The 56,805-nt window shown below is 55.7% G+C and carries 53 protein-coding genes and 1 pseudogene (1 of these 54 only partly in view); 26 read left to right on the top strand and 28 right to left on the bottom strand.

All coding sequences use genetic code 11. From position 1 onward, the window contains the following. Both J122_RS15970 and J122_RS15965 read right to left on the bottom strand, forming a co-directional pair. Window positions 1-343 carry the 5' portion of a DUF3306 domain-containing protein gene (locus tag J122_RS15970; RefSeq protein WP_061333165.1) on the bottom strand. The gene continues 284 nt to the left of window position 1, outside the view, so the window shows 343 of its 627 coding nt (coding positions 1-343); the start codon lies at window positions 341-343; its stop codon lies off the left edge, out of view. Beyond that, window positions 343-921 (bottom strand): DUF3305 domain-containing protein, encoded by a 579-nt coding sequence (locus J122_RS15965; RefSeq protein ID WP_061333164.1) that lies wholly within the window; start codon window positions 919-921, stop codon window positions 343-345. Before J122_RS15965 ends, J122_RS15970 begins: the two co-directional genes overlap by 1 nt. Before the next feature lie 152 nt (window positions 922-1,073). Here J122_RS15965 and J122_RS15960 point away from each other — a divergent pair, with 152 nt between their 5' ends. The 4 genes from J122_RS15960 to J122_RS15945 are packed head-to-tail and all read left to right on the top strand — an operon-like array spanning window position 1,074 to window position 5,091. Next, on the top strand, window positions 1,074-3,053 hold the full coding sequence (locus tag J122_RS15960; protein ID WP_061333163.1) for a 4Fe-4S binding protein: 1,980 nt from the start codon (window positions 1,074-1,076) through the stop codon (window positions 3,051-3,053). An 18-nt stretch (window positions 3,054-3,071) separates the two neighbouring features. After that, a complete protein-coding gene (locus J122_RS15955; protein WP_082780612.1) occupies window positions 3,072-3,917 on the top strand; it encodes an Mrp/NBP35 family ATP-binding protein in 846 nt (281 codons plus the stop codon). Then, a complete protein-coding gene (locus J122_RS15950) occupies window positions 3,914-4,618 on the top strand; it encodes a biotin/lipoate--protein ligase family protein (protein WP_061333162.1) in 705 nt (234 codons plus the stop codon). Before J122_RS15955 ends, J122_RS15950 begins: the two co-directional genes overlap by 4 nt. Continuing rightward, window positions 4,615-5,091 carry a DUF6505 family protein gene (locus J122_RS15945; RefSeq protein WP_061333161.1) on the top strand — a complete coding sequence of 159 codons (477 nt, stop codon included), beginning with the start codon at window positions 4,615-4,617 and terminating at the stop codon, window positions 5,089-5,091. Before J122_RS15950 ends, J122_RS15945 begins: the two co-directional genes overlap by 4 nt. Here J122_RS15945 and J122_RS15940 read toward each other — a convergent pair whose 3' ends face one another. From J122_RS15940 to J122_RS15910, 7 genes are all read right to left on the bottom strand, one after another. Further along, window positions 5,092-6,369 carry a molybdopterin-binding protein gene (locus tag J122_RS15940; protein WP_061333160.1) on the bottom strand — a complete coding sequence of 426 codons (1,278 nt, stop codon included), beginning with the start codon at window positions 6,367-6,369 and terminating at the stop codon, window positions 5,092-5,094. Continuing rightward, the gene (gene mobB, locus J122_RS15935; protein ID WP_061333159.1) at window positions 6,366-6,857 is read right to left on the bottom strand and encodes a molybdopterin-guanine dinucleotide biosynthesis protein B; all 492 of its coding nucleotides are present in this window, start codon (window positions 6,855-6,857) and stop codon (window positions 6,366-6,368) included. Before mobB ends, J122_RS15940 begins: the two co-directional genes overlap by 4 nt. Further along, on the bottom strand, window positions 6,854-7,441 hold the full coding sequence (mobA, locus tag J122_RS15930) for a molybdenum cofactor guanylyltransferase MobA (protein ID WP_061333158.1): 588 nt from the start codon (window positions 7,439-7,441) through the stop codon (window positions 6,854-6,856). The genes mobB and mobA overlap by 4 nt, the downstream gene beginning before the upstream one ends. Next, on the bottom strand, window positions 7,434-8,303 hold the full coding sequence (locus J122_RS15925) for a formate dehydrogenase accessory sulfurtransferase FdhD (RefSeq protein ID WP_061333157.1): 870 nt from the start codon (window positions 8,301-8,303) through the stop codon (window positions 7,434-7,436). Before J122_RS15925 ends, mobA begins: the two co-directional genes overlap by 8 nt. A gap of 65 nt (window positions 8,304-8,368) precedes the next feature. Beyond that, window positions 8,369-9,175, bottom strand: coding sequence for a substrate-binding domain-containing protein (locus J122_RS15920; protein WP_061333156.1), 807 nt, complete (start codon window positions 9,173-9,175; stop codon window positions 8,369-8,371). A 67-nt stretch (window positions 9,176-9,242) separates the two neighbouring features. Continuing rightward, the gene (locus J122_RS15915; RefSeq protein WP_061333155.1) at window positions 9,243-9,986 is read right to left on the bottom strand and encodes an ATP-binding cassette domain-containing protein; all 744 of its coding nucleotides are present in this window, start codon (window positions 9,984-9,986) and stop codon (window positions 9,243-9,245) included. Then, on the bottom strand, window positions 9,983-10,681 hold the full coding sequence (locus tag J122_RS15910) for an ABC transporter permease (RefSeq protein ID WP_061333154.1): 699 nt from the start codon (window positions 10,679-10,681) through the stop codon (window positions 9,983-9,985). The genes J122_RS15915 and J122_RS15910 overlap by 4 nt, the downstream gene beginning before the upstream one ends. 117 nt (window positions 10,682-10,798) lie before the next feature. On the opposite strand from J122_RS15910, the gene J122_RS15905 reads away from it, so the two are divergent. From J122_RS15905 to J122_RS15865, 9 genes are all read left to right on the top strand, one after another. Then, the gene (locus J122_RS15905; RefSeq protein ID WP_061333173.1) at window positions 10,799-11,683 is read left to right on the top strand and encodes a helix-turn-helix transcriptional regulator; all 885 of its coding nucleotides are present in this window, start codon (window positions 10,799-10,801) and stop codon (window positions 11,681-11,683) included. Window positions 11,684-11,951: 268 nt separating this feature from the next. After that, entirely contained in the window at window positions 11,952-12,404 is a 453-nt protein-coding gene (locus J122_RS15900; RefSeq protein WP_061333153.1) for an excisionase family DNA-binding protein, read from the top strand. A gap of 6 nt (window positions 12,405-12,410) precedes the next feature. Then, window positions 12,411-12,977, top strand: a complete 567-nt coding sequence (locus J122_RS15895; RefSeq protein WP_061333152.1) for a putative toxin-antitoxin system toxin component, PIN family — start codon at window positions 12,411-12,413, stop codon at window positions 12,975-12,977. Between the two features lie 1,038 nt (window positions 12,978-14,015). Further along, window positions 14,016-15,014 (top strand): lipid A deacylase LpxR family protein, encoded by a 999-nt coding sequence (locus tag J122_RS15890; protein WP_058091237.1) that lies wholly within the window; start codon window positions 14,016-14,018, stop codon window positions 15,012-15,014. A gap of 316 nt (window positions 15,015-15,330) precedes the next feature. Next, the gene (locus tag J122_RS15885; protein WP_041654905.1) at window positions 15,331-15,951 is read left to right on the top strand and encodes a glutathione S-transferase family protein; all 621 of its coding nucleotides are present in this window, start codon (window positions 15,331-15,333) and stop codon (window positions 15,949-15,951) included. A gap of 63 nt (window positions 15,952-16,014) precedes the next feature. Beyond that, window positions 16,015-16,683, top strand: coding sequence for a cupin domain-containing protein (locus tag J122_RS15880; protein WP_008170339.1), 669 nt, complete (start codon window positions 16,015-16,017; stop codon window positions 16,681-16,683). 43 nt (window positions 16,684-16,726) lie between these two features. Next, window positions 16,727-17,293: a TetR/AcrR family transcriptional regulator gene (locus J122_RS15875; protein WP_008170337.1), complete on the top strand. Its 567-nt coding sequence runs from the start codon at window positions 16,727-16,729 to the stop codon at window positions 17,291-17,293. A gap of 78 nt (window positions 17,294-17,371) precedes the next feature. Further along, on the top strand, window positions 17,372-18,178 hold the full coding sequence (locus J122_RS15870; RefSeq protein WP_008170335.1) for a dienelactone hydrolase family protein: 807 nt from the start codon (window positions 17,372-17,374) through the stop codon (window positions 18,176-18,178). 84 nt (window positions 18,179-18,262) lie between these two features. Continuing rightward, the gene (locus J122_RS15865; RefSeq protein ID WP_058091238.1) at window positions 18,263-19,348 is read left to right on the top strand and encodes an aldo/keto reductase; all 1,086 of its coding nucleotides are present in this window, start codon (window positions 18,263-18,265) and stop codon (window positions 19,346-19,348) included. 281 nt (window positions 19,349-19,629) lie between these two features. On the opposite strand, the gene J122_RS15860 is transcribed toward J122_RS15865, so the two are convergent. Genes J122_RS15860 through J122_RS15840 form a run of 5 tightly spaced genes read right to left on the bottom strand, consistent with a single transcriptional unit; the run spans window position 19,630 to window position 25,620 of the window. After that, window positions 19,630-22,668, bottom strand: coding sequence for an efflux RND transporter permease subunit (locus J122_RS15860; protein WP_058091239.1), 3,039 nt, complete (start codon window positions 22,666-22,668; stop codon window positions 19,630-19,632). After that, window positions 22,665-23,708, bottom strand: a complete 1,044-nt coding sequence (locus tag J122_RS15855; protein WP_227510245.1) for an efflux RND transporter periplasmic adaptor subunit — start codon at window positions 23,706-23,708, stop codon at window positions 22,665-22,667. The genes J122_RS15860 and J122_RS15855 overlap by 4 nt, the downstream gene beginning before the upstream one ends. A gap of 46 nt (window positions 23,709-23,754) precedes the next feature. Then, window positions 23,755-24,657: an alpha/beta fold hydrolase gene (locus J122_RS15850; protein ID WP_014422286.1), complete on the bottom strand. Its 903-nt coding sequence runs from the start codon at window positions 24,655-24,657 to the stop codon at window positions 23,755-23,757. Continuing rightward, window positions 24,647-25,138: a PaaI family thioesterase gene (locus J122_RS15845; RefSeq protein WP_014422287.1), complete on the bottom strand. Its 492-nt coding sequence runs from the start codon at window positions 25,136-25,138 to the stop codon at window positions 24,647-24,649. Before J122_RS15845 ends, J122_RS15850 begins: the two co-directional genes overlap by 11 nt. Then, window positions 25,135-25,620, bottom strand: a complete 486-nt coding sequence (locus J122_RS15840; protein WP_014422288.1) for a PaaI family thioesterase — start codon at window positions 25,618-25,620, stop codon at window positions 25,135-25,137. Before J122_RS15840 ends, J122_RS15845 begins: the two co-directional genes overlap by 4 nt. Before the next feature lie 258 nt (window positions 25,621-25,878). Between J122_RS15840 and J122_RS15835 the strand changes: the two genes are divergently transcribed. Continuing rightward, the gene (locus J122_RS15835) at window positions 25,879-26,493 is read left to right on the top strand and encodes a TetR/AcrR family transcriptional regulator (protein WP_014422289.1); all 615 of its coding nucleotides are present in this window, start codon (window positions 25,879-25,881) and stop codon (window positions 26,491-26,493) included. Window positions 26,494-26,538: 45 nt separating this feature from the next. On the opposite strand, the gene J122_RS15830 is transcribed toward J122_RS15835, so the two are convergent. Beyond that, window positions 26,539-27,606, bottom strand: a complete 1,068-nt coding sequence (locus J122_RS15830) for an AraC family transcriptional regulator (protein WP_014422290.1) — start codon at window positions 27,604-27,606, stop codon at window positions 26,539-26,541. A 129-nt stretch (window positions 27,607-27,735) separates the two neighbouring features. On the opposite strand from J122_RS15830, the gene J122_RS15825 reads away from it, so the two are divergent. From J122_RS15825 to J122_RS15805, 5 genes are all read left to right on the top strand, one after another. Beyond that, window positions 27,736-28,056 (top strand): 2Fe-2S iron-sulfur cluster-binding protein, encoded by a 321-nt coding sequence (locus tag J122_RS15825; RefSeq protein WP_008170311.1) that lies wholly within the window; start codon window positions 27,736-27,738, stop codon window positions 28,054-28,056. Between the two features lie 14 nt (window positions 28,057-28,070). Then, the gene (locus J122_RS15820) at window positions 28,071-29,483 is read left to right on the top strand and encodes a cytochrome P450 (RefSeq protein ID WP_041654913.1); all 1,413 of its coding nucleotides are present in this window, start codon (window positions 28,071-28,073) and stop codon (window positions 29,481-29,483) included. A gap of 17 nt (window positions 29,484-29,500) precedes the next feature. Then, window positions 29,501-31,138 (top strand): GMC family oxidoreductase, encoded by a 1,638-nt coding sequence (locus J122_RS15815; RefSeq protein WP_225316732.1) that lies wholly within the window; start codon window positions 29,501-29,503, stop codon window positions 31,136-31,138. A gap of 88 nt (window positions 31,139-31,226) precedes the next feature. Next, complete coding sequence (locus tag J122_RS15810; RefSeq protein ID WP_041654915.1) at window positions 31,227-32,477, top strand: NAD(P)/FAD-dependent oxidoreductase; 1,251 nt, start codon at window positions 31,227-31,229, stop codon at window positions 32,475-32,477. Between the two features lie 286 nt (window positions 32,478-32,763). Continuing rightward, window positions 32,764-33,789 carry an IS110 family transposase gene (locus J122_RS15805; protein WP_008170306.1) on the top strand — a complete coding sequence of 342 codons (1,026 nt, stop codon included), beginning with the start codon at window positions 32,764-32,766 and terminating at the stop codon, window positions 33,787-33,789. A gap of 898 nt (window positions 33,790-34,687) precedes the next feature. Here J122_RS15805 and J122_RS15800 read toward each other — a convergent pair. The 6 genes from J122_RS15800 to J122_RS15775 all read right to left on the bottom strand — a co-directional run bounded on the left by J122_RS15800 (window position 34,688) and on the right by J122_RS15775 (window position 42,178). After that, entirely contained in the window at window positions 34,688-35,359 is a 672-nt protein-coding gene (locus J122_RS15800; protein ID WP_008170303.1) for an OmpW/AlkL family protein, read from the bottom strand. Window positions 35,360-35,443: 84 nt separating this feature from the next. Continuing rightward, the gene (locus J122_RS15795) at window positions 35,444-37,129 is read right to left on the bottom strand and encodes a long-chain fatty acid--CoA ligase (protein WP_236040830.1); all 1,686 of its coding nucleotides are present in this window, start codon (window positions 37,127-37,129) and stop codon (window positions 35,444-35,446) included. 37 nt (window positions 37,130-37,166) lie between these two features. Next, on the bottom strand, window positions 37,167-38,765 hold the full coding sequence (locus tag J122_RS15790) for a GMC family oxidoreductase (protein ID WP_058091244.1): 1,599 nt from the start codon (window positions 38,763-38,765) through the stop codon (window positions 37,167-37,169). A gap of 27 nt (window positions 38,766-38,792) precedes the next feature. Beyond that, entirely contained in the window at window positions 38,793-40,247 is a 1,455-nt protein-coding gene (locus J122_RS15785) for an aldehyde dehydrogenase family protein (protein WP_058091245.1), read from the bottom strand. A gap of 51 nt (window positions 40,248-40,298) precedes the next feature. After that, window positions 40,299-40,817 (bottom strand): rubredoxin, encoded by a 519-nt coding sequence (locus tag J122_RS28055; protein WP_011783984.1) that lies wholly within the window; start codon window positions 40,815-40,817, stop codon window positions 40,299-40,301. Between the two features lie 137 nt (window positions 40,818-40,954). Beyond that, window positions 40,955-42,178, bottom strand: a complete 1,224-nt coding sequence (locus tag J122_RS15775) for an alkane 1-monooxygenase (protein WP_197463861.1) — start codon at window positions 42,176-42,178, stop codon at window positions 40,955-40,957. A 222-nt stretch (window positions 42,179-42,400) separates the two neighbouring features. On the opposite strand from J122_RS15775, the gene J122_RS15770 reads away from it, so the two are divergent. The 3 genes from J122_RS15770 to J122_RS21250 all read left to right on the top strand — a co-directional run bounded on the left by J122_RS15770 (window position 42,401) and on the right by J122_RS21250 (window position 46,612). After that, complete coding sequence (locus J122_RS15770; RefSeq protein WP_058091247.1) at window positions 42,401-45,019, top strand: helix-turn-helix transcriptional regulator; 2,619 nt, start codon at window positions 42,401-42,403, stop codon at window positions 45,017-45,019. Window positions 45,020-45,051: 32 nt separating this feature from the next. Beyond that, the gene (locus J122_RS15765; protein WP_041654924.1) at window positions 45,052-46,212 is read left to right on the top strand and encodes an NAD(P)/FAD-dependent oxidoreductase; all 1,161 of its coding nucleotides are present in this window, start codon (window positions 45,052-45,054) and stop codon (window positions 46,210-46,212) included. A 133-nt stretch (window positions 46,213-46,345) separates the two neighbouring features. Next, entirely contained in the window at window positions 46,346-46,612 is a 267-nt protein-coding gene (locus tag J122_RS21250) for an EAL domain-containing protein (protein WP_081496573.1), read from the top strand. Between the two features lie 168 nt (window positions 46,613-46,780). Here J122_RS21250 and secD read toward each other — a convergent pair whose 3' ends face one another. The 3 genes and pseudogenes from secD to J122_RS15755 all read right to left on the bottom strand — a co-directional run bounded on the left by secD (window position 46,781) and on the right by J122_RS15755 (window position 51,338). Further along, window positions 46,781-49,303, bottom strand: a complete 2,523-nt coding sequence (gene secD / locus J122_RS15760) for a protein translocase subunit SecD (protein WP_058091248.1) — start codon at window positions 49,301-49,303, stop codon at window positions 46,781-46,783. 517 nt (window positions 49,304-49,820) lie between these two features. Continuing rightward, a pseudogene (locus J122_RS21245) lies at window positions 49,821-50,072 on the bottom strand (transposase domain-containing protein); the annotation flags it as partial. Between the two features lie 333 nt (window positions 50,073-50,405). Further along, window positions 50,406-51,338: a calcium/sodium antiporter gene (locus J122_RS15755; protein ID WP_197463860.1), complete on the bottom strand. Its 933-nt coding sequence runs from the start codon at window positions 51,336-51,338 to the stop codon at window positions 50,406-50,408. A 593-nt stretch (window positions 51,339-51,931) separates the two neighbouring features. Between J122_RS15755 and J122_RS15745 the strand changes: the two genes are divergently transcribed. The 4 genes from J122_RS15745 to J122_RS15730 all read left to right on the top strand — a co-directional run bounded on the left by J122_RS15745 (window position 51,932) and on the right by J122_RS15730 (window position 54,168). Next, window positions 51,932-52,171 carry a hypothetical protein gene (locus tag J122_RS15745; RefSeq protein ID WP_022990735.1) on the top strand — a complete coding sequence of 80 codons (240 nt, stop codon included), beginning with the start codon at window positions 51,932-51,934 and terminating at the stop codon, window positions 52,169-52,171. Beyond that, on the top strand, window positions 52,171-52,548 hold the full coding sequence (locus J122_RS15740) for an antitoxin Xre-like helix-turn-helix domain-containing protein (RefSeq protein WP_058091251.1): 378 nt from the start codon (window positions 52,171-52,173) through the stop codon (window positions 52,546-52,548). The genes J122_RS15745 and J122_RS15740 overlap by 1 nt, the downstream gene beginning before the upstream one ends. A gap of 93 nt (window positions 52,549-52,641) precedes the next feature. Further along, window positions 52,642-53,439 (top strand): metallophosphoesterase family protein, encoded by a 798-nt coding sequence (locus J122_RS15735; protein ID WP_058091252.1) that lies wholly within the window; start codon window positions 52,642-52,644, stop codon window positions 53,437-53,439. A 27-nt stretch (window positions 53,440-53,466) separates the two neighbouring features. Beyond that, window positions 53,467-54,168 carry a metallophosphoesterase gene (locus J122_RS15730; protein ID WP_058091253.1) on the top strand — a complete coding sequence of 234 codons (702 nt, stop codon included), beginning with the start codon at window positions 53,467-53,469 and terminating at the stop codon, window positions 54,166-54,168. Between the two features lie 39 nt (window positions 54,169-54,207). Here the strand turns inward: J122_RS15730 and J122_RS15725 are convergent, their stop codons facing one another. The 4 genes from J122_RS15725 to J122_RS15710 are packed head-to-tail and all read right to left on the bottom strand — an operon-like array spanning window position 54,208 to window position 56,185. Beyond that, window positions 54,208-54,678, bottom strand: a complete 471-nt coding sequence (locus tag J122_RS15725; protein ID WP_082780611.1) for a nucleotidyltransferase domain-containing protein — start codon at window positions 54,676-54,678, stop codon at window positions 54,208-54,210. Window positions 54,679-54,682: 4 nt separating this feature from the next. Beyond that, window positions 54,683-54,922, bottom strand: a complete 240-nt coding sequence (locus J122_RS15720) for a hypothetical protein (protein ID WP_058091254.1) — start codon at window positions 54,920-54,922, stop codon at window positions 54,683-54,685. Between the two features lie 28 nt (window positions 54,923-54,950). Continuing rightward, entirely contained in the window at window positions 54,951-55,583 is a 633-nt protein-coding gene (locus J122_RS15715) for a metallophosphatase domain-containing protein (RefSeq protein ID WP_058091255.1), read from the bottom strand. Next, window positions 55,580-56,185, bottom strand: a complete 606-nt coding sequence (locus J122_RS15710) for a 3'-5' exonuclease (protein WP_058091256.1) — start codon at window positions 56,183-56,185, stop codon at window positions 55,580-55,582. Before J122_RS15710 ends, J122_RS15715 begins: the two co-directional genes overlap by 4 nt. Between the last annotated feature and the right edge of the window lie 620 nt (window positions 56,186-56,805).

Here is a 56,805-nt window from a genome sequence, read left to right as displayed (position 1 = left end):
CGGCGGTGGCCGCGTTCGTGTAATCCTCGTCGTAGTCGTTCAGACCATCAAGCACGGCCAGGACGGGGTTCGATCTCCAGAGTGCACGCAGGGCTTTGCGGCGCAATAGTTCCGGGATCTCTTTGCGCATGAAGCCGGTAACGTCGGTGCCCAATTGGATTGCATCCGGATCGGGTAATCCATATTTCGCCAGAACCTCATGCTCGGGCAGGGTCTGATTGATCGCAAGCTCCTGCTCTTCAGCGGACGGTTCGTTTTCCACCGGTAAAGCGGGAGAGGCTTCAGTCTTGTGACTGTGCTCAGCTTTTTTGCGCGACCATCGTTGCAGGCGTGATTCTGTCATTACGGCACCCTCCGATTTTTGAGGTTGGTGGGTGCGCGGTAAACATCGCTCTGCTGGCGGATTCGTGGGTCGCCTTTGCCGTCTTCTTTGCCATCGACGCTTTTCTTGTCGCGACGGCGCTTCTTGAACGGTTCCTCAATGTAGTGCAGATCGATAAATTCCTTGATCCAGGCGGCCAGTGACTCGGGAATGGGCACGGGTTCAACAATGCTCTCGCCGCTGTCCAAAGCATCCTGCGCCTCATAGGCGCTGGCGGTGATATCACTGACAAACCACCCTGACGGAGATTGTCCGGATTGGTCCCGATCAAGGATGACCCAGACAGACGGGGTGATCATGTTCAGGGAGACAAGGTAGGCCTCTGCGTCGGCACGATAGAGCTGCATGGTCACCGTGCCGGCGTGGTAATCCACCACCTCGCCCTCCCGGACCATTTCTTTCCAGAATGCCTCCGGTGCACCAGGTATAACCGCAACCGGTGTCCAGATATGCCGGGCCCACCGGGTGATTCCGGGGGTACGCCGAACCACCGCGCCGACCGGCAATTCTCGTTTCCAACTATCCGTACGACTGCTCATGATGTTTCTCTTTCTTATTGTCTCTTGAAGCTAGCAGAGCTCAGGCAATTATCCAATTATCCGATTGTCCAAGGCCAAACAGCTGTGGCATGCTCGAAGAGCCACGGTTGAAATCAATACGTACAAAAATAACGAAAAGAGTAATTTTCCTGATGACGCCAACTAAAACCCTTCTGTTATGCACCTGCGAAAAAACGCAGGCCGTCAGTCCCGAGGCGCTGAAAGCGGCTTCGGCGGCCGGGCAGGTGATTGTTGTGGATGAATTGTGTGGCAAGGACATGGCTACGGCTGCCGAACACCTGAGCGGTGCTGGTGAAGTGCTCATTGCCTGCGGCCAGCAAGCGGCATTATTCGAGCGCCTGGGAGAGGATGTGCAAGCGGAAGTGGGCCAGTCCGCACCGTTGAGCACCATCGATATCCGGGACCGTGCCGGCTGGAGCGCGCCGGATGCCGATCCCAAACGCCTGCATGCCAAGCAGGCCGCGTTGATGGCCGGGGCGCAGCTGCCGGCAGCCATGGCACCGGCAAAGCTCATTCAGTCCAGTGGCGTATGCTGTATCGTTGGCCCAACCGACCAGGCCATCCGGATGGCTGAACTGGTGCAGGATGAGCTTGGCGTTACCTGCGTTGTGAGTGATTCGGGCCCTGTCCAGTTACCCTCCGCCAGGTACGACCTGGCCAGGGGTAAACTGACCGCGGCCAAGGGCGCACTCGGTAACTTCAAGCTGGAATTTTCCCAGCTGCAGATGCTGAATCCTGCGGGCCGGGGTGCACCGGCTTATGGCGACGCCAAGACCACGGCCCGCAGTGAGTGCGACATTTTCATTGATTTGCGGGGCGGTGCCCCGGCATTTCCCCACTACCAGAAGCGCAACGGCTACTTCTGGGCGGATCCTGCCAAAAGCGGTGAGCTGGAGCGCATTGCCCTGACCGCCAGAGAGCGGGTGGGTGAGTTTGAGAAAACCGTGTATTTCCGGCTGGAAGAATCCCTGTGCGCCCACTCGCGGGCGAACCAGCCCGGTTGTACCCGTTGCCTGGACGTCTGCTCCACGGAGGCGATATTTTCCGCGGGCGATCACATTCAGATCGATTCCGACATCTGCGCCGGTTGCGGGACTTGTGCGGCGGTTTGCCCGACCTCCGCCATCACCATGAACGAAACCCCCTTTGAGTCGATTACCAAAGCGCTCGACGTGATGGCCAGGACCTACCGGGAGCACGCGGGCGAGGCACCACGGCTGGTGTTTCATTCCCTGGGTGCGGGCGCCGAGGCCATTGCCTACCTGGCCAGGTATCACGACGGGCTGGCGGATGACCTGATTCCGTTTGGCCTGGAACAGATTGACCGCATAGGCCATGCAGAGATACTGGCGGCCTTTGGTGCGGGCTATGCAGAAGTGCTGATGCTGGCCGACAGCGAACTGGATCGGCGGGCTGTCGCTGCCGAAGTGGAACTGGCCCAAGCCATGCTGGTGGGTACCCACAATTCCCCCAGCCGGATTCGGGTTATTGCGGCTGAGCACCTCGGCGAAGCTGGTGACAATGCCGGCCGCCTGAGTGAACCTGTGTTGCTGGTGGGCGGCCGCCGGGATATCACCAGAGTTGCCGCCACCGCGATGGCAGATAAAATTGAGGCGCCCATCCCCCTGCCGGCGGGCGCGCCCTACGGCGCCATCGAAATTGATTCAGACAAGTGCACGTTGTGCCTTGCCTGTGTATCCCTGTGCCCGACCGGTGCGCTTGGCGATCACCCGGACAGACCGGAAGTTCAGTTCACCGAGAACGCCTGTGTGCAGTGCGGTGTCTGCGAAAGCACCTGTCCGGAAACCGCCATCACTCTGAAGCCACAGCTGGATCTGTCCAAGGCGGCACTGAGCGCCCGTGCCCTGCACGGTGAAGATCCCTTCGAATGTATCCAGTGTGGTAAACCCTTTGGTGTTGCCAGCACCATTAACCGGATTGTTGAGAAGCTGGAAAACCAACACTGGATGTACACCAAGTCTGACAACGTCCAGCTCATCAAGATGTGTGACGATTGCCGGGTAAAGGCCCAGTTCCATGGCGACAGTGCGCCCATGGCCAGCGGTGAGCGCCCCCGGGTTCGCACCAGTGATGACTATCGCGACCACTAAATCTGATCGGGACATTGTATGGTTCAATACGTTAACGCCGACAAAAGCAATCTGATCGGAACCGATGCGCCCCGGCCGCAGGACAAGAATCCGAGAGGCATCAGCCGGATTATCGCCATTGCCTCGGGCAAGGGCGGTGTTGGCAAATCCACCGTGGCCTCCAACCTGGCGGTGGCACTGGCATCGAAGGGACTCAAAGTGGGGCTGCTTGATGCAGACGTCTACGGGCCCAGCCAGCCCCGTATGCTGGGGGTTTCCGGCCGCCCTTCCAGCCCGGACGGGCACACCATTCTGCCCTTGCGCAATCATGGCGTAACGCTGATGTCGCTGGGCCTGATGACCACGGAAGACGAAGCGATCGTGTGGCGTGGGCCGATGCTGATGGGGGCCCTGGAACAGATGATGAATCAGGTGGACTGGGGCAGGCTGGACGTGTTGCTGGTGGATCTGCCCCCCGGCACCGGCGATGTCCAGATGACGCTTAGCCAGAAGTTCTTTGTGGCCGGCGCGGTTGTGGTGTCGACGCCCCAGGACATTGCCCTGATGGACGCGCGCAAGGGCATCGACATGTTCAACCGCATGGATGTGCCACTGTTTGGCCTGATCGAGAACATGGCCTCGTTCGTCTGTGACGGTTGTGGCAAAGAACATCATCCCTTCGGCTCTGGCGGCGCCAGGGCGGAAGCGGAAAAGCTTGGGGCGCCTTTCCTGGGCGAAATCCCGCTGGACCTGGATATCCGGGTCGGATCCGACGGCGGTGTGCCGATTGTGGTGTCGAAGCCGGAAAGTCCCCAGGCCAGGGCGTTCCAGCGAATCGCCGATGAAATTATGGCCTCTGATGTGTATGCCCGGGCTGTGTTATGAACCAATCTCCCCAGTTTCCGCCACTGCTGACGGGCGAGGTGGTGCCCAAGCATACCGACCCTTTTGACAAGGCGGTCAGCCGTGCCATCGCCGGGGTCGATTCTGGCACCATCTTCTACTCGCAAGGGGAGGATACCTTGCGTGCCGCGCTTGTGTTGGCACCGGAAACGCCACTGGAAGAGGCCATTCAGGCTGTCTACGTGGCCCAGATCGGCTTGGCTGAGAGCCTGGGTGCGCTGGCGCCGCCAGAGGTGCCGGTTCATTTCCAGTGGCCGGATCGTATCAAGGTGAATGGTGCCGTGTGCGGCGGTGTTCGCTTTGCCGCGGACGTGTCTGATCCGAAGGCATATCCGAACTGGCTGGTGATCGGGATTCATGTGCCGTTCACCATGGCTGGTAACGAGCCCGGTGACAATCCAGACAAAACCTGCCTGTATGAGGAAGGCTGTGTTGATATCACCCCCATGGCGCTTCTTGAAAGCTGGTCAAAGCACACTTTGCTATGGCTAACCTACTTTCTGGACAGCGGGTTCGAGCGCATACATGCCGACTGGCGGCCACGTTGCGACACCCTTGGCATGCAGATCGACTACCCGCGACCGGGGCTCTTCGTCGGCCTGGATGACAAAGGCCGGATGCTGTTACGGGAAGATGTGATGACGGAAGCCGTAAGCCTGATTGAATTCGCGGAGCACCTATGAAACTGGCCCGAACCCTGCGACTGGATGTGTCTGATGACAATGTGTTCGAGAATCCGGCGCCGAGCGGCGAATGGGCTATTTCGGGCGGATTCGAGTTCTCCAACTGGACCGAGGTGGAGCTGAAGGGCAAAGCCCGGCAGGCCTTCAGTAATGGTTGGTACAGCATTGAGTCCGGTGGCCGCGCCAGTTTCGTGGGTGTCTGTGACATTACCGAAACCGAGCTGGAACAGTTGCGCCGGACCCTGGCGCAAACCTTTGTCGAGCAATACGGGGCGCCAGACATAGAGGCGGCCTACCCCGTGGCTTGCGAAGAAATCGACCAGATGCGCAGCATGTGTGAGGACTTCGAGGACAACACCCTGCTGATGGTCAGCCGAACCCTGACCGAACTGGGGGTTGAGGAAACCTACCGTTCCCGGGCCCCGCAGGATGCCTCACTGGAAGCCTTCGCCGTGCACGGCAGCGTCGAGTGATTACAGCCCGAAGCTGCCATAAGGTATAAAGCGAACGGGCGTTCCCGGCTCGATCTCCTGGGCGCTCTCGTCCAGCTCCACCAGACCTTCAGACCAGGCCAGGCCGGTCACCCGCCCGGAGCCTTCGGAACCAAACACTTCAACCTGCCCGTCCCGCACCCGTGCCCGCAACATCTCACTGCGCCCCGGTTTTTTGTTCTTGGAAAAGTTGGCGGGAATCAGGTAACTCGTTGGTTCAAACCACTCACCCCCGGCCAGCAGTGCCATGGCCGGAACCCCAAAGCGCAATGCGCAGACCCAGGCCGCCACCGGGTTGCCCGGCAGACCCACCACCGGTGTGCCCTTGAACATGGCCAGCGCCAGGGGGCGGCCCGGTTTGATGGCAATGCGCCAGTTGCTGATGTCACCGTGGGCTTTCAGGGTTTTCGAGACATGGTCTTCATCCCCGGCGGAAACGCCGCCGCTGGTGAGGATCAAGTCGCATTGGTCCGCACCGCGCTCCAGTGCGGCTTTAACGTCCTCAGCCCGGTCCAGCGCATGGCCCAGGTCGACCAGTTCATAGCCCAGTTGCGTCACCATGGCGCTGAGCATCGGGCGGTTGGCGTCGTAAATCTGCCAGTCGGTCACCGGGGCACCGACGGGCTTTACTTCGTCTCCTGTCGACAGCACGCCAACACGCAGCCGCTGGTAAACATCCACCGATTCGATACCGACACTGGCGAGTACCGAAATTTGGGTAGGTGTCAGCCGGGTACCGGCGGTCAGAATGCAATCCTGTGCCTGAATATCCTCGCCGGCTTTGCGCCGGTTGGCACCCGCCTTTAACGTGCCGTTCAGGTGCAGCTGGCCATCAATGACCTCGCAGTCTTCTTCCAGCACTACGGTGTCTGTGCCTGCCGGCATCACCGCGCCGGTCAGTATGCGGATGGCGTGCCCCTCGGGAACCTGCCCGGTGTAAGGTTCACCGGCCGCACTGCGGCCATCGACCAGTGGCAGCACACAAGGGACCTCGGTTAGAGGGCCGGCAAGGGCATAGCCATCGACGGCGGAATTGCAGCTTGGGGGGTGGGCTCTGGGGGCGTAGACATCCTTGGCCAGTATCCGGCCGTTGAGCTGAGCCAGCGGAATGTCTTGATCCACTCCCACCACCGGGTGCAGGCGGGAACGCAGCCGCGCCAGCGCTTCGTCCACCGGTGTCCAGTTCACCCCGGGAGGCAGGGCAAAGCAGTCGTTACGGAGCGGTTTCGTGGGGCTCCCGTTATTGGCGGCGTTGCTCATGGTTGTTCACGCTTCAGAATAAAGTCAGTGATGCCGGTGACATCGTTGATGTCGAAGACCGGGCCCGGGAAATCCGCGGCATAGTCTGCCGCCACCGCCACAATGCTTGGGTCCTGCGGGTACAGGGGGGCGTGGGAGCTGTCCTGCCGGTGAACTTCAATTTTGGGATGGGCGTTGGTTTTGAATCCCTCAACCACGACCCAGTCGCAGGGGCCCAGCCTGGCCAGCAACTCATCCAGGGTTGGCTCGCGGGCGCCCCGGAGTTCGTGCATGATCGCAAAGCGTTGGCCGCCCGCGAGGATGACTTCCTGAGCGCCAGCCTCCCGGTGCTTGTAGCTGTCGGTTCCGGGTTGGTCTATGTCCACCAGGTGATGGGCGTGTTTGATGGCGTTAACGGTCAAACCTCTGCTGGACAACTCGTGAATCACGGCGCTGGCCAGGGTGGTCTTGCCCGAATTCTTCCAGCCTACGATACCTATCACGTTCACGTCAGATGCTGCTCCGCCCAAGCCAGGTCTTCCGGTGTATTGATGTTGAAGAAGTCGGCCTCCTCGAACATCACCAGGGTTTCACCCTTGGCCAGCGTCCATTGGCGAATCTTGCGCACGCCGTCGTTCAGGGCGGCTCTCAGGTCATGCCGCAGCGCGACTTGCCAGCGGCCAAAGGTGGGCTGGGGAATCCGCCCCCGTTCCGGGTCCGGGGTGGCTGCCAGCACCACCGGGGCGCCAGATGCGGACAGGCGCTCTACCATGTTCAGGGGGAACGATGGGGTATCCGCCGCCACGCTGATCAGCCACTCATGGCCCTGTTCCGCCGCCCAGTCCATGCCCGCCAGAATGCCGGCCAGGGGGCCGGCATAGTCCGGTATGGAGTCGGCAACCACCGGTAACCCCAGATCATCGAACCGGGAAAGGTCGCCATTGGCATTCAGTACCACGGCGTCTACCTGCGGTGTTATCCGCTCGATAACCCGATGAATCAGGGAATGACTCCCCAGCATCAACCGGCCTTTATCGCCACCACCCATACGGTTGGCCTGGCCCCCGGCCAGAATCACGGCGCACTCAGTCATGCTCAGCCCCTTTACGACGCATTTTCTTGTCCTCATCCGGAACCTGAGACAGGTCCTGGTCAAACACCAGGCGGTGCTGGCCACTGAGGCAGGTGAATTTCTTGCCCCGCATCCGACCGATCAGGGTTAGCCCCACTTGCCGGGCAATATCCACGCCCCAGGCGGTGAAACCGGACCGGCTGATCAGGGTCGGGATGCCCATCAGGGACGTTTTGATCACCATTTCGGAGGTTAAACGGCCGGTGGTGTAGAGCACCTTATCGGCCGCGGGCACTTTGTTCTGATGCATCCAGCCAGCGATCTTGTCGACCGCGTTATGGCGCCCGACATCTTCCATGTACGCCAGAATCCTGCGGCCCTGGCACAGCGCGGTGCCATGGATGGCGCCGGTTTCCATGTAAAGGCTGGGGGTGTGGTTGATCTGGTAGGACAGGTCGTAAAAGGTACTGGTGTGTACCGGGGTGTCTGGCAGCGAAAGCCCGTCCAGCCCTGCCATCATGTCACCAAACACCGTGCCCACGGCGCAGCCGGAGGTTCGGGTTTTCTTTTCCAGTTTCTCCTCAACATCCGTGATGCCGGCCGTGCGTACCACGGCCACTTCCAGCTCCTCGTCGAAATCAATCCCGGTAACCTGATCGGTCTCTTTCAGCATGCCCTGATTCAACAGGAAACCCAGGGCCAGGTATTCCGGGTGATCGCCAATGGTCATGGCGGTGACGATCTCCTGACTATTCAGGTAGATGGTCAGGGGGCGCTCTTCGATAACACTGATGGACTTGGGTTGACCAGTTTCATCAACACCCTCGACTGCCCGGGACAGTCGAGGGTCTTTCGGGTCTGGAAGTATGGAATCGATCGTCATTGTTATTCTGGCTCGCTCAGGGATTCCGCATACCGCATTATCTGCGGACATAGCCAGAGATTAGCCTATTTGGCATTCGGGAAAAACAGCTGTTGTCCATTCACTTTAAAGTCAGCAATCGCTTGCTGTCCCTCTTTGGAAATCAGCCAGTTGTGCCACTGACGGGCCAGATCGTGTTTGAGGTGGGGGTGTTTCTGTTCCGAGAGCAACAAGCTGCCGTACTGGTTGAACAGCACGTTGTCGCCTTCAAACAGCAGGGTCAGGTTCTGGCGGTTGCCGAACGCTACCCAGGTGGCGCGATCCGACATCACGTAGGCGTCCATAGCCGCGGCGGTGTTGAGCGTTGGCCCCATGCCGCTGCCAAGCTCCCGGTACCAGTCGCCATCGGGCTCAACACCGGCGTTTTCCCAAAGGCGCAACTCGGCGCGGTTGGTGCCACTGTCATCACCCCGTGATGTGAACGGGGCCCGGGCATTGGCGATGGCCGCGAAGGCCTCGGCGGCGGTTCTGGCGTTGCGGACATTGGCGGGGTCGCTTGCTGGACCAATCAGAACAAAGTCGTTGTACATCACATCCGCCCGCCCGGTGGCATGTCCGTTGTCAATAAATCGCTGTTCGCCGGTGGTGTCGTGCACCAGCAGACTGTCGGCGTCGCCGCGGCGGGCAAGCTCAAAGGCCTGTCCGGTGCCCACGGCCACAACCCGCACGTCGATGCCGCTGGCGTTTTTGAATTTGGGCAGAATAGAGTCGAACAGCCCCGAGTTTTCCGTCGAGGTGGTGGAAGCGAGAATGATGTATTCCTCGGCGTGCGCACTGAGCGACATGCCCATCGCCATCACACTTGCAAACAGCAGATTCAGGGTCTTTTTCATTTTGTTTTTCCTTCCATGCGTTGGGAGTGTTTTTCGGGTCACTTCATGTCAAAGTTTTGAGGCGGAGCTATTCCACAAGCTCTCCGGTAACAAACGCCTTCGCCTCGGGGGATACGGGTTTGCTGAAGAAGGCGTCAGCCGCCGTGTGTTCGCGCACTTTTCCACCAGACAGGAACAGAACGTCACCGGCTAGCCGGCGGGCCTGATGTAGATCGTGGGTGGTCATCACAATGCGTGTGCCTCGCTGGTGAAAATCCAGCACGGCGGCCTCGACAGCCTTGATCGCGGCCGGGTCAAGCGCCGAGGTGGGTTCGTCAAGAAACAGCACCTGCGGCGAGAGCACCCAGGCCCGCGCCAACGCAAGGCGCTGTTGCTGGCCACCCGAAAGCACCCGTGCGGGTGTGTGAGCGCAGGCCGACAGGCCGAAGCGCTCGAGGGCATCCAGTGCCAGTTTCGCCCGTGCCCGACGGGGAACCTTGTTGACCGCCAGCGCGTGCCTCAGATTGGCCACCGCCGAGCGGCGCAGAAGCACCGGTTGCTGGAACACCATGGCCTGGCGGGGGGTGCCTTCATCCGACCACATAATCCGGCCTTGGGTTGGCGATAGCAGCCCGTGGGCCAGTCTCAACAGCAGGCTTTTGCCGGCGCCGTTGGGGCCCATCACCAGGGTAGGGCCGGGGCCGTCCAGGGTGAAGGAACAGGGGCCCAGTAACGTCTTTTCCTCGTGATGGAAGGCCACACCCTGAAAGCACAGGGCCGGTGGTGGAAGCAGAACGGATCTGGAAAAGAGGGGGGTGTTCAGTGAGGTCATCCTGTCCGCCTCCTGCTCAGTTCACCCACAAGATAGGCGCCGGCGTTGATCAGCATGACCAGCGTCAAAAGCACAATGCCGAGCCCGAGCGCCAGGGGCAGATTGCCTTTGCCAGTTTCCAGCACAATGGCGGTGGTCATGACCCGGGTGACTCCATCAATATTGCCGCCAACCATCATCACCGCACCTACTTCGGCACTGGCCCGGCCAAACCCGGCGAGCAGGACCGTCAAAAGCGCAAAACGGGCATCCCAAAGCAGGGTGGGCATCATGCGTGCCCGAGACATCCCGAGAGACACGAACTGTTCCCGGTACTCGCCCAGCATCTCTTCCACTTTCTGGCGTGAGAGCGCCGCCAGGATGGGCAACACCAGCACCACCTGGGCGATCACCATGGCGCCGGGTGTAAACAGAAGTCCCCACTCACCGAGCGGCCCGGCGCGGGAAAGCAGCAAATACACCATCAGCCCGGCCACCACCGGCGGCAGCCCCATGAGTGCGTTTAGCACCACGACCATGGCGCCGCGTCCCGGGAAGCGCCACAGCGCCACTGCAGCGCCAAGCGGAAACCCCAGCACCGCTGCAATCAGCACGGCCAGAAGCGACACCTGTAGCGAGAGCGCGACGATCTGGATGAGCGAGGCGTCGAGGCTTAACAGCAACGACAACGCCACATAGAACGCATTATTTTCCACTGCTGCGTCTCCTTATTATTTGAGCATCGTGGCGTTTTTAACTACGCTTTGCACAGCCTCCCGGAATTCATGCAGCCTGAAACAGTCCTGTGCTTTCCCGCGCAGCTGGAGAAAATGATGCCTCTTCCTGCTTATCTCACCACCGCTGAGGCCGCCGAGTATTTGCGGCTCAAAGAGCGCAAGGTTTACGACCTGGTCAGCCAGGGCGTGATTCCCTGTGTCCGGGTGACAGGCAAGCTTCTCTTCCCGCGCCAGCGGTTGGATCTGTGGTTGATGAACCACCTGGAGGGTGACGACGCCGTCAGCACGCCGATCCCGCCCGTTCTGGCGGGCAGTCAGGACCCGCTGCTGGAATGGGCGGTTAAGGAAAGTGGCGCGGAACTGGCGTTGCTGTGCCAGGGGAGCGGCGATGGTGTGCAGAGGTTGGTTGACGGGCGTGCCATGCTCGCCGGTATGCATATCTGGCACGAAGACAGCCAGTGTTACAACGACCCGGCCACCCTGGGCCTGAGCGGCATGCGCGACCTGGTGCTGATCCGCTGGGCAAAACGTCAGCAGGGGCTTCTACTGGCCGCCGATAACCCTCACCAATTGGTGCGGCTAGAGGACATCGCCCGCCCCGGCATCCGGGTTGCCCATCGCCAGCCCGATGCCGGCGTCAGCCATTTGCTCCAGAGCTTACTCGCTCGCCACCGTATTGACGCGAAACAACTCAGATGGGCTGTTCACCCGTCACTCAGCGAGGACGACCTGGCGCTGGCCATTCGCCAGGGCGAGGCGGACATCGGGCTGGGCATCGAAGCGGCAGCACGCCGCCAGGGCTTGGCGTTTATTCCTCTGCAGCAGGAGCATTTTGATCTCGCCATGCGCCGGCGCCACTACTTTGAGCCCGCCATGCAGCGCTTGCTGGCGTTCGCCCGATGCGAGCGCTTTGGCCAGCGGGCGGAGGCGTTGGGGGGGTATGACATCAGTGAGTTAGGGTGGGTGGTTTATAATGCTTGAAGCAGATTGTCGGACGATCTCTCAGCCATCTTCGGCGAACCATTGCAGGCATTGTAGTTCCATCTGATCTTCAGTCACTCCGTACTTCCTTAACTCAAACGGATCTTTTCAAGACTTGCAGCCATGAAAACATGCGCAATTCCAATGAACTTGGTCAGAGTTTGCATCTGGTTATAGCGGAATCGTCTATTTCGTTTATTTCGTTTGTTTCGTTTGAGCGGCATAATATGCCTTCAGATGGTTATCGTTTTAATATCAGGGGGCTGCGATGTCTGCTCAGAAAATTGTACATTTGCCGACGGCGGCAGAGGTGGAACAGGCCAAGCTCTCCAGTCGCACCTTGTCTAAGTATGCGGACGTGGATCGAGTACAGCTTTCACTCCGTGGCAGCAACGGCGAGACTGACGAACTGGTGCTGCCCGGGCATGTGCTGCAAATTCTGCTGGACGTTCTGGCAGAGGTTTCACAAGGCAATGCCATCAGCCTGATCCCATATCACCAGGAAATCAGTACACAGGATGCGGCTAACCTCTTGAACGTCAGCCGCCCCTTTCTCGTGAAGGTGCTGGAGGCGGGTGATATACCCTTCCGGAAGGTAGGTGCGCATCGGCGGGTCAAGCTGCAAGATGTCTTGAGCTACAAGGAACAGGTCGATCGTCAACGTCAGGCCACACTGGATGAATTGGCTGAACTCTCCCAGGACGAGGGAATGGGATACTGACAGGGAATGAGTAAATTCACCGTTGTTTATGATGCCTGCGTGCTGTATCCCGCACCCTTGAGAGATGCGCTGATGCGGCTGGCATTGACAGACTTGTTCAAAGCACATTGGACGGACCACATACACGATGAGTGGATCAACGCGCTGCTGAGGGCAAAGAAGCATTCCCCCGAGAGCTTGTTGCGGGTGAGGGAACTTATGGATCGGCATGTGCGCGATGCAAAAGTGTACGGCTACGAACCGCTGATTGAGGGGCTGGATCTGCCGGACCCGGATGATCGCCATGTGCTGGCCGCCGCCATCCGTTGCAACGCCAACGCCATCGTTACTTTCAACCTCAAGGATTTTCCTGATCCGTCGCTTCGCCAGTACGATATCGAAGTGATTCACCCTGACGATTTTATTCTCTATCAGATTGACATGGCGCCGACCCTATGTTGCCGTGCTTTTCAGGCGCAGCGGGCAGCGCTGAAGAAGCCGTCACTCAGTGTCGATACTTTTCTGGCAACGCTGCAAAAGCAGCAGTTACCCCAAACAGTTTCGAAGCTTCGGGAGTTTGCAGATTTTCTCTAACCACCGGTTCCTGAGTGGAATACATGCTTTTGGCTGCTTGGCTTTGAGCTCATAATCCAGTCACCGGCTTGCGTCGTTTTGACGTAGAGCGGAATGGTAAAGCGAGAGAGGGGTGTGTCAGGGAAGGATAGACTCCAGATCGCCTGAGGGCGATCTTCCGGGGCTTTGCCCCGCCTTCGCTGCACTGCGGCGCCCAAACTGCTGGCGCAGTTTGTCGAACGGAGGTTCTGCATCTGCCCTCGGGTGAACCAGAGTTCCATGAAAAAGCCCACGCGAGGTGGGCTTTTTCATGGAATATGGCGCGCCCGAGAGGATTCGAACCTCTGACCTCTGCCTCCGGAGGGCGCCGATTGGGGGCGGTTTGGAGTGAGGTCGGTGGGTCTAAATCGTTGTTCGTCAGTAACTTGCAGGTCGGGCGGAAGCTCAAAAAAATTCTTTTAACACCGCTAGTTACACGATTTATCCCAGGTTTGGGCACACACTTGTCAGGTTAGAGATGGCTCTAACAGGACAGAATGACCGCTGCTCCAACTGCTTATTTTCCAGTTTCACAGTTTACTATGCGAACTTCAAGCTCAGAAAAAATGTCTGGTTTTAACTGTCCGAAATTGGACAGTTGTCGAGCGGGGTAGTCCGAGAGTCCGCCTGTAGAAAGCTATATTTTGCGAGAGAGTATCACCCATCGGCACTCGTTAACAGTCAAGGTTGGCCGCATCAGAGGTTATCAAGAGTAACGGGGGGATTCGGCAACCACATAGCTGACACTCGGGGCGATTAGTGTAGCGTTCAGACTACCAATAGCTAAAGAGCCAGTACCTGTCAGGTCGATTGACTACAGCTGAACTTTTCCAAGTAATCGGGTGTTCTTATCTCGTCCGGCGGCACGTTAATCCGGAAAGCTGACTGCGTCGATGGGAGGGAGCTAGAAAAGCGAGGGAAAGCGACTTAGTCTGCACATCTGATTGAGTGGCCGTTGTAACGGTATGACTCGACATAGGCCATGCTTGTTAACTCTTGTATCAACCGGAGAGACTGGATTTGAGTTGTCGCTGCGGATGTGCCCTCCTGCTGTTTTTCGTCATTAGTGTTTTCCCAACCAGCCTGAAGGCTGAAGTCGTGAACCTGTCCTGGGATAACGACCTGCTTACCGGAACCGATCGCGGCTATACAAACGGGGTACGCTTTTCGTATCTGACGGACACCGCTGACGAGAACGATGGAAAGTCGGCAAGATTTGCCCGGATTCTGCGTGATGAGCTGCGCTTTCTGCCAGGTATTGGAACTGCTGATTCAAAGCAGGCGGTAAGCCTGAGTTTGCGGCAATTCATGGTTACGCCTGAAGATATTACGGTTGAAGGTCCGCAGTTCGACGACATTCCCTATGCCGGCCACCTGTCGCTCAGCGGCACTCTCTGGAGCTGGAACGCCGATACGATTACCGGCTTTGGTGCTCACATTGGCGTTATTGGGCCCGAAAGCGGTGCCGAGTCGGTTCAGAAATGGGTGCACGAAGCCACTGGAAGCGACAAGCCGCAAGGGTGGGGGAATCAGCTTGGAACCGATGTGGTGGGTGGCATACAGGCTGCGCATGGCCGAAAACTCCTGCAACTCGGGCAGGGCGGCAACATTGAACAGCGTGTGTCGGTGGTTGGATCCGGACTACTGTCGAGTTTTCGGACTTCCGCTAAAACCGGGTTGGTCTGGCAGCTTGGCAGACACCTTCCTATAAATTTTGTGCCGGACTACGCTGGTACATCCTCAACCATCGCTTTGCCGGGCTCGTTCAAGGATTCAGGCAGTAGCTGGTCAGTATATGTGGGGCTGGGGCTGGAGTATGTAGGCTATTCCTACATCGATGACAATGCCGGGGCTTACCGTTTCGACAAAGGGCCGCTGATTGGTCAGCTTGGTCTGGGTGCTACCTGGCAGTGGGATCACCTGCTGGCCGCGGTCACATTGCGTGCCTCGACCAGCGAAGACGAGCGCCATAAAGACAACTTCAGCTTTGGAACACTGTCAGTTTCTTGGGCAATATAGAAAGGTCGGTTTTGACCGTTGCTTACGGGATGTGGTGGCGCTTGTTCCTGCTGTTAAACATAAGCGAACATTCACGGCTGCTCTTTCGCACACGCTTCTTTCAACAAAAACACTTCGATATTTATCAAATCGTCTAACTGAGAAGCTGGCTTTTTGGTTTGGCTATGTACTGCAAGAAGGCCCGGGCTGTTCTTGGCGTTTGGAATGTCTTGTCAACAGCGCAAAGAAAAGCAGAACAATCAAATTGCCTCTTGCACATCTACCTACTAATAGGTAGATTAATTGGCGCATGTTTAATGACCAACAGAGGCAATCAATGAAAATCTACGATATCGAAGGCTTCCCGAACCCGCTCCGCGTTCGCATCGCTCTGGCAGAAAAAGGCGCAACAAACCAGGTGGAATTCGTCCCGGTCGATGTCATGGGCGGCGAGCACCGTTCCGAGGCGTTCAAGACGAAAAACCCGGATGCCACCGTGCCCATGCTGGAACTTGACGACGGCACCTGCATCGCCCAGTGCAATGCCATCACCGAATATATCGACGGCGTCTTTGATGGTCCGTCCCTTATGGGTACAACCCCAGCGGAGCGTGCCCGTATCGCAATGATGAATCTGCGGGCAGAAAACGGTCTGATGAACGCCGTGGGTGCCTATTTCCACCACGCGACCCCGGGGCTTGGTCCGGATCTGGAAACCTGGCAATGCGCTGAGTGGGGTAATAAACAGAAAGAAATTGCCAGCGCAACCATGGCCTACCTTGACAGCGTTCTGGCGGACAACGAGTTTCTCGCAGGCGACAGCTTCTCGGTCGCAGACATCACCGCCTTTGCCGGCCTGGGGTTTGCGGATTTCGCGAAGGTTGACATTCCCGAGTCTCTGACCAATCTCCAGGCCTGGCGCGCAAAAGTCGCAGCCCGTCCTTCAATTGCCGGGTAATCCGAAACCTTCGGATTTAATGCAAGCGCTGAAAACATGAAGGGCACAAAAGGGAGGAATATCATGGAGATTAATGCAGATTTCTCCAAACCGGTGGTTATGCATTCCGACCAGATTGAATGGCAGCCCTCGCCCATGAAAGGGGTGGAGCGGCGCATGCTGGACCGGATCGGGGACGAAGTTGCCCGCGCCACGACCATCGTGCGTTATGCGCCGGGCAGTCATTTCTCGGCGCATACCCATACCGGTGGAGAAGAATTCATCGTACTCGATGGCGTGTTCCAGGACGAGCACGGTGACTTCCCTGCTGGCACCTACGTGCGCAACCCCCCAACCACGTCACATATTCCGGGCTCTGAAACGGGCTGTACGATATTTGTGAAACTGTGGCAGTTCGACCTGGCCGACCGCACCCAGTTCAGCAAGAATATGGAGGCCGAGCTGGGCGCCCCAGTGGGCGGCGTTGCCACCGCAAAGCTGCATGAGGACGATCGTGAGATCGTGACCTACAGCCAGCTCGATGCGGGGGCGACACTGACCTCTGAGGCGCCCGGCGGAATCGAACTGCTGGTGGTCGAAGGTTCGGCTATCAGGGATGGCGAGGTGCTGGCCAGGCATGACTGGCTGCGCCTCCCTGAAGGACACAGGTTGTCCGTGACGGCCGGGGACGACGGCGCCAAGATCTGGATGAAAACGGGGCACCTGCGATTTGCCGGGGCACCGAGGGTATAAGCCCGGCAATAGCGGGATTGAAAAGGCAGACAGGTGAACAACCATGAACCGTGATACCAGAACAGCCCTGATGGATCTTGCCGAGCACACCGTCCGGTCACGGGGCTTTGACGGGTTCAGCTACGCGGATCTGGCCGAGGCCATCGGCATTCGAAAGGCCTCGATCCATTATCATTTCCCCACCAAGGCGAAGCTCTCCGAAGCCTTGATCGAGCGCTATCAGACCAGTCTGCAGCAGGGTCTGACCGAGATAGACGCAGCCCATGCCAGCGCTGGCGCGCGCCTCAAGGCACTCATTGCCCTGTACCGCGGGGCGTTGCATGATGGCCAGACCGTGTGTCTGTGCGTTGCCTTTTCGACCTGCCGCGAAAGCCTGTCCGACACCGTTATTGCCAGAGTCGGCGCCGTTCGCGCAATGGTTCTGCAGTGGATTACGGCAACGTTTGAACTGGGACAAAGGGATGGATCCGTCTCGGCCATCCTGGGTCCCGCCGATGAAGCGCAGGCGACCCTGGCGATGCTGGAAGGGGCCCACCTTGCCGCGCGCACCGAAGAAGACCTCGCCGTGTTTGATGCCGCAACGCGACTGCTGCGCGCCCGCTGCCAGTAACGACGGGACAGGAATCGCGCTTTGATGTACAGAATCGCTACGCAAATTGACTCATAACGAGCGAAAAGGAGCAAACAGATGATGAGCACCCTGAAAACAGCACTGGCAGCAGCCACGCTGTCACTCACTGTTGCAAGTACGCAGGTACTGGCAGAAACGCAAACCAGAACCATCGAGTATCAAGTCGGCGACGAGACCTTCACCGGCTACATGGCCTGGGATGATGAATTCGGGCAAAAGCGTCCGGGGGTTCTGGTGGTCCATGAATGGTGGGGGCACAATGAATTTGCCCGGAATCAGGCAGAACGACTTGCCTCGGCCGGCTATACGGCGTTTGCGCTGGATATGTATGGCTCTGGCAAACAAGCCGACCATCCCGATACCGCCCAGAAGTTCATGCAGGAAGCCACTCGGGACATGAGTCAGGTCAAGGCGCGCTTCATGAAGGCGATGGACATCCTGAAGAACCACGAAAGTGTTGATGCGTCCCGAATTGCGGCACAGGGTTATTGTTTTGGCGGCGCCGTGGTTCTCAACATGGCGCGCATGGGCGTCGATCTGGACGGCGTTGTCAGCTTCCACGGCGCGCTCGGCAGCCCCCTCACGGCTGAACCCGAGTCCGTGAAAGCCAGGATCCAGGTGTACACCGGCGGTGCCGACAAGCTGGTCCCCTCGGATCAGGTCGCGGGCCTGGTCAAGGAGATGCAGGATGCCGAAGTCGACCTGACACTGGTGAGCTTTCCCGGAGTACTGCACTCATTCACCAACCCAGGCGCCGACAAGATCGCCGAGGAGTTCGGCATGCCGGTTGGTTATGATGAAGAGGCTGCCAGCCGTTCCTGGGATGGCACCATGCGTTTCTACAAGGCCATCTTCACCCAGTAACACAAGCGAGTGCAAACAAACCGAAACCGGCAGTATTTACAGTGAATTCTGGAACACCAACCGAAAAGCATGATGAGGTGCAACATGGCAACTGAGAGTTTACCACTGTTCGATGGAGACAATCGTCCAGGCTACAAGTCGCTGGGCAACTCGGGGCTGTTCGTATCCGAACTGTGCCTGGGCACCATGACCTTCGGCGGCGATGAGGACATCTGGGGCCTGATCGGCCAGTTGCAGCAGGAACAGGCCGACGAACTCGTGAAGATCGCCCTGGAGGCGGGGGTCAACTTTATCGATACCGCCAACATCTATGGTTTCGGCGCCAGTGAGCGCATCGTCGGCCAGTCCCTGAAGAATCTCGGCGTTCGCCGCGAAGATGTGGTGCTGGCGACCAAGGTGCTCGGCCCCATGGGCGCAAGCCCCAATGCCCGTGGTGCTTCCCGCGGCCATATAATGAGCGAATGCAAGGCGAGCCTGGCGCGCCTGCAAACGGATTATATTGACCTGTACCAGATCCACGGTTTTGACCCGGCCACGCCGATCGAGGAAACTCTGGAGGCACTGAACACCCTGGTGCAGCAAGGCCATGTGCGTTACGTGGGCCTGTCCAACTGGGCCGCCTGGCAAGTGATGAAAGCCATCGGCATCACCCGGGCCCGCAACCTGTGCCCGATCATATCCATGCAAGCCTACTACACCCTCGTAGGTCGCGATCTGGAGCGGGATATTATTCCGATGCTGAAATCTGAGAACGTTGGTCTGATGGTGTGGAGCCCACTGGCCGGGGGTTACCTGTCCGGTAAATACGAGGGGCCGGACGTTTCCGAAGAAAACCGGCGCGCCAAGTTTGACTTTCCACCCGTCAACCGCGAGCGGGGCAGCGAAGTCATCAAGGTTATGCGGGAGATTGCCGATGGCAAACAGATCGACGGCGAACCGGTCAATGTGGCACAGATTGCCCTGTCATGGCTGCTACACCAGAAGCCTGTGACCAGCATCATCGTTGGCGCCAAGCGGCCCGAGCAGCTCAGGGACAATATCCGCGCGGCCCAAATCCGCTTGTCCGACGATGAACTGATAGCCCTGGATGAAGTCAGCCGCCTGCCCGAGGAGTACCCGGGCTGGATGATGGCAATGATGGCCGGGTACCGAAACTCTACCGAGTCCTGATTCCAAAACCGACCCAACCCAACCCAACCTTCACATCGTGCTGCGCCCCGACGGCGCAGCCGCTATGCTGGAAAAACCGTTAATGCTGTCAAAACTTAGACGTCCGTGCCTACTGGCCACTTCGACGACTCTCCTGGCTGCTTCAACACCTGACTTTACCGGTTCTGGTGTTGGCGGCAAAACAGGTCGTGTCTAAGGGTTATTTCAGAACTCAATCACCTTCCTGGAAGACTTAAGTGAAATGTAATTGCTAACAAAATTGGCGCTCATTCAAACCTACCTCAATCTTCCATCTGTAAGCGAAACCAAAGAGCATAAAGCGCCGGCACAAACAATAGCGTGATCAGAGTGCCGACCGCCACGCCACCGATAAGGACATAAGCCAGCGGCCCCCAGAACAGGTCAAAGGTCAGAGGAACAAACGCCAGAACGGCCGCCAGGGCGGTGAGTACCACGGGTCGGGCACGCTGGACTGCCGCCTCGACAACGGCTTCCCGGGCAGCCATCCTTGCTTTGAAGTTGTCCTGCACCTGCTGCGTCAGAATCATGGTATTTCGCATCAGGATGCCGCCCAGGCCAATCAGCCCCAGCAGCGCGGTAAAGCCAAAGGGTTGATTAAACAGCAGCAAAGCCAGCACAGCCCCGATCAGACCCAGTGGCGCGGTGGCAAGAACAGTCAATGTGCCGATAAAGGAACGCATCTGAAGCATGATAAAGATCAGCATCAACGCCAACATCACCGGTTGTAATGTCTGGATTGAAGCATTGGCTTTGGCTGATTGTTCCACCGTACCGCCGATTTCAATACGGTAACCCTCCGGCAACTGTTCGCGCAGGCCCGTCATCGCACTCCATATCTCCTTGGTAACATCCGGTGGCTGGGCACCTTCTACATCGGCCTGAACGGCCAGGAAGGGGTCACGGTTGTAACGCTTTATGACGGGGTCCTCGTAACGAACCTGCCACTTGCCCAGTTGCTGTACGGAAAGTTTGCGGCCGTCGCGGGTTTTGATCTCAAGATCTTCCGGCATGATCACTTCGCCACGGGCATTACGCGCCACCAGTTGAACGCTCCTTATGCCCTGGCGCAGTTCGGTGACGGCCACTCCGCGGAGTTGGAACTGCAGTTGCCGGGCAACTTCCGCCGGGGTCAGGCCCATCCAACCCAGGTTTTCCGGGTCCATATCAAGATAGAGAGTGGGCACACGCTCATCCCATTCGAGATGCGGCATGACGATATTCGGATGCCCGGTCATGAGAGTGCGGATCTGGTGCGCGATCTCTCTGAGTTGATCGGATTCCGGACCCAGCACACGAAAACTGACCGGCCAGACCACCGGGGGACCGTACAGCAAACGCGTCACCCGCACTCGTGCCTCCGGAAATTCACCCGCCGCGATTCTGGTTTCCAGCGCCGAGATGATGCGATCGCGCCCTTCAACGTCCTGCCCAATGGCAATCAACTTGGCAAATGCCGGGTCCGGCTGCTCGGGGTTGGCCGATACGAAGAATCGGGGTGCACCGGCACCGATGTAAGCGGAAAGGCTTTTCACCTCCGGCATGTCCATCAGAATCGCTTCCAGGCGTCTGACACTTTGATCCGTGGTGGCAATAGCGCTCCCCTGCGGAGCGTAGACACTGATCAGAACTTCGGGGCGATCAGAACTGGGGAAAAATTGCTTCTGCACCTGGGTTGCCATCCCGAAAGCACTGATCGCCAGCAAACCCACTGTGATAAAAACGACGGTTTTCCGGTACTGTACACACGCTGTGATCACTCTACGCAACCGCTGATAAAACGCGCTTTGGTAGAGGTCCTGGCCCGTATGCCCGGTGTAATCGGGCAAGAGCTTGACGCCCAGATAAGGCGTAAAAGTTACCGCCACCACCCAGGAAATCAACAACGAAAAAGCGAGCACCCAGAAGATGTTGCCGGTGTATTCTCCCACTCCGGACTGGGCAAATCCGATGGGAACAAATCCGGCCACCGTCACCAGCGTTCCAAACAGCATGGGCGCGGCTGTTACGCTCCAGGCATGACTGGCTGCCCGTACCCGGTCCCAGCCGCTCTCCATCTTCACAATCATCATTTCAATGGCGATGATCGCATCGTCCACTAACAGACCCAGTGCGATAATCAACGCACCCAGGGTGATGCGGTCCAGGTTTATGCCCGCCATTTTCATCAACAAGAAAGTCAGGCCGAGGGTCACAGGAATCGCAATGCCCACCACCAAACCCGCGCGCAGACCGATCGCCAGTATGCTAACCCCCATCACCACGACCAACGCAACCAGAAACTTGACCTGAAAAAGATCAACCGCCTGAGTGATGGCTTCCGCCTGATCGGTCAGGGTCTGTATTGACATTCCCAGCGGCAGCCTGCCCTGTTCGGCACTGACAAACTCGCGCAGCCGCTCACCAAACTCCAGGCCATTTTCACCCGCGCGCATGACGACACCTAACAGGATCGCATCCTCACCGTTGGAGCGGACGATGTAGCTCAAAGGATCTTCATAACCTAAACGCACCTCGGCCAGATCAGACACGGTGATAAGCTGGTCTCCGATACGCAGAGGTACTGAGGTGAGGCGCTCAAGGTCAGACAGGTCGATGTTGCTGCGGACATAAACCCGCGGGCCGGCAAGATCAACAAAGCCAAGAGGCTGAAGACGGTTGTTGGCCTCTATCGCCTGCAACACCTCTTCTGCCGACAAACCGAGGTTGTTGAGCCGGTCCTGATCAAATTCGAGATACACCCGCTCAGGACGCTCCGCCAGGAGCTGTGCTTTTTGCAAGCCGGGCAGCCGTTGCAAGCGATCCCGTATCGATTCTGCCTCTCGGGTCAGTTCACGCATTGGCATCCCGGGTGCCGTCAGCGCCAGCAGGGAGAAATACACATCCGCGAAATCATCGTTGACGATGGGGCCGATCACACCCCGGGGCAGATTGGGCCTCTCATCGAGCATGCGTTTGCGGACTTGATAGAAGAGGTCCGGCACTTTTTCGCTGGGCGTAGAATCCTGGAATCGGATAACCATGGCGGCCTGCCCGGGCCGGATGGTTGTTTCAATGGTATCGGTATACGCCACCTCCTGAACTCGCTTTTCCAGACGATCCACGACCTGATTCTGCAGCACCTCAGGGGTTGCTCCTGGCCAGACGACAGAAACCACCATCGCCCGGACGGTGAACGCAGGGTCTTCCGCCCTACCAAGGGAGGAGAACGCGTAGAAACCGGCAACAACGGACAGCAAAAGAAAAAAGAGGGTGACCGAACGCTCGCGCACTGCCAGCGCGGAAAGATTCGGTAAGCTCATTGAGCCAGCTCCCGCACCGCCATGCCAGGCGTGAGCAGGTGTGTCCCCAACGCGACGATGGGCGTTCCCGCGTTGATATCGGCCTTGATCTGCGCATACTCTTCACCCAGATCGATCACCTCGACCGCAAGGGGCTTCACCGTGCCATCGGAGACCAACCAGACCTGCGGCGTTTGCCCTCTCTCATCGAGGGCACCCAGCGGTACGCGATGGCTGGGCGCGGTTTGCTTCTGTGCTAACTGGACACTCACCACCGAACCCAGGGTTAAAGATGAGGGGTAGGGCCCCTCCAGGCTGTATCGGGCACGCCAGCTCCGGCTTGCCGGGTCGGCAGCCCCGGCAATCTCTCTCAGGCTCACAGCAAGCTGTTCGCCATTGGGTAAAGGAACATAACCGCGCCTGGGCGGGCTACTGCCCTCTGGCAAAAAAACCTCGACTTCCAGCGATTGATCTTCGGCCAGAACGGCAAGGGTTTGACCGACACCCACAACCTGGCCGGGTTCAACGATGACCTCAGTGACCACGCCTGCATGGGCGGCTTTCAGTTCCGCATACCCCAGGGCATTCTGAGCCTGCTGATTGCGTGCAGAAGCCGTTTGCACCTGGCTGCGCGCCTCACGCTCTGCCAATTCAAGGCGTTGCAGGGTTTGTTCGCTGACAAACTGACGCCCCACAAGTTGCTGTTGGCGCTGGAGCTCATTGGTGGTAATTGCCAGGGCCGCTTCTGCACGCTTCAGATCCGCGGCGGCTCCCTCCGCCGTTGCTACAAGGTCTCGTGTATCGAGTTTGAACAGTAAGTCGCCTTTTTCCACGCGTTGACCGGCATCAATGTAACGATGTTGAATCCGACCGGCGATCTGAAAGGCCTGAGGAACTTCGTGGCGGCCTCGCAGGGTTCCTGAAAATCTGTGCGTTGTTGGGCCGGCGTCCTTTAGTTCAACTGTTTTTACCCAGGGGATAGGGGCGCGGGCCTCTGGGGGCGGTTCCGAAGACTGCTGACAACCAGACAGAATGAGCAGCGAGATAAACAGTGTCAGCATACAGCGCATGGCAGGTGTCCCGATTGGCAAAATCAAGGTGTGGGTATCAGTTCTCGCGGTGTCTGGACAAAGCAAGTTGCAGGATGGCATCGCGAACGGCTTCCTTCTGTTCCATGGGCAGAAAATGAGTCGTACCCTCAAGAACCCTCACGTCAGCCGAGGGCAACAAGGTCTGCAGACGTTTTTGCGCCGCCGGCGAGAAGGTTGACCCGCGTTCCGCCGCCAGCGCGATAACCGGGCACCGCAACTGACGAATACCGGGCCAGGGGTTGTGTTCGGTATGGGCAAAGGTGGTGCTCTCCCACTCCGGCGCACACGCCAGGCGAACTTGATCGTCCTGCGGCAGAAAAGCGTGTTGGATGTAGGCCTCCAGCCATGCATCGGGCCAGGTCTTGAAGCCACCGCGGCCCCGATAGTTGTCCAGCGCAGCAGCGTGCGAGTCGAATACCCGGCGCCGACGTGCGGCTCCGGCGGCCAGTGACAACCGATGTGACTGGCGTAGCAGCTTGGCCAGCCACAACTTCAGGCCCTGCCCCGGATCCATGATCACCGGTTCCGCCAGAATCAGGCCCAGCACTTTGTCTGGCCGTCGGGCAGCGGCCATGATGCTGGTGGTGGCACCGATAGAATGGCCGGCGAGCCAGACCGGCTCGTCCAGGCTACCCAGCAGAGCGGTCATGTCGCGATAGTAGGTTTCCCAGCCCCGGAATGTCGAAAAGTTCGCCGCACCGGCGCTGGCCCCGTGCCCCCGCATGTCCCAGGCCAGGACATTGACGTCCGTGGCAAGCCCATCAAGGAGGGGGCGGTACAGGCGGCCATGGAAACCCGTTGCATGCGCCCAGTGCACCGTGGGGCGCGCTTTGGATTGCGGCCAGCGCCACAGTGCGATCTCCGCGCCATCCGGCGCCTGGAATTGGTCGCGTTCAGGGTTGTTGTGCTTATTGTTCATGAAGATCTGCTTCTTTGGCCGCCACTGTCGGGAGCAACAACTGAACCTGACCGCTGGCGATCGGTTTGCGCTTATCGCCCTGCCAGCAGGTCACCCGGACCAGGCTGCTCCGCCTGCCTTGTCGAACAATTTCGGCGCTGGCGAACGTCGATCGGGCCTGCGCGGAACGGAGGTAGTTAATGTGGCTGTCGAGAATGCGTGGGCAACGTTTGTCGGTATCCTGGCTTTGCGCAGCGACCCGCGCGGTGAGTTCGATCAGGGCGCCAAGCACGCCGCCATGGAGGGCGGGTAGCATAAAGTTGCCAATGAGCGCTTCACGACACGGCATATGAACCACTAGACCTACATCGTCGCGTTGAACCTCAAGCCCAAGGTGCCGTGCGTAGGGAATGCGCTCCAGCAGAGCCTGCCAGTCGGAACATTCTTTCCCGCTTTCGGTAGGGCCTGAGATGGGTTGTGCCGAATCGCCAGTCGTGCTCATGCGCCCTCCTTTTTTCGTCCACCGGCCTGGAATCGCTGGCCCTGGGTGTTGCGCATGAAGGTGGCGTTTGCCGTCGCTAACAGTGCACTATCGCTCTCGCTGAGGATGTCGCAATGGATGAACGCGACCTCGTCCGTTAAATGACGACAGGTGGCCACCGCCAAGAGGGCACGGTCGCCGATGGCGGGCCGCAGATAATCCATGCGCAGATCCAGCGTGGCAATGGGCATCAACTCCAGGGCCCCCGCGAATACCGCCAAGCCTCCGGCGGAGTCGGCCAGCGAGTAGAGCACGCTGGTGCAGATTTCTTTTGTATCCTCTTCGGCGAACATCCACGGCTGTGGGGTCAGGCGCATGCAGACCTGGTTTCCGTTCACAGAGACAACCTGCATACCCAGATCCCTGCCGTGGGGAACCTGTTCGGTGAACTGCCACGCCGTCGTCACAGCGTCACTGTGCTGAGCTCTGTTCGACTCCGTCATCAGATCTGCCCACCCCGGTTTGCATTTCGCACAGGGGCGGAAGTGGCGGGAAACAGCTGATTGTCATATGTCATTGCCATGTCAGTTTCTTCCGAATAACATTGTTGCTGGATTTTGGTTGGTTAACCAACCAAAAGTCAAGAATCTGTTGAGGCAAATGGCACGCCACCCGTGCAATGGCGTACGATCAGTGTAACAAGTCAGGTGGTGGCCGCTCTGATGAATAACGAACTGGCTTGCTGAGGAGATACTTAAGCGATGGTTAACAGACAGATGGCTCCTCCAAGCAAACTGGGCGACCAGGGCGACGTTTTGTCTAACGCAGCCAGGCTTTTTCGTGAGAAAGGCTTTGAAAGGACGTCGCTCAAGGAGATTGCCGAGGCCTGCAATATGCTGCCCGGAAGTCTGTATTATCGTTACAACAGCAAGGAAGCGCTGCTTGTCGAGCTGATGCGCCGGGGGGTGGACCTGGTTACCGCAGAGGTCGAGTCGGCTTACGCCAGTTCGGATGACCCGGTTGAGCGTTTACGTCTTTGTATCAACGCGCATCTGCGAGCCCTGTTGGTCGATTCGGACGCGGTTTACGTGCTGCTGTTTGAATGGCGGGCGCTGGGCCCGGAGGCTCGCGAGGAAATCATCGAACTGCGTGACCAGTACGAGTCCCTGTGGGCCGGTATCCTCGAAACAATGATTGCGCAGGGCGTGGTCCGCAAGAATATTGATGGCCGCCTGCTTCGCCTGATCGGCCTTGGGGCGCTCAACTGGGTTGCAACCTGGTTCGACCCGAACGGGGCTCATTCACTCGACACCATTGGCGACTTGATCTGGCAGATCGCTATGGACGGTGTGATCAATAAAGGGGGGCAGGCATAGGTTCTGGCTTCACAAACGCAAGCAAGTAGCCTCTGTTTATGATCGCTAATCATGCGGATGCACGGTTTGTGATCTGACATTTTGCCTGAACTGCTCAGGCGACTGGTCAAACCAGCGCTTGAAGGCGCGTCTGAAATTGGCACTGTCGTGATAGTTCATCAACGCGGCAATGGCCTCGATTGACAGCTGGCTGTCACGCAAGTAGGTCGCTGTCTGCTGGGACAGAATCTCGTCGCGAACTTTCCGAAAACCGCTGCGTTCCTGTTTGAGTTTGCGTGCCAGGGTGCGTTTGCTCATGAACAACGAGGCTGCTGCTTCGTCTTCACTGAGCGTTCCGGGCGGTCGGGACAACATCATCATCTTCAGCTGGGTCTGATAGCTCGGTTTATCCGACTGAAGTTGCGCAAGCATCGATTCACACTGTTGCAAGGCCAGACGATAGTTTTCGTGATTGGCGGAGGCATTCGGTTCCTGACACAACGACATCGGCAACGTAAGTTTTAACTGGTCGCAATCAAAGCGAATCTGCCCGGGCAAAAAATCGGCATACATTGCCTGATACGGGGGTTCAGGATGAGCGAAGCATATTTCAGCCTCATGCAAAGGGCGACCAATTATAAACTCGCCAAATTCAAAAAGGGCCTTAACCATCGCATCCGACAGGCACCGCTGTATGTCATCGTCCAGCGACTCCTGGTAGTCCAGAATACATTCCAGGCGCTCGTTGACTTGCCGCAAATGCAGTTGGATGAAGCTCGCGCGCGTGGGCAGAAAAGTATGAATCGCTTGCAGCGCAGTGAGAAAGTCGGGGCTGCTGTAGGCCACGAATCCCATCGCACCATGGGTTGCCGGGGTCAGTCGCTTGCCTAGCCATAACCCTAATTCCGGCTGGCCGGACAAATCCAGTGCGTTGCGCAGAATCCGCACCTGCTGCGCTGCGGTAAGCAGGCTTTCCTCGCTCAGGAATTGCGTCACACCAAGCCCGGTGCCGAGCAGCAGACGTGGCAGTTGTTTGGCTGTTAAATCGAGCTCACGTGCAATGAGCCGTGAGTAATTCGATGGAATACCGGGACCGGATTTTTGCAAATCACCCGTCTTCTGCGTCGTCATCATCGATCTTCCCCGTCCTAAATGATCGTCATTTTGTCTTTAAATGACCTCAGCTTGTCAAGAAATGACCTGACAGGAGTGTCGTCAGACAGACAATATCTATTACTGAACACTACTGGCAGGAGAACAATAATGGGCAAGATTACTTTTATAGAACATGATCAAACTGAACATGTTGCTGAATTCAAAGCTGGTTCCTCGGTAATGCAAATCGCCGTTGACAATCTGATTCCCGGTATTGACGGGGATTGTGGGGGAGAGTGTGCCTGTGGTACCTGCCACGTGATCGTCTCGGACGATTGGTTCAGAAAGACAGGTACGCCTGGTGGTGAGGAAGAGCAAATGCTGTCAATGACCCCGGAGCGGGCAAGCACTTCGCGCCTGGGCTGCCAGGTGGTCATTACTGATGAAATGGACGGCATGACCGTGCATTTACCCGAGTTCCAGATGTGATCATAGGAGGACGCATGCCAACACTGTCCAAAACATTTGACGACATTCAGTCCCGAGTGATTAATGCTACCTCCAGGGTGGTGCCGATGCACAGGCAGATCCAGGGGCTGAAACTGTTAATGGGCGCCAAGAAGAAGGCCTTCGGCCCACGCCGGCCCGTGCCCGAATTTGTTGAATCAGCCATCCCGGACGTTAACACGCTGGCCCTTGAGGACATCGATGTCAGCAATCCGTTTTTATATCGGCAGGATCAGTGGCGCGCCTATTTCAAACGGTTGCGTGATGAGGCTCCGGTCCATTACCAGAAGAACAGCCCCTTCGGCCCCTTCTGGTCGGTGACTCGCTTTGAAGACATCATGTTCGTGGATAAGAGTCACGACCTGTTTTCCGCCGAGCCGCAAATCATTCTGGGTGACCCTCCAGAGGGGCTGTCGGTGGAAATGTTCATAGCCATGGATCCGCCAAAACACGATGTGCAGCGCAGCTCGGTTCAAGGCGTGGTGGCACCGAAGAACCTGAAGGAAATGGAGGAGCTGATCCGATCGCGTACCGGCGATGTGCTTGACAGCCTGCCTCTGGGCCAGCCCTTCAACTGGGTGCCCACTGTATCGAAGGAACTCACCGGTCGCATGCTCGCAACCCTTCTGGATTTTCCTTACGAGGAACGTCACAAGCTGGTTGAGTGGTCGGATCGGATGGCCGGGGCAGCATCGGCAACCGGCGGCGAGTATGCCGATGAAGAGATCATGTTTGACGACGCGGCTGACATGGCCTGGTCCTTCTCCAGGCTCTGGAGGGATAAGGAAGCGCGCCGCGCGGCGGGCGAAGAGCCCGGTTTCGATTTGATCAGCCTGCTACAGAGCAACGACGACACCAAAGATCTGATCAATCGCCCGATGGAGTTTATCGGCAATCTGACGCTGCTTATCGTTGGCGGCAATGATACCACTCGCAACTCAATGAGTGGTGGCCTGGTGGCCATGAACGAATTCCCAAAGGAGCTCGAAAAACTGAAGGCAAAACCGGAACTGATTCCGAACATGGTGTCGGAAATCATCCGCTGGCAAACGCCGCTGGCCTATATGCGCCGAGTCGCCAAGCAAGATGTTGAGCTGGGCGGCCAGACCATCAAAAAGGGCGATCGCGTTGTGATGTGGTACGCCTCGGGCAACCGTGACGAGCGCAAGTTCGAAGACCCCGATCACTTCATTATCGATCGCAAGGACGCACGAAACCATATGTCATTTGGCTACGGTGTTCACCGTTGCATGGGCAACCGCCTGGCCGAATTGCAACTGCGTATCCTATGGGAAGAGATTCTCAAACGCTTTGACAAGATCGAAGTCGTCGGCGAGCCGGAGCGCGTGCAGTCCAACTTCGTGCGGGGCTATTCGGAGCTGATGGTCCAGCTGACACCAAAAAGTTAATGAACAGGCTAACCAGGATGACGACCGAACAATTTGACTATGTCGTGGTTGGCGCGGGCTCGGCCGGATGTGCTGTCGCCAGCCGCCTGTCGGAGAGCGGTCGCCATTCTGTGCTGCTGCTTGAAGCCGGTCCGGAGAGCCGCCGCAACCCTTTCGTGAACATGCCGCTGGGTTTCCTGCAGCTAATGTTCAGCCGCCGCTACAACTGGCAGTTCAATACCGAACCGCAGCGTCACATGCACGACCGGGCGCTTTTTCAGCCGCGGGGCAAGATGCTTGGCGGTTCCAGCGGCATGAACGCGCAGGTCTATATTCGCGGGCATGCCCGGGACTACGACGAGTGGGCACGGCTGGGGTGCAAAGGGTGGTCATACGCCGAGGTGTTGCCCTACTTCCGCCGATCGGAACATTTCGAGCCCAAACTTACGCCGAATGAGGCAGAATTTCATGGTCAGGGTGGTCCGCTGAACGTTGCCGAGCGCCGCTATACCAATCCGCTGAGCACGGCGTTTGTCGAGGCGGCGACCCAGGCAAAGTACCGGCTCAATACAGATTTCAACGGCAGTGAGCAGGAGGGCGTGGGCTTCTACTACGCCTACCAGAAAGACGGCACACGCTGTAGCAACGCGCGGGCCTATCTCGAACCCGCCACGGCGCGTTCCAACCTGACGGTTTGCAGCGGCGCGTATGTCACCCGGGTGCTACTCGAAGACACCCGCGCCACCGGTGTCGAATACCGCGATACAAAGGGGCTGACGCAGGTTCGTGCCGGGCGCGAAGTTGTGCTCTGCGGCGGCGCGTTCAACTCGCCGCAACTGCTGATGCTGTCCGGGATCGGTCCGCGGGAGGAGCTGTCCCGGCATGGCATAGAACTGCGCCATGCGTTGGAGGGCGTCGGGCAGAATCTCCAGGATCATATCGACGTGTTCGTGCGCGTCAGCGCCCGCAGCCGCCAAAGCATCTCGATGCATCCGAGCTACTGGCTCAAGGGGCTGTGGGGCGCTTTGACGTATCTGAGCGGTCGGCGGGGCGTGCTGTCGAGCAACGGCGCCGAGGCCGGCGGGTTCATCCGCTCCCGGCCCGAGGAGCCGGTACCCGACCTGCAGCTGCACTTCGCGCCAATGCTGTACGACGATCACGGGCGAGACCTGAAGACCGCGATGAGCGGTTATGGCTACGCGGTGATGATCTACGGGCTTAGGCCGTCGTCGCGCGGGCGCGTCGGTCTGCACAGTGCCGACCCGTTTGCCGCGCCGCTGATCGACCCCAACTACATGGCCGAGTCCGCCGATGTCGAGCGACTGGTGCGCGGTGTCCACCTGGTGCGCAAGATCCTGGCGCAGGCGGCGTTTGCCCCGCACCACGAGGTTGAGGTCTTGCCCGGGCCGGCGCTGCAGAATGACGACGATCTCGCCGCATGGGTACGGCGCAGCGGTGAATCAGCGTACCACCCGGTTGGCACCTGCAAGATGGGTGTTGATCCGATGGCGGTGGTCGATCCGCGCCTGCGCGTGCATGGCCTGCAATGCCTGCGGGTGGTCGATGCCTCCATCATGCCGACGCTGGTCGGCGGAAACACCAATCAGCCGGCAACCATGATCGGCGAGAAAGGTGCCGCGATGATACTTGAGGATGCCGGGGAGATGGTCGGCTGAGCTCCGCGCGCGCGGGCGTCACAGGGCTCAGTTGGCATCTGGACTTCTGATCAATCTGATTCCAAAGAACAGTAGAAAGAGACAGGCTATGGCAAACCAACAGAAAGAGACGACAGTCATCGTTGGCGGCGGGCACGCAGCAGGTGCGCTCCTGACAACCTTGCTGCAAAAGAAATATCAACATGAGGTGGTCCTGGTGGGCGAAGAGCCACATCCACCCTATCAGCGGCCGCCCCTGTCCAAGAACTACCTGGCAGGCGAGGTGGATCAGGAGTCGCTGTACCTCAAGCCGCGCTCGGTGTACGAGAACGCCGGCCATCAGTTGCGGCTCGGTGTACGTGCCGAACAAATTGATCGGGACAACAAGACCATCAGTTTGTCGGACCAGAGCACATTGAAATACGATCGACTGGTCCTGGCCACGGGGTCACACGTTCGACGCCTGAACGCACCCGGGGCTGACTTGAAGGGCATTCATTACCTACATGACATAGCTGACTCGGATGCCCTGCGTGAACAACTGGTTCCGGGGAAACGCTTGGTCATCGTGGGTGGTGGTTACATTGGCCTTGAAGTGGCAGCCAGCGCTACCAAAAAAAGCGTTGATGTCACGGTACTGGAAGCGGCCGAGCGTCTTATGCAGCGTGTAACAGGCCCGGAAATGTCGGAGTTTTTTTACACCAAACACAGTAACGCTGGCGTGGATCTACGCCTGAACACGGCGGTAACCGGTTTCGAAGCTAGCGATCAGGGGCATGTGGCTGGCGTGACATTGGCGAGCGGCGGCACTGTACCGGCCGACATCGTGCTCGTTTCAGTGGGTGTTGTGCCGGAAACCGCGCTGGCTGAGGCCGCCGGCCTGCCCTGTGATGACGGCATTATTGTTGACGAGTTTACCCGCACAGAAGATCCAGCCATCCTGGCGATCGGCGACTGTACCCGCCACCGGAATCTTTTCTTCGAGAAGATGCAGCGCCTTGAATCTGTCGCCAACGCGGTTGATCAGGCCCGGACAGTGGCGGCAACCCTGATGGGCGAGAAGAAACCCTATAATAGCGCTCCATGGTTCTGGTCGAACCAGTATGACGTGCGTCTGCAGATGGTGGGGTTGTCGCAATATCATGATCAGCGTGTGCTGCGCGGAAGCCCGGAAGACAAGGGATTTGCGGTGTTCTATCTCCGCGATGGCTGTGTCATTGCTGTTGATGCGGTCAACCTGCCCATCGCTTTTATGGTCGGCAAGACCCTCGTTCAACAACGCAGGCAGGTCAATCCTGAAATGTTGAAGGATCCGGATATTGAACTGAAGTCCTTGGTGAGCGGTCAGTCCATAAATTGAAATTGACGACCGAGTAGAGCTGTGCCCTTAGTTTGCCCAAAATTGCGAAAGCAATGCACAACTCATACGGCCTATGGATATCATATCCTACGACCGACAGCTTTCAGTGAGCGCAAAGGATGCGTGAGCCACAACCGGCGGAATTTCCCGTAGCCAGACACATTACTGTTGCTCTGGTAAACCGAGAGCACCATAGCGAATGATATGGACTCCCCCTGCTCCCACGGCATCGATGTGCCACATTGAAGGTGTCTGACATCTTCAATCAAAAGCAGGAGGAGTCATCATGAATGTTACAACCATTGGCATCGATCTGGCGAAAACTGTGTTCAGTATTCATGGCACCGATCAACACGGCAAGGTCGTGGTTCGCAAACGACTGAACCGGCCCAAGCTGTTGCCTTATATCGCTCAGCTCCCACCCTGCCTGATTGGCATGGAAGCCTGCTCGGGTGCCCACCATTGGGCTCGGGAAATGACCAAACTCGGCCACGATGTCCGAATCATTGCACCCCGGTTTGTCGCGCCCTATCGCAAGAGCAGCAAGAACGACGACAACGATGCCGAGGCCATCTGTGAGGCAGTAGGTCGGCCGAATATGCGGTTTGTTCCAATCAAGACCGAAGACCAGCAAGCCGTACTGTGCCTGCATCGTATTCGCCGTGGACTGACCAAAGAACGCACCGCGCAGATCAATCAGATTCGTGGGCTGCTGGCCGAGTTCGGACTGATCATTCCCCAGGGCCGTTACGCCGCACGGCGCCGGGTTCCCGAAATCCTGGAGGATGCCGAAAACGACTTACCCATGCTCGCTCGCCGCTTAATCAACAACATCAACCAACGCATTCGACAGCTCGATGAAGAAATCCTGGCTTACGATCGGGAGGTCGAAGCGATGGCCCGGAGCGATGAGCAGGCCAAGCGCCTTATGGCCATACCGGGTATCGGACCACAGACCGCAACAGCCCTGCTGGCCAGTGCGCCTGACCCCAGACAGTTCAAAAGTGGGCGACACTTTGCCGCATGGTTGGGTCTGGTGCCCCGACAATACTCGACCGGTGGCAAGGTGCGACTTGGCCGAATCACCAAGCGCGGGGACAAATACCTGCGAACGCTGCTGATCCATGGCACCCGGGCAGTGATTGCAAAATTACCGGATAAGAATGATCGACTCAGTGACTGGGCCAAAGACCTGGTGGAACGACGTGGATACAAGCGGGCCGCCGTTGCGATGGCGGCCAAGAACGCCCGGATTATATGGGCACTACTCATGAATCAAACCGAGTTTAAGACACAGCCTGTGGAGGGCTAAAACCGAGCACCAACGACAGGCAGAACAAGCCTGCCAGAAGAGTCTTGCAACGGCAAGCGATGACGGAACGGTCAGACCGAGAGTGGGAGAACCTGTTTATTTCTGCGGCTCAGCGAAGCCGACTAACGAATAAGGTCCCCGCTCACACGCATCATCATCCTGGCCCGGGCAAAAACGCCCACAAAGAGGCCGAATGTAGAGCCGCAGTCTCAAACCGCTTCGGATTCAAATGGCGTTGCTTGACCGCAGGGGGAGTCCATGTAGGTGAAATAATTCTCTATATGTCCCACTAATAACCTCACCTTGCAATTACCGACGAAAATATGAACTTGATTTTACCCACAAAGAAAAAGCGAAGTCTCTATCGGCCATTATGGGTAGAGGTTCCGATCACTCAATCCTTCATAAGCAACATCGCCCATTCGGTGTCGACCTCTTGTTTTGGTTCATCTGAGCATATGCTTTTTCATGCGGATGGGTGGTGGCAGCCAAGACAGGGCTTTTCAGACTGCAAGCTTCAAGCGGTGTGTAAATCAAACACAGTAAGATTCCGGCTTATTGATGGTGGACATCAAGAACCGATAGTTACGAGCGGTATTAATGTTAAGACACTTGCTCGATTAAATGAAACTTGCGGGACTACTGAAAAGGTTTTCTATAGTAAGGACGTGCCGGTCCTGATGGCTATATACTACTCGACTAAACGATACGAGACCTTTAAATGATGCATAAGGCTGGGGCTATATACCTAAGGAAGATCTGAATAACCGCTGGTTTTTGCCCCTTTTCCGCAATCTTGGCGGAAAAGGGGCGCATTGGTCTTACGCTGCAGGTTTTTTATCAATCAGCAGGTTGCTGAAAGCGACCAGCAAATGCAGACGGTTGGTATACTTGGCATTTAAAAGCGATATGCAACACCGATGCTCACGATAGTGGGGTCCACTTCCACTTTTGCCTGAACAGGGGCCGGGCCCAGGTTACCGGTGATATCCGCCTCGAAGGGTGCATATCTAACGTCAAAATTTGCCGACCAGTTATTGTGTATCCTCCAGCGAAAACCAGCCTGAACCGCAGGGGCCCATGTATCTTCGACGTCGAAGTCGGTTAGTGCGCGATCCTTCTCATCTAAAAAGAGAATCCGTCCTACACCCGCTCCAAAGTACGGAGAGAAGTTGCTACCCGTCAAAACATGATACTGAAGCGAAAGAATTACCGGACCATAATCTGTTTGACCAAGAAAAAGACCGGAGAGAGACTCTTCGCCCTGGAGGTCCGCACTAGCGGGAATGCCGCCAAAAATGTTAAATGCCAGCTGATTACTCAGAAAATACGACACGTCGAATGATACGGTCGTATCGTTGTTAATAGACAGGTTGGAATTTGGAACGGGGGCACTCCCCGCAGAGGCTGATCGCAAATCTTCATCGGTTAGAACTCTAGTGGCATTCAGCCCAACCACCCAGTCGCCTCTACTGTAAACCGGCTCAGATTGAGCGTTGGCCAGGCTCGCAGCAAGTGAAAGTAAAAGGAACGCCACTAACGAGACTTTACTAATTATTTTAGGTTTCATTTTTTATTATCCTTTTTGGTATTAAAACAAATTGGCTTTAGGTAAAACTGCAATTTTTCGTAACACAAATGCCACTCATTGAAGCTAGCTTGCCGGTTTATTGACTAATACTTCCCCATACTCAGAACGCAGCTTGTTTTTTAATACTTTCCCAGTGGCATTGCGTGGCAATCCTTCCACAAAGATCGCGCGATCCGGGATCTGCCACTTGGCGACTTTCCCTTGATAATGAGCAAGAAGTTCCTCCTCAGTAATATTTGCGTCGGGTATTTTTACTGCCAACAGGATCGGTCGTTCGTCCCATTTATCATGGGAGGCCGCCACTACGGCAGCTTCATTGATGGCAGAATGGCCCATTGCGATTCCCTCCAATTCGACTGTAGATATCCATTCACCACCAGATTTAATAATATCTTTTGAGCGGTCACGTATTGTCATAAATCCATCATCATTGATCGAAGCAACATCACCTGTCTCGAACCAACCGTCTTCCTCAAGAGTCTGATTTGGTTCAACACCGAAGTAATCGGCTACCACCCAATGACCACGGATGCGGAGATTTCCCTGAGCAATGCCATCTTCGGGCAGTTGATGGCCGTCTTCACCCACAATTTTGAGCTGCACCCCGTAGGGAGGCCGTCCCTGGCTTTCACGGATTTTGTTTCTTCCTTCCTCCGAAAGAGTATTGTGTTTCGACAGCAGTGCATTGACGGTTCCGATCGGTGATGTTTCTGTCATTCCCCATGCATGGACAACTTCTACGCCATACTTACCACGAAACTCCGACATCATTGAGGGCGGACAAGCGCTACCCCCTATCACCGTCCGTTTAAGCGACTGTGCCGAGGAGCCAAGCTCGTCCAAAGCCGAGAGAAGTCCCTGCCAAATTGTAGGCACACCCAGCGCAATCGTTACGCTTTCTGAATCGATCAGCTTGACCAAACTTTGTCCATCCAGGCCAGGACCAGGCAACACCAGTTTGGCTCCAACCATCGCCGTAATGTAGGGTACCCCCCACGCATTTACGTGAAACATAGGAACAACCGGCATCACCACGTCCCGTGCCGATAAATTCAGTGCGTCGGGTTGAGCAGCTACCAGCGCGTGCAGAACGGTGGAGCGGTGTGAATAGAGCACCCCTTTGGGATTTCCAGTGGTGCCCGATGTATAGCAGAGGCTTGAAGCCTGGTTTTCGGCGATTTCAGGCCAATTCGCGTTAGGCGTTCCTCGCTGGAGAAACTCTTCATAAAACAACAATCCTGGAAATTGCGCTGCAATTTCTTCGTCCGGTTCGGACATCAATACAAATTTCTCAACCGTCTCCAGTCGGTCTCGGATATTTGAAACAATGGGAAGGAACGTTTTGTCAAAGAATATGACTTTGTCTTGAGCATTGTTGATAACGTAAACGAGTTGTTCTGGAAACAGTCGCGGGTTAATGGTGTGACACACCATCCCGCCACCAGAGATGCCAAGGTAACATTCCAGGTGCCCCACGTTATTCCAACAAATGGTCGCGCACCGATCCCCCTGGACATAGCCTGCCGTTCGAAGCGCTGACGCAAGTTGTCGCGACCGCTCCGAAACAGTTGCCCAGTCAGATCGACTGGGATTTCCATCCGTTCCTATCGACACAATCTCAGCGTCTCCATGGTAGCGAGCAGCATGGTCGATCAAGGAATTCACGGTGAGCTCCATGTTCATCATTTGGCCAAGCACGTTTATCTCCTGTCGTTTTTGTAGTTGGTTGACGCGAGTATCTGGCGTCATTAAGGTCCAATGTAGAAGGCATAATCCGGGTTTGAACCTAAACATTTCCCAAGAGGATGTCGGCTGCATTTTCGGCAATCATCATGGTGGGTGCGTTGGTGTTACCGGCAACCAAACTGGGCATTATCGAGGCATCGACAACTCTTAGCCCTTCAATCCCTCTGACTTTTAATTCCGGATCAACGACTGAATCCGGATCCGCGCCCATACGACAAGTGCCAACGGGGTGGTAAATAGTCTCTGCATTTTCCCGGATAAAGTCCGCAATCTGACCGTCCGAAGACACCGAGTTTCCGGGCTTAATTTCTCGTTTACTATGTAAAGCCATTGTTGGTGCCCCGAGTATCCGTCGTCCAAATTTAACGGCCGAGATCATTGTTTTGATGTCTTCGGGGTTACTGAGATAATTGGGTTGAATCAACGGGTCGGCCAATGGGTCAGGGCTTTTGAGACCTATAAAACCGCGGCTTCTGGGCATTAGATCGCAAATATGCAAGGTGTACCCATACCCGGCCATCACTTTTCGTCCATGATCCTTCAGGTAAGTTGGCAAAAAGTGGAATTGCACATTTGGCCGTTCGCACGAGCGCTCGGATTTAACAAAGCCTCCGGACTCGGCAACATTACTGGTAAGAAATCCACGTCGCGCAAAGATATATGAGAATAATGCGCTCACGCCCCGAAACAGGAAACTGGGAGCAACGCCAATGGGCAAACGTGAGTTCGCCGCGTGCATGATCGTAATATCCAAATGATCAACCAGATTCTGGCCGACCTCAGGGAGATGATGCACAAGGGGGATCCCGTGTTTTCCAAGCTCTTCGCTATCACCGATTCCCGAAAGCATAAGTAGTTGTGGTGAATTAACCGCACCACCAGACAATATGACTTCACCGCCGTTATTGAGTCTAAGCTGGCGATATTCGCCCCCCTGGTTCAGTGTCACGCCGACTGCCCGCTTACCGTCCATTACCACCCGGGTTACCCGCGCGTCCGTTAGCACATCAAGATTAGGCCGGTTCTCCGCGACACGCAGAAATGCCTGCGCTGAACTCCAACGGCGACCATTTTTTTGTGTCACCTGGTAGAGTCCCAATCCCTCTTGCGTCTCTCCATTAAAGTCCGTGTTTATCGGGAGCTCTACATGAGGTGCCGCTCGAACAAAATCTCGACTCAACGGATTGACTGATTTGAGTTCACTTACGGTGAGCTCACCGCCCTCCCCATGGTAAGAATCTGCGCCAAAACGTTTATTATCTTCCAGTCGACGAAACAATTTTAAAGCGCGATCCCATCCCCAGAGGTCTGTCCCGGCAACTTGACCCCAGTGGTCATAATCGGCTTTGTGACCTCTGATATAGACCATGGCGTTGATAGAAGAGGACCCGCCAAGTGTTTTCCCACGAGGCCAAAACAGGCGGCGCTCCTTTAGATGTTCTTGAGGTTCGGTTTCAAGAGCCCAATTCAGCTTTTTACTATTGGAAAGGAGTGCTATACCTATAGGCATATGTATGAGTGGATTTTTATCCTTTGGGCCCGCTTCTAGCAACGCTACTCGCTTTGAAGAGTCCGCCGTAAGCCGATTGGCCAATACACAGCCCGCCGATCCCGCACCGACAATAATGTAATCGTACATAATAACTCTCTTATTATTTGATTATGCTCAGCCCAGAATACGAACAGCAGCCTCTATAAGACGCCGGACCCAGGCTGTATAGGGTGGAAAAAGAAGATGCATAAGAGAATGTTTATCCTCCATCAACGCCTTTTCATGCGAAAAAGCGCGGAAACCGTATTCACCGTGTGCCGCCCCTATCCCGGAATTATTAACTCCACCAAACGGCAGACCCGGATGTAGAAAATGCACAACTGTAAGGTTGACTCCTACAGCGCCGGAGCTCGTTCGCTCGATAATATCCGTGGCAAAAGACTCGTTTTTGTCGAATATGTAAAGCGCAAGCGGTTTAGGGTTATCGTTGATTTTCTTGATAACCAGATCAATATCGTCGAATTCAATAACGGGTAAGATCGGGCCGAATAACTCCTCACGTGAAATATCCATGTCGCTGGATACATTTGAAATCAACGTCGGAGCAATAAAATTCTCTTCAGCATCTGTAACACCGCCCTCAAAGACTCTTGCACCTTTGTTTTTGGCATCATCTATCAGGTTTGAAACTCGCTGGAAATGACGTCGATTTACAATCCGGCAATAGTCGGCGGTCGATTTCTGGGCTTCTGGTGTTTTTCCATAGACTCGCCCAATTTCCGTTTTAAGTGCTTCATTGAATTGATCTGCGATATTAACGTGCACAAAAACATGATCTGGGGCGATACAGGTCTGTCCATTATTGGCAAACTTACCCCAGACAATGTTTCTTGCAGCCCTCTTTATGTTGGCATCTGGGCCAACAATGGTCGGGGACTTACCCCCCAATTCCAGCGTCACTGAGGAAAGGTTCGTGGCGGCAGCCTCCATGACCACCTTGCCTACCGCAGGACTGCCCGTGAAGAATATGTGGTCGAAGGGTAAGGCCAACAGTTTCTGCGCTACCGCGGCATCACCCTCAATCACGGAAACCAGATCGGGAGGGAAGGTTTCGGCGACAATGTTGGCAATCACCTTTGAGGTATGTGGTGTCATTTCCGAGGGTTTAATGATGGCTCCGTTCCCTGCAGCCAACGCTGAGACGAGAGGCCCGAGCGCAAGATTGAGCGGATAATTCCACGGTGCAATAATCAGGCACACTCCCTTTGGTTCTGGCCGAACATAAGATTTCGTGCCCAGAACACCAACGGATGCAGCCACTCGCTTCGGACGCATCCATTTACGCAAGTGTTTTTTAGTGTGTCGAATTTCCTGAAGCACCGGCAGGAGTTCAGTTAATTTGACTTCTGGAGCGGGTTTTCGAAAGTCCGCCGCGCAAGCCGCAATGATGTTTGATTCGTGGCGTTTAATTGAATCCCGCAGCTGGTCGAGCTGCGCTATTCGAGCCTCCAAGGTAAAGCTTCCGCGACGCGCAAGTTGTGCCCGCTGTAGGGCCGCGAACGTTGAATCAATCGTATCGCTGGTTGACACATTGGTCACCCCAACCTCCGCCAGACTAGCAATCTGCATTATAAAATCACCTCTTGCCGAACGAGACTGTTGTTATTTTCAATCGGATTACTAGTCTTCATAGAGGACATAGTCCTCTTTTGTGGCACCACAGTCCGGACAGCACCAATCGTCTGGAATATCTTCAAAACGAGTGCCGGCAGGGAAGCCTTCGGCTTCATCTCCGAGAGCTTCATCGTAGATATGGCCGCAAGTGATGCAGACCCACTTCCGATAGGTATCTTTTTGAGTCGAGTCTTTCGGCGATTTTGAAGAGTTAGGCTTGGGTTTCGCTTTGGGCTTTGTTTTATTTTTAGCTGAAGGAGTAGATGCGCCCGTTGCTTTCTGCGATGCTCCCTCGGTCTTAGCTTGGCTGGCAGGGCGGACCGCTGTATTGGTTGCGGACACCGAAAGTTCCGGGTTCGCTTCTTGAAGCGCAACGAAGTCAACCTTATCCCTGACGGCACAGTCTGGACAGGACCAGTCTTCAGGAATTTTTTCCCATGTCGTTCCTGCAGGAAAGCCTTCGTGCGGATCACCAACCACTTCGTCGTATACATAACCACAATCAGGGCATTGATATTTAGCCATCTAGAGCACCTTTCAAACGATATTATTGTCTTTGTTTTGGTAGCGCCCGACGCGCACCCTCTTTCAGGTGCACGTCAGAGGCTCTTTTTCTGCAACGTAAATAAAGTAAACGAGGTATATAAGTTCCGATTAGCCGATCATTTAGCCGCGGCGGTATCGACTGATTCAGAATCAGTCCCACCAAATTTACGCTCATAGAATTCACGCTTGCCGGGTTGAATCTGAATCTTATCGAGATCTCCTTTAGCCCAATCCAGCACCCGGTGGTCCATTATCGAACGAAACCATGAGGGAAACATTGCGGCCAGGAACATCCCGGGATATCCCGATGGTAAGGAAGGCAGGTCTTTGAAGTCGCGAAGCGATTGATAGGACCTTGTAGGATGGGCGTGATGGTCGGAATGTCGTTGCAAATGAAACAGAATCAGGTTCGACATAATATGGTTTGAGTTCCATGAGTGGTGCGGTTGTTGACGCTCATAACGTCCATCCGACATCTTCTCGCGCAGCAATCCGTAATGCTCAATGTAGTTGGCGCTGGTCAGCTGCCACCAGCCAAAGGCCATTTGAATGGGCAAAAAGATCAGCATTAACGGGCCAAAAAACGCCAGCAATCCCGCATAAAGCACAGCGGTCAAAATCATAGGCTGAAGAACTTCGTTCTCCAGGCTCCAGACACTTTTTCCACAACGACTGAGGCGCTGTTCCTCTAAATCCCATGCCCGCTTGAAAGCACCGGGAATTTCACGCAGTGAGAATGAGTAAATGGACTCACCCATGCGGGATGTCGCCGGGTCCATCGGCGTAGCCACATCACGGTGATGCCCCTTATTGTGCTCAATGAAGAAATGACCATATCCGACCACGGCGAGGACAAGCTTCGCCATCCAACGGTCAAACGTTTCTTTTTTATGGCCAAGTTCGTGGCCTGTGTTCAGAGCCAGGCCATTCACGATTCCCAGGGAAAGGGCCAATGCCAGAAACTCGAAAACACTCATTGGTTGCGTGGATACCCACCAGGCACTGACAATCAAGGCGGCATAGTGAATAGGAACCGTCAAGTAGGTCAGTACCCGATAGTAACGATCCTGTTCAAGCCGAGGCACAGCCGACTCAGGGGGGTTTGAAAAATCCTCTCCAAACATGGCATCAATCAAGGGAACTGCGCCATACCAAAGGATCAACACCAATCCGTACCAAATGCTCCATCCAGTCTGGGATACCAAATAAAGGCCAATAAGAGGCGTCGCTGGCCACAGCACAGAAAGGACCCACAGGTGGCGTTTTCTGTCCACATAACCTTCGGCATCAGGGTCTCTCTGAAGAGACTCTGTTGTTAAGACATTTTCTGACATTGACATTAGGATCACCTTATTGTTTTTCAGCTTGATCATTTTTCTACATTGTGCGAACACCGAGTCCCTCAGGTGAACGGACAAGTTGTAGGCATGAACAGGTTTGGCCAGAACCGGAGATCAAACAACTACTCTAAGGGGTAGTTTTCGCACTAGACATCTATCAATATGCTTTCACCCCATAGCGCCCTCGCGTTTCGGGGAGACGAAGCAGGAGATCGGATTGTCATGACCCGCCATAGCTTGGAAGACTGGTGTCGGAGGATGTCTGAAAGGATGTGGGCTCGTCAGTATTTCATTACTCAAGGGTGTTTAGACCGCTATTGCCTGAGGCCTTCTGCTACGCCTGAATCAAAGGTAGTTCTGTATCGGGCCCCGCCAGGCTATGGAAAATCTGTACAAGTGGCCTTGGCAGCAAACACTCGCGAACTGGAACGTGAGAGCGCCGTTTATATCAATACCCGGTCGTGCCCTGACTCATGTGACGTTAATGGCAGTTTGTTTGCAGCGTTAGTTTTATATCAACTCGAAGGAGTTGAATCCTGGCGCATGATAAAAAGTGACATCGACACCATCGAAGTTCTTCGAAACGCACTGTGTAATGCAAAAAAGACGATAAGAATTTGCCTTGATGGGGTTGGCGAGGCTAAACATACCGCGGATTTGATTGAGGATTTAATCTGTGAAACACCGAGCAATGTGAAATTTTTCATTGCACCGAGTCGCGTCGGGGCGTTGCCACGTTTGTCTATGATGGCGGGTGTTGTAACGTATGGTGCTGATGAACTTGTATTTACAGAAGAGGAGGTTAGTGAATTATCTGGTATGGGTGGCCCCGAAGCCAGCAACATCATAAAAGCGACCGGTGGATGGCCAGCACTTGTCAGGCTTATGTGCCGAACCCCAAACCCAAATCTCCCCGCAGCGACTTGGCCGGAAACTCGCTCGTATTTCAGGGACAACCTCTTAACTGCGTTACCCAATAGTACGAGGACCTTTCTTTGCAATGCAGCGATGCTCGAAGTAATCAGCGCTGAATGCTATGGCTATGTCTATAAGACAGAAGAGGCCGACCGGGAAATTACGTTTCTTAACGAACATTATGCTCTTTTAGCTCCCACCGGGACTTCTGCTGATCGTATGGATATGCACCCTGTGCTGCGAGAGTATTTGCGTAGTTTATTTAACACCACCCAACGAGAACGTCGCTCGTATGTACTGAAACGGGTCGCGTTCTGGCATTGGCGTAGGGGAGAGTACCTCCATTCAATCAATGCAGCTCTGGAAGCCAGTGACCATCGATGGGCTCGCGTCGTAAGTGACAGCATTATCCTGGACGTGGCACTCAGACAGGGTGAAATCGAAGTACTTCGCACCTGGTTTGGAAAAGTACCGGCTCGCACGATAAAAAAAATTGCCGCCTTGAGCATAGGTTACGCGTGGATTTTGTATTTCAGCCAACAAGCTCGTCAAGCAGACGAAATACTGGCTAGTTCGCTTCATCCGAGCTCCAGGGGGGCGAGCAATCTTGATGAGGAAGGATGGCGGGAATTGGTTAATGCGATAGGCAAAGCTACACAGGATGAATTACTGGAGAGTCAGGTTCTCTGTCAAAAATGGATAGACGCCTTTGGCGACCGTAACATGGTTGGCAAAGGCGCAGCACTTACTTGCCAGGCATTCATTGCCTCCAGTGGACGCCATTTTGAAGAGTTGGAGCGATTGTCCCATCGAGCGGCTGTGGCCATCCAGTCATCCAATCAACATTACGCTTTTATCTGGCTTAAAACTGCAGAAATTCAGGCTGAACTGTTCAAGGGTGACATCGCCCGAGCAATGAGTGTGTTGATCCAGGCGAATAAAACAGCAGAAAAGATTCAGGTGCCAAAAACTTTTTTAAATAAAATGTTTGGCACCCTTGAGTTACAAATCCTGCACGAACAGAACCATCACCTGGTTACCCAGGAATCTGCACAGGCTTCGTTCGATTTCGCTTTGAACTATGGCGTTACAGATATTCTGTGGGGGTGTACACAGGCCTACAGCCGTTTTCTGTACCACCAAGGGTTCCGAGATAGAGCCATGGCCTTGTTGGAACAATCCCGCTTAGCCTCCTGCGAGCGAGAGCTCTCTCGTCTAAATATCCTGACTAAAGTTCAGTTAGCTGAGTTTACTCTCCTGAACAACGAGGAATTGGGTCCACCCATACTCCCCGATGAATGTGAGCTGACGTTCCTGCCAAATCAAAACCAGGCCATTCAAGCACGTATGGCCCTGGTAACCTCAATGTATAGACTACGGCTTGGGAAACAGTTTGGTGTCGCCGAAAAATATGCCAAACAAGCACTACAAAGCGCCAGCGCAATTTCAGACGCTAGAACCAGGATCGCCGCCCACTATTGTCAGGCCCTGGCAGCGTTTGCCCTCGGCTCATCAAAATCGGCGAAGCGCATGATTCTTGATGCAAACCTACTTTCGGAACATTTGAACTGTCACTTCACACGGCTCTGGATCAAAGAAGCGCTACTTTCTCTTAGCCCCCTTGCTCAGGATCTTTTTAACGATCTGCCAGACGACTCTGAAGCTAAAGCTACGAAGGATCCCGATGTCAGAATAGAAGACTCCAGCGTGCCACCTGTGCCCGGCAATGCCCACTCAACTATCACGATAAAGCAGATTTCTCTGTTGAAATGCGTAAGCAACGGAATGACCAACAGAGAGATCGCTGAACGGCTTCTCGTGACGGAGGATACCGTCAAATGGCATATGAAGAAGATTTTCAGCGAACTTAAAGTAACCAACCGGGTTCAGGCAGTCACTGAAGCTCGACTGCGCGGACTTTTATAGTGCTACAAAAACAAAAGAGGAATCGAGCGAATATGCAAAAAATAGTTATCATTGGCGCTGGAATAGCCAGCCTGACCGCCGCAGAGGCTCTCCGCCAGAATGGATTCGACGGAACGATTACCATTTTGGGCGAGGAAAACACGCTGCCTTACCAGCGTCCCCCGTTGTCCAAAGCCTATTTGACCTCAGATGAGTTGCCCTCGCCAACTCCGATCCGTTCTCCTAATTTCTTTCGGGACAACAAAGTTGAATTTGAACAAGGCGGTAAAGTAATAGCGCTTGAACGATCGGCAAAGCAAGTAGTGATTCAAGGCGGCAGGAAAATTAAATACGACACGCTGATTTTGGCAACAGGAGCGAGGCCACGTCCTATTGATTTACCTGGTGAGAGCGCAAAAAATGTTTTCTATCTCAGGAATCTTGACCACTCCGCCGCATTACGTAATGCCCTGTTAGCCCCGGAATGCGAGAAGGTGGCCATTCTCGGCGCGGGTGTTATCGGGCTTGAAGTCGCCTCCGCTGCCAATCTACAGGGAAAACAAGTCTCTGTGTTTGAGGCCAACAGCCGAGCGATGTGTCGAGTAGCGTCACCATTAACAAGTAATTTTGTCAGAAACCGCATGGCCTCCGCCGGCGTAATGTTCTACTTCAATGCTAGCGTCAACCAGATTCTCACTGAGGGAGACCGAGTTTCCGGTATCCGTTTGTCCGACGGCACTACGAAACCCGCAGACGTCGTTGTTATCGGTATAGGAGCCATCCCCAATGCTGAACTTGCGCAAGACGCAAACCTGGATTGCGACGGTGGTATTATAGTAGACAGCGGCATGCGTAGCTCTGACCCTGACATATTTGCGATCGGAGATTGCGCTAAAGCCGTCAACGTTTCCACCAATACACCCATCCGAATAGAAACTATTCACAATGCCATGCTTCAAGCACAAATTGCGGCGGCTCATATTTGTGGTAAACCGTCTCCGCCTGCCTCTCCTCCTCGTTTTTGGTCAGATCTCAACGGCATGAAAGTCCAGTGTATTGGAATCGCCACTGGATACGACCGAATTCAGCGGCGTCCCACAGAGAGTGACAATGCCTGTGAATTCTGGCTCTTTTCCGGAGACCGGATGATCGCAGCTGAAACGGTCAATCTTCCCACCCGGCAAGCCAAGCTATCTAAAGCTCTCTCCGGGTAAGTGTAAGCGAGATGGGATGCAACTCATTCTCATCTCTGAGATTTCTATGTGTCGAGCCTCGTGACTGAGCATATCCAGCTGCAGGGGGATTCTGGCCCTCCCACAAGCTCTGCTGTAGAGCAGGAGATACAGAATCGCCCAGCCCAGCTGTGATGGCCACAGTGACCAGTCATTCACCCGGGGCTTACCTAACGACCAGGAAAGTGGAGCAATTGCCAAAGCGATTATTCAGATGGGACATAGCCTAGGACTCGATGTACTGGCCGAGGGAATTGAGACCAAAGAGCAAGAAAACCATCTCCGAATCCTTGGCTGTGATGCGGGACAAGGCTATCTATATGCTAAGCCGCTCTCAGTCAAAAGGTGCGAGGAGTACCTACAAGTTACTGACTGGGTTTAATTGGCCCGATGGTGGTCATCGAATCAATTTGGGATCACCGAACGCTTAGTGTGCGCCGGCGTTATCGCACCATCTGAACGTTCGCTTTGCGACCAGGGGCACCTAAACAATGGCGAACATTCATCATCCCCCTTTGTAAACGCGTCTGCCCTGGCATCAGTAACCTCCCTAGGGTATGAGTTCCAGTTCCTTGCGAATTTCCTCGGCAGTCGGCCGCAACTGAGCAAGCCCTTTCCTCGACCGTCGCTGCCCCAGATAATAAAGGATTGGCGACGCGATAAAGACCGAGGAGCTGGTGCCAATTACAATTCCGAACAGCATGGGCAAGGCAAAACTCGCAACGGCGGCTCCACCCGCAATGCCCATGGGTAGCAGCGCCAGAAAGGTCGTTACCGAGGTAAACACAGTGCGGGTAAGCGTCGATGAAATACTATCGTTCAGCAGTTCCAGCATGGGGCGGTCCGGCGTCTTGCGGATGTTTTCCCGGATGCGGTCAAACACTACCACCTTATCGTTGACCGAATATCCCATAAGCGCGAGCAGTGCCGCAACTGCCGTCAGGTTGAACTCCACGCCGGCGAGGGCGAAGAAACCGATGGTTTTGGTGAGATCCAGCGCAATGGTCAGTGTGGCGGCCCAGGCGAAATGGGACTCGAATCGGAACCATAGGTACGCCAACATACCAACACCGGCCAACAGAATAGCCAGAATGGTGGCATCACTAAAGCCACCGCTGACTTTAGGCCCTACCATATCCACTTTCGGGAATTCCGCCGTTGGCTCGACAGAGGTAACAGCGGTTTTGAGCAATGCCACTTGCTCCGCGGTCGCCCCCGGTACTCCTTGCTCTGCTGGCAGGCGAATAAGGAAGCGCCCATCCGCGCCTGCTTCCTGAATGGCGGCGTCCTCTAGGTCTTTCGCCTGAAGCGTGGTTCTCAACTTATCAACAGTGACTCCCTGGGCCTGTACCTCCACTACCGTACCGCCGGTAAAATCGACGCCGTATTTCAGTCCCGGCTGCACAAACAGAGCGATTGCCGCAATGGAGAACACCGCCGATACCATGAGACCGATCACGCGACCGCGCATGAAGTTCACGCCCCGCTCACTCAGGCGGTCAAGCAGGGCTATGCCAGAAATCACTAACGGTTCCCGTGCACGGCCCCGGATGCGCCACTCCATGATCAGGCGGGTGACCGCTATTGCCGTAAACAACGACGTTACCAGGCCTATGCCGATTGTGACGGCAAAGCCCCGGACCGGCCCGCTGCCAAACAGGAACAACAGGCTGACCGCGATCAGTGTCGTGAAGTTGGAATCCAGAATCGTTCTGTAGGCCTTGCCGAACCCCTCTCGGAGGGCCATCCAGGCAGGCTTGCCCTGGCGGGATTCTTCACGGATACGCTCGTTAATCAGAATATTGGCATCCACCGCCATGCCAATGGTGAGGATAATTCCAGCAATACCTGGCAGAGTCAGGGTAGCCCCCAGCAAGCTCAATATCCCGAACACCAGCCCAATATTCACCGTCAACCCGACACAGGCAATTAGTCCCCAACGTCCATAAAGCCCGATCATGAAGGCAATCACCATGGCTGCGCCCAGCAAACCGGTGGTCAGCCCCATGGCGATGGCGTCACTGCCCAAGTCAGGGCCCACGGTACGTTCCTCGACCACATACAGGGGCACGGGCAAGGCACCAGCTCGCAGTAGCAGAGCCAGGTTACTGGCTTCTGTTGTGGTAAATCCACCGCTGATCTCTCCACTAGCGCCAATGGCGCTGCGGATTACCGGCGCTGTAATCACTTCACCATCCAGTACAATGGCTAGGGGCCGGCCAATGTTGTTCCGGGTCATATCCCCAAACAGCCGGGCACCCTTGTCATCCAGTTTGAAATTGACCACCGGCTCGTTGGTATCCGGATTGAAAGCCATGCGTGCGTCACGGATGTGCTCGCCTGCTATGGCAACCCGTTCTTCCAGTTTGTAGTCTCTGTCTTCGTAGGCACCCGGCAGAATAATGGTTGCGATATCTTCCTCCGCCGTTGCCCGGGCTGCCCAGTGAAACGTCATTTTCGCGGTGGTACCGAGCAATTCACGAATCTCGCTCGGGTCGGCGACGCCCGGCATTTGTACCAGAATGCCGTCACTACCCTGGCGAGTGATGCTGGGCTCCACCAGTCCGGTTTCATCCAGTCGCCGTCTGACTACCTCCAGGCTTCGCTCCACCGCATCTCGGGAAATACCTGCACGCCAGGACTCGGTCAGCGTCAGCACCAGCCGTCCGCCGTTGATATCAACGTCGAACCGACGCGTGCCATCCGGAGTATCCGTTGCCAGTTTTCGAGCAAGGCTGGCTGCTTCAGACACCCGTTCGGGCTGGCGCACCGGTAGCTCGATGCCTCTATCAGTCATCTGGATGCGCCCGTATCGAATGTCCGCTTCACGCAGGGAGTTGGTCAACTCGCCGGCCATCGCTTCGTGCTCGCTGGCAAACAGTTCCTGGATATCCGCTTCCAGAAGCAGGTGTGAGCCACCTTGAAGGTCAAGCCCCAGGGAGACCGTATTCTGCTGGTACCAATCCGGGAGCTTCCCGGACATTGTAGGGGAAAGAAGGTTCGGCAACGCACTCAACAACCCGAGCACAATCACCAGGCCGTAAACGACGGCCCGTGTATGCAACGATTTCATGGGTAATCCTCGAAGAAAACTTCACTAACCGGTATGACTGCCCAGATGCACAGCCATGATAAAGCGGAGGACTACGCCAGAGGGGGTGCGCGAAGAAGCGGGATTAAAAAACGAGGAGATGCAGGGGGATGTCCCGCTCCTGCGGTGATGATGCAGTTACTGCGGCAAAGACCGACGCCTAGCACCATCGGACTGGCAGGCCACCAGTCGGAAAGGTCCGGATCACCACCCACTGCGGCATCGTTCTCAGAATTGCCACCTAGTACCCTGATGGACTCGTTATGACTCGCAACAACCAGATGATCCACGGTTCCGATAAAACCATGGTTGGCCTTAGTAGCTGAGGCTTGCTGGTGGGTAATTGAGGAGATAAAGACAAGCAGCAATGCCAGTAGTGAAAGCACTACAAGAGGCACTTGGAACCGTCCGCGAGGGAGAGGGTGATTGTCGTTGGTCATGCTGCTATCTCAAAATGTCGAATGAATCTTGAAACGCGGACTAACCGAAGTCAACGAGTTTATGTGGCCGGTTGAAGAAGTTGCCTGGCAGGGTTGGAGGATGGAGTAGCGTCAGCGTCAAGCCACCATACCTTGTCGGAAATAGTCGGCTTCCAGTTGTGGGGCAATAGCTCGACGATGGCAGTGTTCTTCTGCGTCGGCAGTCGAGTCAGCACACCCTTCAGGTAGGCATAGGGATCATGCCCGTTCAGCTTTGCTGGCTGGATCAGTGTCATAACAGCAGCAGCACGCTGACTACTAGAAAGAAAGCCAAAAAGTGAATCTGCTCCAATATGATTGAATGTCCGCTTTGCGACCGCCGGTCTTCTCTATCTCCTTAAATGTAGGCCGAGGGCTCGCACCTTTTAATAACTCAATATTCCCATTGCTCAGTCGGGGCCGACTTTCCCTTGCCGACGACCCGGTTAAAGTGGATTGAACGATTTTTCAGCAAGATCGTACTCTAAGAGGTAGATGGTCACCGGGGCTGGCTTATCCTGCTGTGGATAAAACTGATTTACACGCTCAGCTCCAATGAAAGTCCACCGTGACGCGATTCAACTTGTTTTAGGCATGCCGTCGATCCGTAGTCACCTGTTCGGCCATCAGTCGGGCCAGAGGAGAAAAAGATAACCGAAATACAGCGCCAGCAGCACAGCACCCTCTACCCGGTGCAGCATGCGCCCTGTATACAGAAGCGGGATCAGCAAAACCGTAAAGAGAATCATCACTCCGTAATCCAGAGTCGAAATCCCGGGTGCTTCTATAGGCGAAACAATCGACGCCACCCCCAGTATTCCAAGGACGTTGAATATATTGGAGCCAACGATATTGCCTATTGCGATGTCAGGCTGCTTTCGGAAAGCTGCAACCAGCGAGGTTGCCAATTCCGGCATGCTGGTCCCCGCCGCGACAATCGTCAGACCGATCACCGCTTCACTGATTCCGAAACTGACCGCCAATGCCACAGAATTCTCAACCAGTAGGCGGGAGCCAGCCACAAGAATCGCCAGCCCAACCAGGATCAGAGCAATATCGACACACCAATGACGTGATGTATTGACTGCCAGAATGTTTTCCTCATCCGCACTGGCGGGGGGAGGTTCTCTGCGGGCCAAAATGACGCTCATCCATGTGTAGGCGACAATTCCTGAAAACAGAAGCACGCCCTCAAGGCGGCTGAGAGTTTGGTTCAGTAGTAGCAAAACCAACAGGAGGGCGACTCCCAGGGCGACAGGAGCGTCTATCTTGATAACCTGGCGGTGAACCGGAATAGGGCACACCAATGCTGTTATTCCAAGAATCACAGCAATATTGAAAATATTTGAGCCCACCACATTGCCCACCGAGATATCTCCCTGGTTGGAAAGCGCAGCTTCCACGCTTACCACCAGTTCCGGTGAGCTGGTTCCAAATGCAACGATGGTCAAGCCCACCATCAGGCGATTGAGACCCGCCCGCAGTGCCAGTGATGAACTGCCCCTGACAAGGCCCTCTGCCCCAACGAAAAGGAGGACAAGTGCGAACGCGATATACACAAGGTTGGCTAGCAATTTGATCGACCACTTATATTACTGGGGGCTTAATCACGGCTCGTTCTGTGTCCAATCGTCGGTTACCTTACACAAAAGCTGTTGCCGTGTCTGTTCAGCCCGCTCGTATACCGGGCGCCGGAATAACGACGAAAACAGCACTGTAGTTGGCAACGGCAAAACTGATACTTTCAGGTTAGATCATGGGTTCTACCCCATTACTGCGGACATGCCAAAAAAGAGGCTGAATTTCTCCAAAGGTGAGTGCTGGTCTATCCGCCTGAATGTTCGCTTTGCGACCATACCGTGTACCAAAAGCTTGTTCCTTGAGGGCACAAAACATGTTGTGCCGCTGGCCTGGGTTTGGGATCGCGGAGCCAGAGAATGGCTTGGCCAGAAGCGCCGGTCCATAGCCAATGATCCGGTTAATCTTTTGCCGGTCAAGGCGAGCCTGAGCAAGGGAGCCAAAGGCCCCGACGAATGGCTGCCCCCACTGGGCGAGTGCGGCTATGTAGCTCGCTTCGTTCGGGTGGTAAAGTCATACTATCTGCAGCCCACTGCCCCGGAGTTGGCCTGCTTGTGATTGCGGAGAGTGTGCCATGAAGACCAAACGCCCAACCGAAAAAGAACTCCTGGACGGCCTAGATGCCCACACCGCCCATGCTGACGAGCTGGCCGAGCCGCTCCCTCAGGAGCTTACACCTCTGGAACGCCTAAAGGGGACAGTCAAAGGCTACGAGCGACCAACCGATCCGGTTTGGGACGAGTGGTTCGACTCTGAAGGCGTCAGTGACGACTTTGTGGAAGATCGAGAGCAGCCCAAGGATGGACGAACATAATGGCCCTCGATGACGAAAAAACTAGAGGGCATGTGGCTCTCAAAGGCTTTTTTGGTATCTGTCGCGAATGGGACTGCACCCAGATAGAGATGATGCAGTTGCTCGGCGGTGTGTCCCGGAGCACGCTGGCCAAGTATGAGACGTTGCCACACGTAACGCTCTCGCAGGATACCCTGGAGCGCATCAGCTACATCCTGGGCATCTACGAATCCCTGAGGATCATGTATCCAACGGCCGAACGCGCCAATCGTCGGGTTCGACTGGAAACCAGTGAGCCTCCCTTCCTTGGAGCGTCAGCCCTAGACTTTATGGCGCAAGGCTCCATGAAGCACCTCATGGAAACTCGACGCTACTTTGATGCAAAGCGGGCGGGGTAACCAGCCCCCGTCGACCAAGATTTTGGGCGGTCAGTTTGGTCACCTTTTTTGTTTGAGTGGTAGGAAATACGGAGCCAGTTCGAGAGGCTTTCCATGCTAAGGATCACCCGGATCGACCTGAACCCCTTTTTCACCTTGCCGCACCGCACCAGCGGCTCTGCCGGTGTGCCTCTGCATAATCGCCTGCCGTTTTATCGAGCCTATGCCACCGGCCTTCCGAGTCATGTGAAGAGTCTTGTGCTGACCTCTGATCTCCAGGGGCGAGAAGCCGGCAGTCAGAATCGGCTGCTCGGCGTACCTGTGGCTGAGGCACTTTCGGCATTGTCTCGGGAAGGTGTCATTCCGGCTCCCGACGCGGTGTTTCTTTGCGGCGACCTGTACGACTATCCCGACTGCCACAAAAGGGGCGGTACTGGAACGGTAGATGAGGTGTTCCAGGCGTTTTCTGAGGTCACGCCCGAAGTTGTCGGCGTCCTGGGGAACCACGACCAGATGGAGTACCCCGAGGCGCTTCCAGACAACACCACCCTCCTGGATGGCGAGGTGGTTGGGGTGTTGGGCAACCTGAACATCGGTGGCGTCAGCGGTATCGCGGGCAATCCGAATCGCAACCAACGGCGAACCGAGGACGATTTCCTGACCGCACTAGAGTCGGTGACCGATCAAGTCCCGGATATCCTGCTACTCCATCAAGGCCCAACCGACCCGGAACGGGCGGATCGTCGGGGTGATCCTGGGGTAGCGCTGTCGCTCGAAACCGGATTTCAAGGGCTCACCGTGTTCGGCCATACTCGGTGGGGCTGGCCCTGGCTGATTTCTCTGGGTGAGGGTCAGGCTTTGAATGTCGATGGGCGGGTCGTGGTGGTTCTGCCGGAGGTTGACGGTGGGTGAACGATTAGGCGTAGGAGTGACGATTCGATGAGCATGCGACTGACTCCACACCGCTTTTTTGCGACCAATCCTGTCGGGGTGGACTGGGTTTGTGGTGACCTGCATGGCGAGTTCGAGGCTCTGCAAACCGCGTTGTCGGGTGCTGGATTCAACAAAGCGGCTGATCGTCTGTTTCTGCCGGGAGACACCATTGATCGTGGCCCAGAATCCCGGGCTCTCCTGGAGTGGGTTCTGGACACCGACTGGGTATACAGCGTGATAGGTAACCATGAGCTGATGTTTATCGCCGGCGCTGAGGATAACCGCAACCGATACAAGCACCGGGGGATGGGCGGTGGCTGGGCTGCGACTCTGGATGAAACCTCTTACAAAAATTTGGCAACCCAGTGTCGCTACCAGTTGCCGCTCACCATGACGCTGGAGTGCGAGAGCGGACAGCTCGGGCTGGTACATGCTCAAAGCCCCTTCGATGATTGGCGAACCGTTCAGGACACACCCTTCTCCGAGCGTTTTGCCATTGAATGCACCTGGCCCTGGAACCGGGCCCAAGGAAAAAATCAAACCATTTCGGGTATCACGGCCGTGGTGTCAGGCCACATCGGGACTGCTGAGATCATTCAGCGCGGGAACCAGATCTGGATTGATGTTCTGGCGAGAACCGGTCAGGTGCCGTTGATGCCGGCTCATCGTGTGCTGGAAAGAGTGGCGCAAGTACAGCGAGGTGGTTAATTTTTACGACAGTATCAGTATGCGAGGTTTGCGGCGCAGTTATCCGGCACGCCAAAGCACAATGCCGTCCCTGACAATGTTTTCGAGTAGTTCTGGGTTGGAGTAGCCCTGCGGGTTGGCCCATTCACGCTCCCAGACCGGCAAGGCCTGAATCAACACGCCGGTATCCAAAAGCACTTCAAACGCCAGGCCCGCCATCTCCAGCTTGGTGTCCACAAAATCCCCAGGCTGTCCGGCCAAAACAACGGCTACATCGGCATCGCTTTCGTCGTGATAATCACCACGGGCCCGGCTACCAAACAGGATCAGCTGAACTGCATCGAACCGGCCAGCCAGTTTTTCGCCAAAAACCAGCACCGCCTCCCGAATATCCACTTGGTCACCCATAACGACCTGTTCCAAGCCAACCGGCGCAGCCTGATCCCACTCTCGGAGCGTCTCTGGCATGGGCGCGTCGGGGTCACACTGTGCCACCAGGTCACTCAAGCTGTACGATTTCTTATCCTTCATGGCCTTACCTTCGATGGCCTCTACGTCCCCGGATCACCGCGGCTTGCAGCACTCCGGATTCTGGATTGGAGAATCTGTCTAGCGCCTGGTATTCGCCATCCCACTCCTGAGCATGCCGGTAGCGAACAACTTCTTCGGGGGTGAGCTCGACAATTTCATCAAATCCGGTTTCGTAGCCCTCGACCAGCACTGGCGTCTCCGGCGGGGACTTTTGTAGTTGCGTTATCAGCTCTTCTGCGGTCATTTCGACTCCCCGGTCAAATTTGACCGCTTCAAACTTCTATCACAATCGGCGCGTTCCGTGGCTCATACCGAGCGGTGCAGGTGCTGGCATTGATCAACGTCGTTTGCCCCTTCTGGTACTCCCCATAGCCTTCGTGGATATGGCCAAAAATGTGCGCTTTGAGTGAGAGTTGCTGGATTCGGTCAAGCAAGTCAATGCAGCCAACATTCTGGCATTTGAATCCAAGGATTGCCTCATCGCCGATACCTTTGGGTGGGCCGTGGGTAATGAGCACATCGGTATCGCCCGGTATAAGCTGCCATTTTTTGTGCAACTGCTGGCCACGCTCCAGCATAAATGCCCAATCCATAAAGGTGGGCGTCCAGGGTGAACCCCAGAACCGAATACCCTCAATCTCCACGCCGCTGTCTTCCAGGTAAATGGCATTCGTTAGTGCCTGCCGTGCCAATTCCGGCGTTTCCTGGAAGGCCCAGTCGTGATTACCGGCAATCACAATCTTATACCGATGCGGCAGCGTTCCGAGCCATTCATTGAGCTCTTCTATGTTTTCCAGCGTGCCCTGGCCCAGGCAGTCACCGGCATGGATCAAGACATCGCCATCTGGAATATCCGGTATGCGATGGTGCAGACTGTGAGTGTCGGAAATACAGACCAGTTTCATACTGGCACCTCCGGTGGCGTCAGCAACTCGGGTTCCAAAGACCAATCCATATACGGGAGGACTCGGGCCATATTTCGCGCATCGTCCACACCACGATGGTGATGGCCCTCAAAGTCCAATCCGTGAAAGGCTAGCGCGTTGGCAAAACCATTCTTCCTCTTCTGGCCGGTGGTGCGGCGCCAGATACGTTTCAGGTTCAGATGAGGGCGGGCCAGGATAGCTGGCTGCGCCCCGTCCAGCAGGCTTTGGGCTTCCAGATGCAATCTGTCGTAGTTGCCCCAGCTGCACCAGATGAAATCGTCCGGCAGATCACCCAGCCAGGCATTCATGGCCTCAATCGTCTCGGGGAGCGTGGGCGCGGCATCAACCATCGACTGGGTGATCCCGGTAAGCTCCATGCAGAAGTCGCTCAGCACAGGATTCCGGGTTGGTCTGACCAGAAACGAGCGGACATCCACCAGGTTTCCTTTCCGAGTGGCGAGGGCACCACCGACTTCAATGATCTCCATGTTGTGGACACTCTGAGCATCACCTGCGGGTGTCGTCTGGTCTTCCCAACAGGTCGCCTCAAGGTCGACAACCAGGATTGTGTCGTCACGCATTTTTCTCGCCCGGGCACTCGGCTTGGCATCTTAAAAGCGGATATTCAGCTCACCTAGAGTTTCACTTTTCTTGATTCGTAGATCTAGTTTACCGGAGTTATTGGCGCTTGAGGGCGACTCCTCACAAACGATGATTTTTCTGATTTCTTGCTCGATTTTGCTGGACGGGAGAGCTGCCTTTGCGGTCACTTCGCCTTTGTTTTGCTCCAAAGTCGAGATTAAAAGCGGGCTTTTTCGTACGCATTTTCCAGTACGACGCCAATGCCTGTTCCAGTTCCTTCCCAGCTTGGTGAAATAAACGGTTTTTTCTTGGGTAAAACATAATCATAAAAATCAGTTACTTACATATAATATTTTATGATTCGGTGGTCATTTATGGTTACATGGTAGGCGTTAAGCCTACCTAACTTGCTGAAAAGGCTCGGTTTTTTGACGGCCTGCGTGCTTGCGCACTTTCTGGGGCAGTGATACTCCTAAAAAAGGATTTTTGAGGGGCAAAGGTCGAACGCGAGTTATTGTCAAATCTGGTGTATGACCATCAGGCAGCGTTCCTGTCAGATTGATCTTCCACCTGTATTCCATCCTGAAACTGTACGTTATCCACGACCAGCTTCAGTTGG

Source organism: Marinobacter excellens LAMA 842 (assembly GCF_001574445.1).
Taxonomy (GTDB): Bacteria; Pseudomonadota; Gammaproteobacteria; order Pseudomonadales; family Oleiphilaceae; genus Marinobacter; species Marinobacter shengliensis.
The sequence above is the reverse complement of the archived record's forward strand: the minus strand, read 5'-3'. Positions and strand labels throughout refer to the sequence as shown.

Excerpts from the sequence above, each read along its gene's own strand:
- J122_RS15825 (WP_008170311.1), top strand. The coding sequence starts at position 27,736 with ATGGGCAAGATTACTTTTATAGAACATGATCAAACTGAACATGTTGCT.
- J122_RS15815 (WP_225316732.1), top strand. The coding sequence starts at position 29,501 with ATGACGACCGAACAATTTGACTATGTCGTGGTTGGCGCGGGCTCGGCC.
- J122_RS15920 (WP_061333156.1), bottom strand. The coding sequence starts at position 9,175 with ATGAAAAAGACCCTGAATCTGCTGTTTGCAAGTGTGATGGCGATGGGC.
- J122_RS15820 (WP_041654913.1), top strand. The coding sequence starts at position 28,071 with ATGCCAACACTGTCCAAAACATTTGACGACATTCAGTCCCGAGTGATT.
- J122_RS15810 (WP_041654915.1), top strand. The coding sequence starts at position 31,227 with ATGGCAAACCAACAGAAAGAGACGACAGTCATCGTTGGCGGCGGGCAC.
- J122_RS15900 (WP_061333153.1), top strand. The coding sequence starts at position 11,952 with ATGTCTGCTCAGAAAATTGTACATTTGCCGACGGCGGCAGAGGTGGAA.
- J122_RS15865 (WP_058091238.1), top strand. The coding sequence starts at position 18,263 with ATGGCAACTGAGAGTTTACCACTGTTCGATGGAGACAATCGTCCAGGC.
- J122_RS15875 (WP_008170337.1), top strand. The coding sequence starts at position 16,727 with ATGAACCGTGATACCAGAACAGCCCTGATGGATCTTGCCGAGCACACC.
- J122_RS15960 (WP_061333163.1), top strand. The coding sequence starts at position 1,074 with ATGACGCCAACTAAAACCCTTCTGTTATGCACCTGCGAAAAAACGCAG.
- J122_RS15830 (WP_014422290.1), bottom strand. The coding sequence starts at position 27,606 with ATGATGACGACGCAGAAGACGGGTGATTTGCAAAAATCCGGTCCCGGT.
- J122_RS15835 (WP_014422289.1), top strand. The coding sequence starts at position 25,879 with ATGGTTAACAGACAGATGGCTCCTCCAAGCAAACTGGGCGACCAGGGC.
- J122_RS15725 (WP_082780611.1), bottom strand. The coding sequence starts at position 54,678 with ATGAAGGATAAGAAATCGTACAGCTTGAGTGACCTGGTGGCACAGTGT.
- J122_RS15770 (WP_058091247.1), top strand. The coding sequence starts at position 42,401 with ATGACCCGCCATAGCTTGGAAGACTGGTGTCGGAGGATGTCTGAAAGG.
- J122_RS15800 (WP_008170303.1), bottom strand. The coding sequence starts at position 35,359 with ATGAAACCTAAAATAATTAGTAAAGTCTCGTTAGTGGCGTTCCTTTTA.
- J122_RS15730 (WP_058091253.1), top strand. The coding sequence starts at position 53,467 with ATGAGCATGCGACTGACTCCACACCGCTTTTTTGCGACCAATCCTGTC.
- J122_RS15965 (WP_061333164.1), bottom strand. The coding sequence starts at position 921 with ATGAGCAGTCGTACGGATAGTTGGAAACGAGAATTGCCGGTCGGCGCG.
- J122_RS15905 (WP_061333173.1), top strand. The coding sequence starts at position 10,799 with ATGCCTCTTCCTGCTTATCTCACCACCGCTGAGGCCGCCGAGTATTTG.
- J122_RS15955 (WP_082780612.1), top strand. The coding sequence starts at position 3,072 with ATGGTTCAATACGTTAACGCCGACAAAAGCAATCTGATCGGAACCGAT.
- J122_RS15850 (WP_014422286.1), bottom strand. The coding sequence starts at position 24,657 with ATGAACAATAAGCACAACAACCCTGAACGCGACCAATTCCAGGCGCCG.
- J122_RS15860 (WP_058091239.1), bottom strand. The coding sequence starts at position 22,668 with ATGAGCTTACCGAATCTTTCCGCGCTGGCAGTGCGCGAGCGTTCGGTC.
- J122_RS15950 (WP_061333162.1), top strand. The coding sequence starts at position 3,914 with ATGAACCAATCTCCCCAGTTTCCGCCACTGCTGACGGGCGAGGTGGTG.
- J122_RS15745 (WP_022990735.1), top strand. The coding sequence starts at position 51,932 with ATGAAGACCAAACGCCCAACCGAAAAAGAACTCCTGGACGGCCTAGAT.
- mobA (WP_061333158.1), bottom strand. The coding sequence starts at position 7,441 with ATGACTGAGTGCGCCGTGATTCTGGCCGGGGGCCAGGCCAACCGTATG.
- J122_RS15790 (WP_058091244.1), bottom strand. The coding sequence starts at position 38,765 with ATGTACGATTACATTATTGTCGGTGCGGGATCGGCGGGCTGTGTATTG.
- J122_RS15775 (WP_197463861.1), bottom strand. The coding sequence starts at position 42,178 with ATGTCAATGTCAGAAAATGTCTTAACAACAGAGTCTCTTCAGAGAGAC.
- J122_RS15785 (WP_058091245.1), bottom strand. The coding sequence starts at position 40,247 with ATGCAGATTGCTAGTCTGGCGGAGGTTGGGGTGACCAATGTGTCAACC.
- J122_RS15795 (WP_236040830.1), bottom strand. The coding sequence starts at position 37,129 with ATGACGCCAGATACTCGCGTCAACCAACTACAAAAACGACAGGAGATA.
- J122_RS15880 (WP_008170339.1), top strand. The coding sequence starts at position 16,015 with ATGGAGATTAATGCAGATTTCTCCAAACCGGTGGTTATGCATTCCGAC.
- J122_RS15740 (WP_058091251.1), top strand. The coding sequence starts at position 52,171 with ATGGCCCTCGATGACGAAAAAACTAGAGGGCATGTGGCTCTCAAAGGC.
- J122_RS15715 (WP_058091255.1), bottom strand. The coding sequence starts at position 55,583 with ATGAAACTGGTCTGTATTTCCGACACTCACAGTCTGCACCATCGCATA.
- J122_RS15940 (WP_061333160.1), bottom strand. The coding sequence starts at position 6,369 with ATGAGCAACGCCGCCAATAACGGGAGCCCCACGAAACCGCTCCGTAAC.
- J122_RS15805 (WP_008170306.1), top strand. The coding sequence starts at position 32,764 with ATGAATGTTACAACCATTGGCATCGATCTGGCGAAAACTGTGTTCAGT.
- J122_RS15945 (WP_061333161.1), top strand. The coding sequence starts at position 4,615 with ATGAAACTGGCCCGAACCCTGCGACTGGATGTGTCTGATGACAATGTG.
- J122_RS15840 (WP_014422288.1), bottom strand. The coding sequence starts at position 25,620 with ATGACGGAGTCGAACAGAGCTCAGCACAGTGACGCTGTGACGACGGCG.
- J122_RS15895 (WP_061333152.1), top strand. The coding sequence starts at position 12,411 with ATGAGTAAATTCACCGTTGTTTATGATGCCTGCGTGCTGTATCCCGCA.
- J122_RS15855 (WP_227510245.1), bottom strand. The coding sequence starts at position 23,708 with ATGCTGACACTGTTTATCTCGCTGCTCATTCTGTCTGGTTGTCAGCAG.
- J122_RS15925 (WP_061333157.1), bottom strand. The coding sequence starts at position 8,303 with ATGACGATCGATTCCATACTTCCAGACCCGAAAGACCCTCGACTGTCC.
- J122_RS15915 (WP_061333155.1), bottom strand. The coding sequence starts at position 9,986 with ATGACCTCACTGAACACCCCCCTCTTTTCCAGATCCGTTCTGCTTCCA.
- J122_RS15710 (WP_058091256.1), bottom strand. The coding sequence starts at position 56,185 with ATGCGTGACGACACAATCCTGGTTGTCGACCTTGAGGCGACCTGTTGG.
- J122_RS28055 (WP_011783984.1), bottom strand. The coding sequence starts at position 40,817 with ATGGCTAAATATCAATGCCCTGATTGTGGTTATGTATACGACGAAGTG.
- J122_RS15845 (WP_014422287.1), bottom strand. The coding sequence starts at position 25,138 with ATGAGCACGACTGGCGATTCGGCACAACCCATCTCAGGCCCTACCGAA.
- J122_RS15885 (WP_041654905.1), top strand. The coding sequence starts at position 15,331 with ATGAAAATCTACGATATCGAAGGCTTCCCGAACCCGCTCCGCGTTCGC.
- J122_RS15735 (WP_058091252.1), top strand. The coding sequence starts at position 52,642 with ATGCTAAGGATCACCCGGATCGACCTGAACCCCTTTTTCACCTTGCCG.
- secD (WP_058091248.1), bottom strand. The coding sequence starts at position 49,303 with ATGAAATCGTTGCATACACGGGCCGTCGTTTACGGCCTGGTGATTGTG.
- J122_RS15870 (WP_008170335.1), top strand. The coding sequence starts at position 17,372 with ATGATGAGCACCCTGAAAACAGCACTGGCAGCAGCCACGCTGTCACTC.
- J122_RS15765 (WP_041654924.1), top strand. The coding sequence starts at position 45,052 with ATGCAAAAAATAGTTATCATTGGCGCTGGAATAGCCAGCCTGACCGCC.
- J122_RS15720 (WP_058091254.1), bottom strand. The coding sequence starts at position 54,922 with ATGACCGCAGAAGAGCTGATAACGCAACTACAAAAGTCCCCGCCGGAG.